This window comes from Paenibacillus ihbetae, assembly GCF_002741055.1.
In the GTDB taxonomy this organism is placed as follows: domain Bacteria; phylum Bacillota; class Bacilli; order Paenibacillales; family Paenibacillaceae; genus Paenibacillus_AQ; species Paenibacillus_AQ ihbetae.
This window is the reverse complement of the sequence record NZ_CP016809.1, coordinates 2,783,601-2,841,271: the sequence shown is the minus strand read 5'-3', so window position 1 is coordinate 2,841,271 and position 57,671 is coordinate 2,783,601. Positions and strand designations below refer to the sequence as shown.

Below are 57,671 nucleotides of genomic sequence, written 5' to 3'. Positions count from 1 at the left end.
CGACGCATTCCGGCTCGGTGACCGCGGCTTGGTGGATTCCAATGTGACGCTGCTGCAGATTCCGGAAGTGAAGGCGCAGGATTTGGTGATCGCGTACAAAAATAAGGCAACGGACGGCACCGGCTCCTACTATGTGTTCGTGAATGCCGACAACCGGGAGCGTTCGCTGACGCTGAGCGAGGACTTGACCTCCGGGCAAGTGCTTGTGGATGACGATGAAGCCGGCACGAGCGGGGTCACATCGAAGTCGGGGTTCACGCTGACATCCGGCTCTATTACGTTGGAGCCGTTGACCGCGGTCGTTATTAAGATGAACGCTGCCACGAACCCAGGAGGCAACGACGGCGGCAGCCCAGGTGCCGGCTCCGGCAGCGGTTCAGGCAGCGGAGATGGAGGTGCCGGTGGCATTGCTCCGCCGACGAATCCGGCGAAGCCGCAGCAACCGGAGGCGGGTCAGCGGATCATCAGCGATGACATGCTGAAGAGCGGACAAGGCAGCGTAACGATCGGACTGCAAGCAGGGGACAAGGAGATCCTGCTGCCGCTTCAGGCAGGTGATTTGCTGGGCTCGAAAACGCTGGAGCTCAAACGGGAAGGCTTGGTGGTACGACTTCCTGCCTCAATCCTGAGTTCGCTGCAGAAGCTGGTACCGGCAGGCCAGGAGAAGAATGCCGTCATCTCCTTCACGCTGCAGGAGATCGCGCAGCAGAACGCAGATGCGATGACGTCTAAAGCGGCATCGTCCGTGAAGGCCAAGATCAAGCGCGGCAGCACAATGTTCGACGTTCAGCTCGCCGTCAAGCTGTCCGACGGTACGGAATACAAGCCGGAAGCGTTCACTTCTCCGATTACGTTCGGTTTGGCTCTGGAAGCGGGCATCAACGCCAAGTGGGCAGGAATCTACCGGATCGCAGCCGATGGGGCTTTGACGTATATCGGCGGCAAGCCGGGTGACGGCCTTCTGACCGGGCAGCTTAACCAATCCGGCATCTATGCCGCCTATGAGTACGACAAGTCGTTTGCCGACCTTGCCGGCCACTGGGCGGAGCAGACCGTTAAGGAGCTTGCGGCTAAGCATATCGTGAACGGCACCAGCGAATCGACATTCAGCCCGCAGCAGCCGCTGACACGGGCACAATTCGCGGCGATGCTCGCACGTGCATTGCATTTGGAAGCGGATCATACCAAAGCCGTCTTCCGAGACGTAGACAGCTCGGCGTGGTATGCTTCCGCTGTCGCCGCCGCTAGCCAGCACGGGCTGGTGAACGGCAGAGGCAACGGGATGTTTGCGCCTGATGCCGCAGTGACCCGCCAAGAAATGGCGGCCATGCTTCTGCGTGCTTACGAGGCGAACGGAACAGCTCCTAAAGCCCCGGCTCCTAAGGATCAGGAGCAAATCTCGGCGTGGGCAGCGGAAATGGTGGAAGAAGCGCTGGCATACGGCCTGATGAAGGGACGCACGGACGGAAGCTTCGCGCCGAAGGATGCAACGACCCGGGCGGAGAGCGCCCAGGCGATCTTGAACCTGCTGAGCAAGCGGCAATAGGCTGAATTGGAATTGGGGGGATTCAGAGCAATCTTGCTCATGCAAGGAAACATTGGCGATGATCGTGCGGACGTCACCTTAAAAGCAGAAGAATAATGGACAACGGACACCCCTTGGGGTGTCCGTTTCTATTTGTCAGACAAAATAGGCGATTCCGCATTGGGGAAGCATTCTTTAATGACTGTTCGAATAATTGCTGGAACTCCGATGCTGAATCAGCTCGCCTCGAAGGTCAAGTCGATCACTGCTTTTTATGAGAGGTACGAGTGTGGAAAACAAGGGCATTCCGATAGACCGAATTAACCGGGAGCTTACAACCTAAGCGTGGAACTACAGCCAGTAGATCCGTTTATGGAGAGTTGAAGCTTAGCATTGAGTCATACGCTACGTCGAGCTCATCGATTGGAACGAGCGGACCAGTAACATGGTTGGCGGGCATCAGCGATGGTTCATATAGTAAAAGTCTGGTCAATAAACCAGTCGCTTATAAACGCAAGAGCATATATTGAGTTGAACGATTGGTGAAGGGAGGTAATGTTTTGCCGATTTCGGACTTGTATAAACTTCAACCCAGTGCTCCAGTTACCATAGACGGTCATGAAGAAGAGAGTGTCAATTTATCACTTCAAGCCTCGCCCAACACATCCGTTGGTATCGTGCAGGGTACAGTGCTGCTGCCGAATGGAAATCCGGTCCCCTTTGCTACAGTACAATTATATACTTCTCAAGGGGTGCCATTTGAGCATGTTAACAGCAACCCTCAGGGGCAATATATCATACCCAATGTTCCAGTAGGTTCTTATTTAATCACTGCAGCTGAACCTGGCTACCTGACACCTGTCCGTATTCCGCTAACAGTTACCCAAGGTCGCCCGACACAAGTTTCGATTACTTTACAGTCAAACCCTGCAGCAACGAGAGGAGCATTGTTTGGCATAGTAAGGAACGTTACGAATAATGAACCTGTGAATAACGCATTGGTTAGTCTTTTTCAAATTAATGGGAGTACGGTTACTCCGATCGGAACCGTGACATCCAACGCATCCGGGCAGTATTTGTTTGCTGAACTTCCGGATGGGACCTTTTTCGTTCAGGCTACCCTAGCCGGGTTTTTGTCCAATCAGAGTGCCCCTGTTACGATTCAAGGCCCGGAATATGCCCCCCTTGACATCAACCTGGCAGTCGATCCGAATGCAAATACAGGGACCGTAAGCGGTATCGTGACGGACCAGGCAACTGAAGCAGCGATACCCAATGCCCTGGTGGCGCTCTATGCGTTAAATGCAGGAGTGGAACAGATCGTCCAGATTACGCGTACGAATCAGGGAGGGCTCTACCTATTTGGCGATTTGCCCCCGGGAACCTATCGTGTGAAAGCGACCGTTCAGGTGAATACGGGATGAAGGAGACTAAAATTCTTACAGGCAGTTCTGTTTTTTCAATCGGTGCTGGAGATCATAGATGGGTCCCGCTGGCTCTTAAGGGTAAGAATTGTTCCGTCAGGGACGGCTTCAGCCCTGTCCGAGTAACGTTTTGTTTGGTTGTCAGAAAAAAAAGAGCCGTCTATAAGCATCGGTTTCACCTCTATATCCGCAGCAAAGTAGGTTGCAGAAACACAATAAAGTGGAGCAGTAAAAGAGCACTAATCACACGCCTGAAATCCCGTATAATATGCCCGGTAGATATCAAACTGGGGGTCTCGGTGAGGAATAAAAAACGGGTAAGCCGCAAGAAAACTACAGCTGTTATATAAAATAATATTTTTTAAACTAAAGTGCTAAAGGTGTTCTTCAACAATCAGGAGAACGTCTTTATTTTTGCCTAGCTTCCATATAATTTAAAAAGGCAGAAAAGTGATTCATTACATACGATTCTTTCCATGTGTTCCGGGCGGGAGCACTTGGTTTCGCATGCTTCGCTTGTTGATCGCAGCAATAAGCGCGGCCAATTTCGCTTAGTCCCAATCCATAAAAAAGGCAACCTATTCCGCTTTATAGCGGGTCAGGTTGCCTTAAGTTTATTATTCGACTTTAATGACGCCTGTTGTATGCAGCAGGACGAGGACAACCAGAATCGGTGCAATGTATCTGAGCATGAACAGCCACACGCGGAACCATCCGGCTTTGAGGCCGGCGGCATCGGCTGCCGTTTTCCAGAAGTAGCCTGCAAACAATATTGTAATCAAGCCGCCAACCGGAAGCAGGATGTTGGACGTAATGAAATCAAGCCAGTCAAAGAAGCTCTTGCCGCCAATGTCTTCAAGGCCGGGAACAATTCCGAACGACAGCGCGGATGGAAGTCCCAGCAGCAGCACCAGCAAGCTCACGGCAGTCACGGCCTTCGTCCGACCCCAATGCCAGCGGTCCATGACATATGATACCGGCACCTCCAGCAAGGAGACGGCCGAGGTCAATGCGGCGATGGCAAGAAGAATGAAGAACAATCCGCCGAAGAATGCGCCAAGCGGCATGGCCGAGAAGGCGGCCGGCAGTGCAATAAATACGAGCTTCGGACCGGCATCCGGTGCGATTCCGAAGGACGCGGTCGTTGGAAAAATAATCAGGCCGGCAATAAACGCATAGATCAAGTCCCCGGCGCCAATGGCAAGGGTAGCTTGTCCAAGCGACTGCCGCTTATCGACATAGGCCCCATAAGTCAGCAATATTCCCATTCCAAGCGACAAGGAGAAGAAGGCGTGGCCGAGAGCGACCAGTGCAGCCTCTGCACTCAGCTTCGAGAAGTCCGGATTGAGGAAGAAGGATACGCCCTCGCCGGCGCCCGGAAGCGTGACCGCCCGAACCATCAGCACGATCAGCAGGATGACGAGACCCGGAATGAGAATTTTATTGAATTTCTCAATTCCGCCGGAGACGCCTCTGGCCACAACCCACCCGGTGAGCGCAATCGCAACGACCTGCCATACAATCGGCATATAGCCTGCCGTAAAGGAGCCGAACTGTCCGGTAAAATCGGTACTCTCATACAGTGCTCCGCTAAAGGACATGACCGCATAATGGAGCGTCCAGCCCGCCACAATGACATAGAAGGTCAGAATCAGGAACGGAGCGATGACCTGCAGCAATCCGAGACGGCCGAAGATTTTGGCTCCGCCTGCTTTCACGAAGGAAGTGGCCGCACTGCCGCGGCCGGCTCGTCCAATCGCGAGTTCAGCCAGCAGGACCGGCAGTCCGATTAGGATGAGACAGATGATAAAGAGCAAGAAGAAGGCGGCGCCGCCATGCTCACCCGTAATATACGGAAACTTCCACATGTTGCCGAGTCCGACGGAGCTTCCGATGGCTGCCAGAATGAAACCCGCTGAAGAAAAACGATCTTGTTTTCCAGGTGCAGCTGGGTCGTTTAGCTGTTTTTTCATAGATGTTCCCCCAGTAGATTTTTTATTTAAGTTTCTCTATTATATTTCAATCTTGCTTAGAAGGCATAAGTAAATTTTCCTAATACGCCCGAATGCGCAAGCCGCTGCCTGTAATTCGGGAGTTTCGTCACAACTCCGCGTTACCCGAAACGGCTTTGTTGTGTCACCATGCACTCCGCCTGTTCCATGCATGCCACCCCATATCTTATTGAATAATTACCCGATTGTCGATAGATTTATTGGTTTTTGTGCAGTGTGAAGTCTTCAAGCAGGTCTTTGCCGAAGGAACTATCCGCTAAAAGTCATTGGAAACTGCCCCTTTAAAAGCGGTGAATCCTAAGCTAAATTTGAGGAGACGAAACTACTGAACCCAAAGGAAGGCACATAATATGGCCGGCCGTTGATCGGATTTCCGTCGTCGCCGCTGCGGTATTTTTTGAGAAAAAACGGGCGATCTTGCAAGGAAGAAGGGCACAGATTTTACAGATTTTATAGGGGCCGCTCCCGTGAACGGGAAGGCATCCTGGATGGGATAGCTGGCCGCAGCTTCAGTCTCGCTGTTTCGCTGTATTGGGACACCCTAATCACGAGGTGATGTCACAAATACGGCAGCTGAAATGTCTTTATAATGATATAAGAATAGAAAAATGCAGAAGTGTCGAGGAGTGAGCCTATGCTGCTGGAACAAATTTATACCGACTTTCGACCGCTCCTGTTCAGCCTCGCATACCGAATGCTGGGAAGTGCCGCCGATGCGGAGGATATTGTACAGGACGTCTTTTCCCAATTTGTTGCAATGGACCAAGGGGAGGTATCGAATGTAAAGGCGTACTTGGCAAAAATGACCACGAACCGCTGCATCAATCTCCTGCGCTCCTCCCGCCGTCAGCGCGAGACTTATACAGGACCTTGGCTGCCGGAGCCGCTGCCGATTGACAGGCCGGTGATGCCGGCCGATCCCGCCGAGCGCCGTGAAAATATAGGGTATGCTTACCTGGTGCTCCTTCAGCAGCTGACGCCGCTGGAACGTGCAGTGTACGTATGCAAGGAAACGCTAGGGCTGGAATACAAGGATCTGACGGAGATGCTCGGCAAGACGGAGCCCGGCTGCCGGAAAATCTTCAGCAGGGCCAAGCAGAAGATTGGCCGAATCTCATGGAATACGGACACGCGGCAGCACCGGATAGAAGCGCAGGAGCGTTTTGTCGAGGCATTCTTGAAAGCTTCCGATGAGGGCAATTTTAAACCTCTGCTGGCATTTTTGACGGATGAGGTGACGCTCATCTCGGATGGAGGGGGCAAGGCAAGAGCTGCGCTTAAGCCCATTCTGGGGGTCGATCGGGTACGCGCCTTTTTCGAGGGCCTTTCGGCAAAGGGGAGATTCCGTGAAGGCTTTGAGCCGGTTGCGGTGAATGGGGAGCCCGGGCTTCAGCTGAAACAGAACGGCCGGGTTGCGATGGTGCTGTCCGTAGAGTGGGAGCCTGACGTCTCCCGCATCAGACGGATCTTTCTTATGGTAAATCCCGATAAACTGCTCCGATTTAATCGAAGCAGCCCGGGAACATGCCGGTAGACACGCCGAACCGGTTCCAGGCGTTGATTGTGCTAATGGCCAGGATCAGATCAACGTATTCCTTCTCGCCGAAATGCTCCCGCACGCGCGCATAGACGTCGTCGGGAACGCCGGCCACATGGAGCTTCGTCACGCATTCGGTCAGCTCCAGAACGGCACGCTCAGCCTCGGAATAGATCGGTACTTCCCGCCACATCGGGAGGAGGAGCAGCCGCTCGGTGCTTTCCCCCATGGACAGCAAGTCTTTGGCATGCATATCGACGCAATACGAGCAGCCGTTGACTTGGGACGCCCGAAGCTTGATCAGTTCGTACAGCTTGTGGTCAAGGCCGCTGTTTTTGGCGGACTGCTCTAAGGCGAGCAGCGACTTAAAGGCATTTGGATTGGCGGATCTGTGATTCATTCTAAGGGTCATGGGAGGGTCTCCTTTGCGGTTGTTTTATTTTGTGTTCACCCTTATGACAACCGGGCCATTGGAATTGTGACGTCCATTTGAAAAAAAATTTTGACCAAGCAAATCCAGCACTTTCTAGCGGACCTTAGCTGTGGACCTTAGCTGAAGATACCCTAACAAAGGCACCTTCGAAAGGCATAGGGTGAGCATGACTGGGCCAGTGCGGAGAACCCGGCAGAACCGGATTATCGGCAGTGAAAAACAGCAGCCCGCTGGGCAGAGATTCTGCCAGAAGGGCTGCTGTTTTTGTGGGCGAGAGAGCTCGCTTAGGCTGTCAGCCGCGAAAAATGAGGGAGCGGCCGGATTGTGGGCTTCGCTCAGCTGCTAAATGGTTGGCTGCCCGCGAATTGGCTGCGACGTGCGTTAATGGCTTGTCGTACCAGCGTGGTCGCTAAGCAACGCACCGATGTCATCATGACTTATTTTCCATGTCTAATTGGAACGCGAAGCTCGTCGTCAGGCTGGGTGGTCGTATAGTTATAGATATACAGCTCCTGCTCGGTTCCGTTATAGTTTTCATACACGTCCATATGCTGATTATTTCCGTCTCCGAACACCCCGAGGATGGCGGGTCTTCCGTATTCCCGATCCTTGCCGTCTAGATAATAGGTTTGATTCACTCCGCCGAACGCGGAATCCGTGCTGCTGGATTCTACGTACAGATTGCCGTCCTTCATGTAATAGGTCCATGTAACAGGATACTCCCCAACGCTGGAGGTTATAGTTTGCCGCTCTGTCGAGATCCCGGTTAACCGGACCACCGGCCGGCCATCGCCCTTGTACTCATCGACCCTGTGGTTGGCAATCAGCGTTAATGGTTGTTGGGCCAAGCTTTCAGGCGTAAGGCCGGCCATTTCGAACCGAAGCTCCGTTTTGTTTGATTGATTCGGCACGAGCCACACGCTGCCATGGAGAAGCTTGCCGCCCACGTCCAGCTTATAGTTCATATAATGGGCTCCTGTAAATTTCTCTTCGCGGGTCAAGACGAGCCGAACCTGAGTTGGCGTGACGATCATCTCGTCGATTTTCGTTCCGCCTGGCACCTCGGTGATTGGAATATTCAACCGTTCCCTAAACGAGCTGTCCTCCAGCTGCTTCTTCGAAAGAGAGGTGCCCAGGCTCCAAGTTCCATCGGCCGTTCCGAGCGTACGCTCGTATTTGAGCTGGAACGTCGTTCCTTCGGCGCGTAAGGAGGCTGCGGAAAACACCTGTTGGCTCGAATATTCGTCGGACGCTCCCGGTGTCCCGAATACCGGGGTTTCCGTTTCCTTTATGCGCGCCCCTTCCTTATCCGTTGCTTCGATTCGTACCCAGCTGTTAGACTGAACGGCCGGATCGGTAAAGGTAATGACGGAATTCAGCAGAACCTTGTCTCCGGGCTGATCGAAGGATTGCAGCGTAACCGTGTCGATCCCGTCCTTCTGGATCTCGAATGTTTGCGTCTCCGGATGGTCGGGACGGAAAGCGATCGTTTGGCTGCCGTCTCCGATAAAACGGATGTTTTCCACGACAAACTCCATCTCGGCTTGGCGCTCATTCAGTACCCAATCGGTTTCGAAGTATCCCTGGAAGACCTGAAGCTCCTCATTCCATTGGTGATAGTAGTAGCCTTTAATTAACTTGCCATCGGCATCCTGAAGTCCTATGTTCTCGAACCCGATATTTTTCCCCTTCCCTGACGCTCCGGGATCTAGGCTGTACAGGAGGAAGGTGCGGTTCTCATCCGTAAAGGCGGTATGCAGGGTCAACGTGATGCCGTCCCGGGTGACCGATTGCTCGATCGTTTGGCCGAGCCCCTGTTCCAGGGCAGTCTCAATACCGGCTCTGAAGGACAGAAGATTTGACCAATCATAGGTCACTGCTGCGTATACGGGCGTTGCCATAAGGGCGACAGATAACGAGATCGCAATCGCGGTCCGCTTTCGGCTGCGCGAACGGGGGGCTGCTAATTCTCCTCCGGCGGCTGTCCGCAGCTCGCCCTGCTGGATGCTGCTCCACATCCGGTCGAAATCCGGATAAGGCACCGTGTTGGAGTGTTTCATTTGGTTTTTCATTTGATTCTCAAGACGTTCCAAGTCGTTCCTCTCCCTTCAACCATACGGAATGATTTTGTTCCAGCTTCTTGCGCATCAGCTTCAATGCTTTATGGAGCCTTGACTTCACGGTTCCTTGCGGAATATGCAAGGTATCGGCGATTTCCGCCATCGACAGCTCGCCGATAAACCGGAGGGTTACAACCGCAAGCAGCTTATCGGGGAGCTGTTTGAGCAGCTTATCCCATTCGGCTGAGGTCTCTCTCTCGAGCACGACTGCGTCGACCGATTTGATCGATGCGGCCTTGTGCTCATGGAGCCACTGAACCTGGGGCTGCTTCTCGCGTTTCGTCTGGTTCTTCCTAAGCAGATTCAGGCAGTGATTCATCGTGATGCGCATAATCCATGCCCGGATATTCTCGATGCGCTTCCAGTCCTGCCGAAATACGGTGACGAATACGTCATGGCATACATCCTCCGCATCCTGCGCGTTTCGGAGCATGTAATAACAAGTCCGGTATACTTCCTTGTTGTACGAATCAAACAGCTCACGTTCGGTCAATTACGGCACTCCTTTCTTCGCGTTATGCCATATAAACAAATGACCCTTGGAAAAGGTTCATTTTCCGAGATAGCCAAGGGAAGGGGAACGATCCGTAACCCTATGACTCTAAAATAGCAAAAGAACACCTGTCCCGCTCTAAAATGAGGGACAGATGTTCTAGGAATGTAGAGGGCAGGCGATTGCCAAAGATAAGCGTTTCGTCGATTAAACCATCCGCAGCCAGCTGACTTGAACTTCGCCTTTCAAGATAAGGAACACATCGTGTCGGCCGAATAAGGCCTCCACGGACGTCTTGACGGTCGTCCAAGCCTGGCGTCCTCCGGTCGGGATCACTTTGCAGGTTCCGATGACAGGGCCGTCTGGGCTGCCCGTTGCAAGAACCAGCTCCCCGCCCCGAATATGGCCGGACACTCTGGCCTCGAACGTAGTGGCAGGCCCGCTGAACTCAACGTCATGGAAGGCGATCCATCCGCTTTCCTTGGCGACACGGATGCTTTCGCCGCCTTCGCGGCATTCGTCGATGAACACCCCGCTGTAATCGTCGTAATTGACGGCACGGACACGCCCGGATAAGGAACGCGGCGGAATGACTTCTCCTTCCACTTGCAGGATAGCCGTTTCGGCAGCCTGTGAAGAGGAAGGACCGACCATAACGGTGTATTCGCCGCTTTCGATGCAGTAACGCTCGCGCGTAACGTCCCAGAGTGCCAGCTCCTCGGCGGCGAGCTTGAAGCTTACCGTTTCAACGGCGTCCGGTTCCAGGTGAATCCGGCGGAAGCCCTTTAACGTTTTGAGCGGACGCACGACGCGGGAGTTGTTCGCTCTGACGTACAACTGGACGACCTCGTCGCCGGCACGATCGCCTTCATTGCGCACCTGAACGGAGACCGTAACCTGACCGTCCGCTTTCATGACGGGCTCGCTGATGGACAGCCCGCGGTACGCGAAGCGGGTATAGCTAAGCCCGTGTCCGAACGGATAGAGCACGTCCCCGTCAAAATACTGATACGTACGTTTCCCTTTAATAATATCGTAGTCCATCAGGTCCGGAAGCTGATCAACGGATTTATACCAGGTCATGTTCAATCGGCCGCCCGGATTGTAGTCTCCGTATAGGACATCCGCTAAGGCACGGCCGAGCTCCTGGCCGGCATGCGACGTGAAGACGATGGAAGGTACGTGCTCCTGCTCCCAGTTCACGGCGAACGGATAGCTGCCCACAATGACGACAACCGTATTCGGATTCGCCGCATGCACCGCTTGGATCAGCTGCTGCTGGGATGGCGGGAGCACGATATCAGGACGGTCGATGGTTTCCTTGCCGTTAATGAACGGGCTGTTGCCGACGAATACGATAGCCGTTTCGGCCGTTTTCGCCGCAGCTGCCGCTGCTTCGATGCCATCCTGAACGGTCTCCACCACAAGCGGCGCGGCCTCAGCACCGTCAGCACCGACGGTTAACCGGCCTTGTTGATCCAGAATGACCGGCTTGCCTTCCCATGAAGTCATGACCGTTGTACCGTCCGGAAGCGCCGCAAGACTAAAGGCTTCCTTCACGAACCAGCCGCGGGCTTCGTCAGCGGTTGCCTGAAGACCGTTCTCGGTCTCCGTCACGAATTTGCCGCTGCTCACAAGGCGGAGCGTAACGGATCCCCAGCCCCAATCGTTGCGTTCGAAGAGGGCAGCCTCCGAAGACTCGGACGTTCCGAAGAGAAGCCCGTTATCGTCCGCCAACGTAACGTACTGACCGCTAGCCGCGCTGCGCAGACGCACTTGATCCAGCCCGGTATGGAAGTTTACCTTGCGGCCGTTCATTTTCTCCGTAATGCCTTGGAGCGGCGTGGTCCGGTATGGCGGCGTGCCGCTGTACCAGTCGGTAAAGGCTTCATCCGCAAGCGGGCCGATCACCGCTGCCGACGGCATATCGTTGTTCAGCGGCAGCAGGCCGTCGTTCTTCAACAGGACTACGGATTCACGAGCAGCCCGCAAGGACAGCTCAGCATGCTCGGGCGCGCACAGCTTGGATTCCGGGACGTAGCTGTATGGATTGCGGTCCTCCGGATCGAATTCGCCGAGGCGGAAGCGGACGCGAAACGTGTTGCGGAGGGCGTGATCGAGATCCTGCTCTGTAAGCAGTCCCTGCTCCAGCGCATCGCGGAGGGCGCGGAAGGAGATCTCCTGGTCATCGGTAATGCTGTCGATTCCGGCCTTTACGGAACGGGCTACAGCCTCGGCGTAGGAATCGACGTAGTGATGATCCATGACGGTGCCGAGCACGTCCCCGGCATCGCCGACGACAAATCCGTCCATGCCCCATTCCTGTTTGACGATCCGGTTTACCTCATCGTTCAGATTGCACGGCGTCCCATTAATGCCGTTATAAGCGGTCATCATTGATTTGGCGCCGCCTTTACGGAAAGCCGGCTCGAAGGCCTTCAAATAGTACTCCCGCTTGTTGCGCGGGTCGATGCTTACCGAAGCGCTGCCGCGGTCAACCTCGTTGTTGTTGCCGTAGAAATGCTTAAGGGTTGCGACCGTTTTGTAGTAGAAAGGATGGTCGCCTTGCATGCCTTGAACAAGTCCGGTGGACAGCTCGCCGGTCAGATGCGGGTCCTCGCCGTAGGCTTCCTCGGTGCGTCCCCAGCGGGGGTCGCGTTCCATATCGACGGTCGGCGCCCAGATGGTCAGGCCGTTGACGGCCTTGTCGCGCTGGTAGTAGACGCGGGCCTCATCGGCGATGACCGATCCGATCTGACGCATCAGCTCGGGGTTCCAGGTGCAGGCAAGCCCGGTATTTTGGGGAAAGACCGTCGCCTCGCCAAGCCATGCAACGCCGTGGGCACCTTCGGTGCCGTGTTTGTATTTTTGCACGCCAAGACGGGGAATTTCCACCTGGTATTGGCACATGAGCTCGATTTTCTCCTCCAGCGTGAATCTTGAGACCAGGTCGTTAACCCGTTCTTCTAAGGGAAGATCCGGATTCTGGAATGGATAATTCATGATATAACCTCATTTCTTAGCATGATTGTGAAATGGAAACGCTGTCAGTAACAGCCGAGCAGCGTCTACACGTTGCAGCCGAATTGAAATCAACTCTATCATATCGTGGACCGCGGTCGCTTCATACACGCATAATTAGCGTTGTTTTCATGCGATAATTTAGCCTTTTTAGGATTGCGAATCAGGGGAGGATGATTTATACTTATACCTAGGATTACGATACATAGATTTACTAGGTATAGGGGTGAGAGCAGGATGGGCATCAACAAAGAGCTGCTGAAGGGCAGCACCGTCATTTTACTGCTGACCGTCTTGAACAAGCGGGAGATGTACGGGTATGAGCTGATCAAGGAGATCGAGCAAAGCTCGGACGGTGTATTCGTTATGAAGGAAGGCACGCTGTATCCGATCCTGCATACGCTTGAGGCGGAAGGGTGGCTTGAATCCTATTGGAGTCAGGTTGATGGACGCAAACGGAAGTATTATCGGATCACGGAGCGGGGGAAGGATCAGCTTCATGAGAAGACCAGAGAATGGATTACGTTCCGCACCGCGGTAGATACCGTCATTGGGGAGGGAAGCTAACCTTGCGGTACATTGAAGAGTACAGGACAGTACAGGATTTTCTGGACCGCGTGTGCAAGCAGGTTCGGGCTAAGCCCATGCATGCGGAGATCCGCGAAGAGCTGCTAAGCCATATCGAGGAGCGGGCAGAGCTGCTGATGCTGGAGGGGAATGCCGAGGAGCCGGCCGTGCTGGAGGCGGTTCGTCAGATGGGCGAGCCGGAGGAGATCGGGCGAAGTCTGCACATGGCCCACCGGCCGCAGCTGGATTGGAAGCTGCTTATGCTGATCGGTATGCTGTCCGTCATTGGTTTGGTCGGCATGCTAAATGTTGATTATTCGGATGGACCGTCAAAGACTGGTTTATTTGCCCAAAAGGCGACATTCCTTGGCCTTGGCGCCATTTTCCTCGTCCTGCTTTATTTCCTGGACTACCGAAAATTGAAGAAACACTCGGGCGCATTGTTCTTCATCACACTTTGTCTTATGGCGTACACGCTTTTTCAAGGGGTTACCATTAACGGACAGGCCTTATATTTGAGTATCGGTTCGTTCGCGATTCCGACTCTTGGCAATGTATCCATCTTGCTTCTCCTGATTGCCTTGGCGGGAATGAAGCCCGCAAGCCAGTGGGGACTATGGAAGGGTATGCTAATCACACTCTATCGTGGCGTATTGCCTGTTGTGCTGTATGCTTTGAGCGATTCGATGGTACATCTGGTCATCTATTTGCTAGGATTTACGGGGATGACCTGGGCAACAAGCCGTAATTTCCGGCAATTCTTCTTACTGATGATCGTGCCGTTCACGAGTTTGGCAATTGTGCTTGTAACGAAGCAGCAGTACCTCATGTGGAGGCTCGAAAGGATCATGGATCGTGAGGGAGACGGCGGGTACGTTATGCGCGCTGCATCGGAAGCTGTTTCCTCTGCAGGTTGGTTCGGCCATGGATTCGGTGCGCCCAACCCTGGAATTCCTTATATTTATAGCGAGTCGGTATTTACATATCTCATTTACTGCTTCGGCTGGCTGTTCGGAATTGCGCTGGGGATTATGGTATTTTTGTTTCTTGCTAGAATCTGGACGATCTCCTCGGTGCTGCAGGATGCCTATGCGAAACATATCGTGATGGCGGTTATCATCGTCTTCTGTATGCGCATGCTTATTCCGTTGTTTATGGGGTTAGGGATCATCCCGGCCTTTAGTCTGGACCCGCCCTTCATCTCCTACGGCGGAACGAACCAGCTCATAGATTTGGCTGTCGTTGGCCTGATCCTGTCGATTTACCGGCGGAAAAATATGATTCCAAGCGACCTCGAAGGAATCGAGGCGGTTAGAGTGAAATGAGCGAAAACAAGCTACCACGTAGCGGTTGATGCTATAGCATGATCAAGACCGAGCGGCACAGCCGCTCGGTCTTTCTACGGCATCACTTCTATCCGCACCTTCGCACCATTTCTCGTACCGTCTCTATTTGCCCCGTCTCTATCCGCACCGCATCTATCACACCTGTTGCTTACGCATCTGTTTTTATTCGCACCAGCGTCCACTCACACCCGTATAATTTCGCACCCGGTTGTATCCTCCGCATAGCGATGTATTACACGGAGCCTGCGGTGTCAATCCCGCCTGGAATAAAGCGCGCCTTCCGCAATCTCCTCGATGTAATGGCAGGCTGCCTGATGGCCGCCGCCCATGCCTGCTTCCCGAAGGACGGGGATTTCAGATTTGCAGCGGTCCGTGGCGTACATGCAGCGGGTATGGAAGCGGCAGCCGGACGGCGGGTTGAGCGGGGAAGGGACATCCCCTTTCAGCAAAATCCGCTCCTTCTTGCGGTCGGGATCGAGGGTGGGGATCGCAGACAGCAGCGCCCGGGTGTAAGGATGCTGCGGCCGCTGGAACAGCGATTGTTTGTCCGCAATCTCAACGATCGTGCCAAGGTACATGACGATGATCCGGTCGGAAATGTGGCGGACGACGCCAAGATCATGGGAGATGAACAAATACGTCAGCTTGAATTCCTTCTGGAGCGATTTCATCAGGTTCAGCACCTGAGCCTGGATCGAGACGTCAAGGGCGGACACGGCCTCGTCGCTGATAATGAGCTTGGGATTGACCGATAGCGCGCGGGCAATGCCGATCCGCTGCCGCTGTCCGCCGCTGAACTCGTGCGGGTAACGATCGGCCTGATAGGCGGATAAGCCGACGGTTTCAAGCAGCTCGATGGCCCTTGACCGCCGCTCCTTTTTCGGGACGATGTTCTGGATTTCCATCGCTTCCTCCAGCACTTGAACGGCCGTTTTGCGAGGATTCAATGAAGCGTACGGGTCCTGGAAAATCATCTGCAGGTCCTTGCGCTTCCGATTCATCTGCGATTTGCTTAAGGAAAGAAGATTGGTGCCCTCGAACACGACTTCGCCGGAGGTCGGCTCATCCAGGCGCAGAATTGCCCGTCCGGTCGTCGATTTGCCGCATCCCGATTCGCCGACGAGGCTGACGGTCTCCCCCTCGTTAACGGAGAAGGAAATGTCGTCTACGGCCTTCACAACATTGACGGTACGTCCAAAGATGCCGCCCTTGATCGGAAAATACTGCTTCAGATGCTTAACGGACAATAATGCCTTGCCGGTTCTATTATCGCTCATCGTTATTCACCTCGCTTACGGCATCCCATTGCTCGGTATACTTCCAGCAGCTGACCTGCTGGCGGTTCGTCAGCGCCGACAGCTCGGGCTGCTGATCATAGCAGAGCTTCCGGGCATCCGGGCAGCGCGGGGCAAACCGGCAGCCCTTCTGCAGGTCGAATGGGCTCGGCACCGAGCCCCGGATCGGCTCCAGCGCTTCTTGGTCGACGTCATGGCGCGGCAGCGAATTCATCAATCCGATGGTGTAGGGATGCTTTGGATGCTTGAATAGGGACCGGACATCGGCATATTCCACGACCTTGCCGCAGTACATCACCGCTACATCGTCACAGGTTTCGGCGACAATCCCCAGATCATGCGTGATGAAAATAATCGACATATGCAGCTTCTGCTGCAGCTCTTTCATCAGCTCCAGAATTTGCGCCTGAATCGTCACGTCGAGCGCGGTCGTGGGCTCATCCGCGATCAGGAGGTCAGGATTGCAGGCGAGCGCCATCGCAATCATGACGCGCTGCCGCATCCCGCCGGACAGCTGGAACGGGTACTGCGAAATCCGCTTCTCCGGGGAGGGGATGCCGACAAGCCGCAGCATGTGCACGGCCTTCTCCAGCGCTTGTTTGTTGCCCAGCTGCTCGTGAATGCGATAAACCTCGGCGATTTGATCACCGATCGTGAAGACCGGGTTCAGCGATGTCATCGGCTCTTGGAAGATCATCGATATTTGGTTGCCCCGGAGCTTGCGCATCTGCCGGTCCGTTTTCTCCAGCAGGTTCTCGCCGTTATATAAAATTTGACCGCCTACAATTCTGCCCGGACTCAAGATGAGGCGGAGAATCGACAAGGACAGAATGCTCTTCCCCGAGCCGGATTCGCCTACGATGCCAAGCGTCCCCCCTTTGCGGACGCGCAGGCTGACCCCGTCCACGGCCTTGACCTCCCCCTGCTCCGTGAAAAAAGAAGTCCGCAAATCCTTAATGTCCAGCAGCGTTGATGCTGACTTCATTTGCCATCTCTCCCTTCTCTTCGTATTCGCGATTAATCGAAATCAATGCGTTTGTTGAAATACCGGTAGGAGATGTCCACGAGCAGGTTGACCAGCACGAACATGACTGAGAGCACCAGCACCGTAGCCTGCACGACCGGGAAATCCCTGCCCCTGATGGAATCAACCACGTAGCGGCCCATGCCATTGACCGCGAACACGGATTCGGTGAGCACGGCGCCGCCAAGCAGTCCGCCGAATTCGAGCCCGATGACGGTGATGACCGGAATCATCGCATTTTTCAGTGCGTGCCTGTAGATGATGACGCGCTCCCGGACGCCCTTCGCCCGCGCTGTGCGGATATAGTCCTGGCTGATCACCTCCAGCATGCTGGAGCGGGTCATCCGCGCAATGATCGCGGCACCGCCGGTCCCGAGGGTAATGACGGGCAGGACGGTCTGCGACCAGGTGCCCCAGCCGGAGGGACGGAACCAGCCGAGATCCACCGCGAAATATTGGATCAGCATCAAACCGAGCCAGAAATTCGGCATCGACAGCCCAAACAGGGCGATGAACATGACCCCGATGTCGGCGGGGGAGCTTTTCTTGACGGCGGAGATGATGCCGGCGAGGATGCCGAGAAACACGGCCAGAATCGTACTATACACGGCGAGCTCTAACGTAATCCAGAACCGGCTGGTGAAAATCTCATCGGCAATCGGCCGGCTGCTGCGGATCGAGTCGCCCAGATCCCCCTGAAGCAGCCCGCTGACATAGTTCCAATACTGAAGCGGCAGCGGATCGTTGAGTCCGAGATTTTCCCGGATCTGTTCGACTTGCTCTCTCGGCGCGCCTTCCCCGATGATGACCTGTGCCGCGTCTCCGGGAATGAGATGCATGAGCAGGAAGACAACAATCGTGACGCCGATGATCACGGGAATCGTCTGAATCAGTCTCCGAACGGAATACTTGAGCATGGCCCGGCAGCTCCCTTCATTATTTTTTTAATTTCGGGTCAAGGACGTCCCGCAGCCCGTCGCCCAGCAGATTGAATGCAATGACGACAAGCACGATCGACAAGCCGGGGAACAAAGCGACATGCGGATGGTCGGTAATATAGTTGCGGCCGTCGTTCAGCATGGCCCCCCATTCCGGCGTCGGCGGCTGGGCCCCGAGCCCGAGGAAGGAGAGCCCGCTTGCCGTCAGAATCGCAACGGCAATCCGGAGCGTAGCCTGTACGATGATCGGCGACAGGATATTCGGCAGAATGTGGCCGAAGATAATCCGTCGGTCGCTGGCGCCGAGCGAGCGCATGGCATCAATGTATTCCAGCCGGCGCACGGCAAGGGTGGAGCCGCGCACGACCCTGGCGAACATGGGGATGGAGAAAATACTGACGGCGATGATGACATTGAACAGATTTTTGCCAAGAACGCTGACGATCGCCAGGGCCAGCAGAATGCCGGGGAATGCGAGCATCACGTCGGTGATCCGCATGATGAACGTATCCCACTTGCCCCCGTAATACCCTGAAACAATCCCGAGCACGATCCCGAACGCGGCGCCGATGATCACGGAGATGAAGCCGACCGACAGCGTCAGCCGCATGCCGTGAATGATGCGGGTGAAGATATCTCGTCCATTATGGTCCGTGCCAAACCAATGATCAGCGGATGGCTTCAGGAATTTGGCGGTATAGTCGATTTTGCTCGGGTCGTATTGGGTCAATAGCGGACCGATAATCGCAACGAGGATGACGAATAGGAGAAAGTAGCCTCCGAATAATGCCGCTTTATTCTTCCTCAACCGATAATAGAAAGATTTCCATCTAGTCCTGTGAGCTTCATGCAGGCCGGGTTGCTGTGTTGTTCTAGCATCAGCGGTCAGGTTATCCATGGGGAATCATCCTTTCTCCAAAATATGAATTTGAGAATAGCTGCTAACATGCGCATGCGGATGTTGGATTCATTTCTAGCTGGTATCAGGAATATGCAATATAGCTGATTGAAAGTCGATCTTTGGATTTTTGCAAAATCCTCGTATAAATATCAAATAGTAAAATATATGTTAACTGTGCATGAAATATTTTCCTATTTATCGCAAGAAGGGGGAGGATGTTTACTATGACAGGTAACAAGAGGACAAAATGGTGGCTGATGTGCATGCTGGTCATCTTTACGCTGCTGCTGTCAGCCTGTGCTGGCGGCGGCAAGAGCGCTAATCCGGAGACGCCGCCAAGCGGCGGAACGACAACGCCATCCGGGACGGACAACAAGGATCCCGGCACGGACACCGGCAAGGATACCGGGGAGGCGGCAGCTAATGAGCTTGTGATAGCTTGGCTTTCGGATCCGGCATCGATGGATCCCCACATGTCGACAGACCAGCAAAGCAGCATCGTGACATCGCATATCTATAACACGCTGCTGGTGCATGATAAAGACCTGAACTTCCAGCCGGGGCTTGCCGAGAGCTGGGAGGCTGTCGATGAATTAACGTGGGAGTTCAAGCTGAGACAAGGCGTGAAATTTACGGACGGATCGCCTTTTAATGCCGAAGTGGTGAAGGCCAATCTGGATCGTATGAAGGATCCGAAGGTCGCATCGCCGCGGGCTTCGCTGGTCGCTATGATTAAAGAGGTCAAGGTCGTGGATGAACACACGGTTCAGCTTATAACCGAGTATCCTTACTCGCCGCTGCTCGCCCATCTCGCCCATCCGGCCGTCGGCATAATCAGCGCGGAGGCGATCAAGCTGGACTATGGGAAGGTCAATGCCGGCGAAAAGGCAGGTGCTTATCTCGCCCAAAATCCGGTCGGCACGGGGACCTTTAAGCTGGAGAGCTGGAATCCGGGCTCAGAGGTGAAGCTTGCAGCCAACCCGGACCACTGGGGAACCAAGGCGAAGGTGGACCGGGTGACGTTCAAGGTCGTCAGCGAAGAGGGGACGCGGATTGCGGAGCTGGAGACCGGATATGCCCATATCATCGATCCGGTATCGCCAAGCAGCATCAGCCGGATTGAGAGCAATGACGGCATGTCGCTGAATCGGCAATCGTCGTTAAGCTTGTCTTATATCGGGTTCAACAACAATAAGAAGCCGTTTAACGATTTTCGCGTGCGGCAAGCCTTGACGATGGCCATCAATAAAGACGAAATTATGCAGGGCATCTACGAAGGAACAGGAATTCCGGCCGTCGGCCCGCTGGCCCCGGACGTGAACGGCTATGATCCGAGCGTGAAGCCGATCGAATACAATATGGATAAGGCGAAGGAGCTCCTAAAGGAGGCCGGCTATGAGCAAGGTTTCTCGACCTCCATCTGGACGAACGACAATCCGGAACGGATCAAGATCGCGGAGTACGTCCAGTCCAAGCTGAAGGAATTGAACATTGACGTCAAAATCGAAGTGGTGGAGTGGGGGTCTTACCTCGCCCAAACGGCAGAGGGCAAGCATGATATGTTCGTGCTCGGTTGGTCCACGGTCACGGCCGATGCCGACTACGGAATGTATGAGCTGTTCCACTCGAAGAACGCCGGAGAGCCGGGCAACCGAACCTTTACCAATGACCCTGAATTGGATCAGCTGCTCGATGCCGGACGCAAGGAGAACGATCCGGAGAAACGCAAGGCGATCTATAAGCAGGCGCAAGAGAAGCTGGTCGAGCTCGCACCGATGCTTTACATTCACCACCAGGAGTATTTGAACGGCGTTAGCAGTAAGGTGCAAGGATTCTGGAGACACCCGAATGGCATATTGCAGCTGCACGATGTGTCCATTCAACCCTAATGTGCAGGCATAAAAGGGTAATGGCGCGGCAGGATTTCAACTTCTCGTAAGCAGCTTCATTTTAGGGGGAGGCAGCCCAATCGGGCTGTCTTTTTCTTTTTCATATCGGATAGAGCAATGCAGCACTCACCAGGGAAGATTCTCCGGTTAACGATGCTTTAGAATAAGAGGCTGACGGAGCGTTTGTAAGAAAAATTATGTTTATGCCAATATATCCGTTGACACGTATATACATATCGGTGTATATTTAAATCATGAACACTTTCGCAATGCAATTAACCCTGTCTACGATCTCGGAACCGAACCGTTTTAACATTATCGAGCTATTAAAGCAAGGACCGCGTTCGGTAAGTGAACTCGTAGAGCTGCTTAACATCGGTCAGCCGCAAGTATCCCGGCATTTGCGGATCCTGAACGAAGCGGGATTGGTGAAGGTCCGCAAGAACGCGCAGCAGCGCATCTATAGTCTTGAAGCCCGTCCGTTCCAGGAACTGGACGAGTGGCTCGACTCTTTCAGCCGTCTGTGGGAAGAGAGACTCGACAATTTCGAAGACTATATGAGCGACTTAAAGGGAAAGGAGAGCTAATTGAATTTTTTGCTAGATCCACAGGAAAGGCTCTGCCGGGGCAGAGCCGAATAGACGGGAGGGATTCACATGGGCAGGAAGACAATCATTACGAAAGACAGAGAACAGCGAAAGCTGACAGTGGAACGCATCGTTTCCATCCCCTTGAAGCTGTCTTGGGAAGGCTGGACCAAGCCTGAGCACATCGAACGCTGGTGGGGGCCGAGGAACTGGACCGCCACGGTGTACGAAATGGATGTAAGGCCGGGCGGCGCTTGGCGCTACCGGATTGCGCCCGATACGGCCGGTGAAGGAGATGCGGCTTTCTGCAAGGCGATTTATACCGAAGTGGTGGAATGGTCGAGGCTTGTCTATAATGACACATTTACAGACTCACAGTGGAACCCCGTCGAAGGAAGCGATATGCTGACGTTCGTCACATTCGACGAGGCAAGGGGTGGAACAAGGCTGAGCATTATCACTCAGTTTGCAAGCGCAGAGGATCTGGATCAGGCGGAGCCCATGGGCATGGTGGAAGGATACCAGGAGACGCTGGAAAGATTCGAGCATCAAATGCAGTACATATTGAATCAACCATAACAAGGAGGAATTGGGATGAGCCATGTGATTTCGAAAGACGGTACACGGATTTATTATGAGAAAAAGGGTACGGGACCGGCAATCGTGCTTGTGTCCTCTGCCGCTGCGGATCACAACGACGGATCGCGCCTTGCCGAGCTGCTGTCCGAGCATTTCACCGTCTACAATTACGACCGGAGAGGGCGCGGCGACAGCATGGATACGGATCCATATGCAGTTGAACGTGAGATCGAAGACCTGGAAGCCCTTATTCATGAGGCGGGCGGCAGCGCCTATGTATTCGGGAGCTCATCGGGGGCCGTTTTGGCCCTGGATGCAGCCAGCAGCCTCGGCAGCGGTAAAGTTAGCAAGCTGTTTCTATACGAGCCGCCATTTATCATCGATGACAGCCGTGCACCGGTACCGCCGGAATACGTGCAGCACTTGAATACATTGATGGCCGGGAACCAACGAAGCGAAGCGGTAGAATACTACATGACAGCCGCACTGGGAATTCCGGGGGAATACATCGAATTCATGAAGGCAGACCCATCCTGGAAGGCGATGGAGGGTTTAGCGCATACGCTGGCTTATGACGGAATGATTATGGGAAATACGCAATCCGGCCAACCATTGCCGACGGACCGGTGGGAGGTCAATGCCCCGGTTATGGTGATGACGGGTGAGAACAGCGGGGCTTTATTCCATAATGCTGCCAGCGCTTTGGCCGCATTGCTCCCGCAATGTGAACACCGCATGCTTCCAGGCCAAGACCATTCGGCTGTCGTCATGGCGCCGGAGGTGCTGGCCCCGGAGATCGTGGACTTTCTGCAGCCTTCAGCGGGCCATATATCGAGATAAGAAGTGCATAGCGTGAAAAGAAACCGTGGCTATAGGGCCACGGCTTCTTTGTTATTGCATCTGATTGAAAACTTCAATCGGACTTCTCAAGCAGCTCGACAAATTTAGTAAAGGCGCTGGTCCGAAAAAGGTCGCGGCGGAATACGAAATGGACCTTGGAGCTGCGGAAACGCTCAGGAATCCGGAAAGCTTGCAACTTTCCAGCATCCACCCAGTCCTGAACGGAAGAACGCGTCAACAGCGAGATGCCCAGTCCGGCGGCCACACCGCCCATGATGGCTTCCAACGTGCCGAACTCCATAATATTCGTAGGCCCCGCATTCTCTTCATGAAGCCACTGCTCCAACCGTTCACGATGATAGCATCCCTTGCCGAAAAACAGCAGAGGCTTGGTGAGCAAGTCCCGAAGCGAGGCTTCCGTCGGCTCCGAGATGAGCACTAGCTCCTCGTCAAATGCTCGAATTGCGTCGAAATCCGGGAAATCCAGCGGTCCGGTGATAAACGCTCCATCCAGATCATACTCGTTCAGGCCCCGAACCAAGTCAGCTCTATGGCCTGTAATCAATGACAGCTTCACGTCAGGATACCGCTTATGATAATCCAGCATGATACCGGGAAGATGTACCGCTGCGGTGGTCTCCGATGATCCGATCCGCAGCGGCCCCGACGGCTCTTCCGAGAATTGCGTCGATTTGACGGCTTCGTCAAGCAAACGCGTGATCTGATCGGCATACGTGAGGAGATTGCAGCCGGCTGCAGTCAAGGAAACGCCGCGGCTGAGCCGATAGAACAGAGGTGTGTTCAGCTCGGATTCCAGCTGCCGGATTCTAGCCGTCACGTTCGACTGCACGTAACCAAGGCTGGCGGCTGCCTTGGTAATGCTTCCTTCCCGGGCAACAGCCTGGAAAATTTTCAAATCCCCGCTCTCCACCTTAGCTCATCCCCCTTCAATATCCATCATTCACAGTGATGGTTTAAATCTTATTTAATTATTTTACATGATATGAGAGTCGAAATAAACTGAGGATACCATTGATTAAAGAGAGGAGAACTTCGTGGCATGAGCAAACCGCGTTTGCTGTTTCTTACGATATTTACGATGCTGGTGGCGGGTCTCAATTTCCCGATAGGCAAAATTGCCCTGTCCTTCGGCTCCCCATTCATCCTGCTGGCCATCCGGTTCGTGGTGGCGGGGCTGCTGATGCTGCCCTTCATAGCCAAGCGGCCACACCCCCGCAGCAGCGCTGCGTGGATGAAGCTGGCGACGATCGGAATGTTTCAGTCGGCGTTCGTGATGAGTGGTATTTACCTGAGCATGCAGACTATTTCCTCCGGCAGTTCCTCGGTTCTGTCCTCCAGCAATCCAATCTGGTTTATCGTGTTCAGCTTCCTGATCTTCGGGATAAGATACCGCCTTCTGCAGTGGGCTGGCGTGATCATCGGATTTGTCGGCGTATTCATTACGCAAGGATTGGAGATGCAGATGCAGAGCGGCTTTTGGTTCGCGCTGGGTGCGGGAATGGCCTGGGGCATGGCAACCCTGCTAAGCTCGCGCTGGGGCGGGGAGTTTGACGCCTGGGTCATGACTGCCTATCAGATGCTGATCGGCGGCATCCTGCTGCTCATCGCAAGTCCGCTGCTGGAAGAGCCGCATTTTGTTTGGGACTCGTCCCACCTTCTCAAGGAGCTCTTTGTTCTGGGCTGGATGATCCTTATGAGTTCGATCGTCCAGTTTGTAACCTGGTATTATGTGCTGCGTCATAGCGACCCCAATCAAGCCAACGTGTATCTGTTTCTCATTCCCGTGTTCGGCGTATTATCTGGATGGCTTATACTTGGCGAGCAGCTGCATTGGTATACCTTGGCCGGCACCCTGTGCATAGGACTCGGCATCTACCTGGTGAATCGGCCAGGACGACGGGAGGTTATTCAAGACCAATTCACGATAAAAAGAGCGATGCGGTAATAGGGTAAGAAACCGAATGAATATCCTGCTAGAGCAGGTCATGATTCGAAAAAGAGCAGGTCTCGGCGAGATTCGCGCGACCTGCTTTTTGCTTGATAAAAAAGGAGCTGTTCGGTCCGGAAGTATATTGTGACAGGGGGAAGGTTCCGGCAAAAAAATTCGTTTACCGTAAACAAGTAAATTTTATTAAAAATAAAACCATGTTATATTAAAATTACATAGCGTTTGGAGGGGGACTGGAATCATGAGTAGTTTAAAGGAAATTGCCAAGCTCGCGGAGGTCTCGGTTTCGACGGTATCCAATGTGCTTAACGGACGGAAGAACGTTGGCAAGGACACCCGGGAACGGGTGCTTCGGATCTGCTCGGAGCAAGGTTATTTTCCGAACAAGGCGGCCAAATCCGATCACAGCAACACGATCATCTTTGTATTCAGCGATTTCGACCGCGACTATTATTTGAAAATTATTAAGGGCATCAGCCACTGCCTGACGGAGAACGGCTATGATCTGATCATCTGCACCAGCAAATCGAGCGCGAACTTCATGCGCAGCAAATTTGCAAGCGGTACCATAAGCCTGGACCGGCATATGACGGACGACTATTTAATCTCCGTGGCAACCCCCCAATTCCCCGTCGTGCTCATGGACCGGATTATCGATAATGCATTCGCCAATACCAAAAGCGTCATTGTCGACAATTATCCGGTGATGTGCGATATGGTGCAGGCGTTGGTGGACAAGGGGTTCCGCAGCTTCGGGTTTATGGGCGGCCTGGAATTTACGCTTGACCATAAAGAGAGGTACGCCGGATTTGTCGATACGCTGGAGAGAAACGGAATCCTCTTTGACCGCCGCAATTACTTCCACGGGGACTACAGCGAAGAGAGCGGATATCAGGCAGCCAAAATTCTGATTCTCGGCAACTCGCTTCCGGAAGTGCTGGTATGCGCGAATGATAATATGGCGCTTGGGGCGATCAAGGCTTTCGAGGAGAACGGGCTCCGCGTGCCGGAGGATATTTCCGTTACCGGCTTCGACAACTCGGATGCGGCCGCCATGGCAGGCCTGACGACGATTGCGATCCCGCGTTATGAGAGCGGTTATTTGGCTGCCAAGGAGCTGCTCGGCATGATTAAAGGGACGACCGGCAAGGAGCCTTTTAAATTAAGTGCTACCATTCAGTGGAGAAAGACCGTTAAATAAAGTTTTACGAATATTTCTAGTAAAAAAGAATATATTTTACTAAATATTTTACTTAATATTTTATGAAAACGTGTACATTTTTTATTGACATGAGTGCATAACAGGCCTATGATTGGGTTGTAAACGTTTTACTTTATTGAGTCCTTACGGGGGAGGCGTGTCACTTGAAAAAAGTAAAAAAAGTATTAAGTGTACTGACTGCAACGGCTTTGGTGGCCACATTGGCGGCCTGCGGCGGTACTTCCGGTACAGCCGACAAAGATTCGGGAGCAGCATCCGGAGGAGACAAACTAAAGAAAATTACACTCTTCCAATCGAAGGTTGAAATTACGGAGCCTCTTGAAGCACTGGTTAAGACCTATAAAGAAGAAACCGGCAATGAGGTTGAAGTATGGGGAGCAGCCGGCGATGCTTATTCGCAGCAGCTGGTAGCGAAGCTGGGCAGCAATCAAGGCCCTACGATTTTCAGCGTAGCGCCGGGGCCTGAATCGGAGAAATTGAAATCTTACTTTACGGACTTGAGTGGTGAGGAATACGTCAAAAATATTGCGCCTGACATGGAGCTGAAGGTGGACGACAAGACGGTCGGCGTTCCTTACGGCGTTGAAGGCTTCGGCCTTGTGTACAACAAGGATCTCGTCGATCCGGCGAACGTGAAGGACCTGGATTCGTTCACGAAGCTGCTGGAGCAGATGAAGGCAGAAGGCAAGAACGGGCTGAGCCTGTCGCAGGAAGCTTACTTTCTGATCGGGCATATCCTGAATACGCCGTTCGCGCTTCAGTCCGATCCGCTGGCCTTTATCGACCAGCTGAACAAAGGCGAAGTGAAGATGGCGGATACGAAGGAATTCCAGGAATGGGCGAAATTCATGGATGCGATCAAAGCCAATGCCAAAAACCCGATGGAAGTGAAGTACGACAGCCAAATGGGTGACTTTGCAACAGGCAAAACGGCGATGGTTCACCAAGGCAACTGGAGCTATTCCATGCTCGCCGATTTCGGGGATATGGATTCGAAGATCGGCATGATGCCGTTCCCGCTGGCAGGCAACGACAAACTTGCGGTCGGGGTTGCGAGCTACTGGGTGATCAACAACCAGGCTGATGCGGACGAAGTGAAAGCAGCCAACGCATTCCTGAACTGGCTCTTCACCAGCGATACCGGTAAAAAAGCGATCGTCGACGACTTCAAGTTCATTCCGGCGCTGACCAACATCGAGGCAGGCAACCTGGATCCATTGTCCCAGGCCGTGCATGAAGCGACGAACAGCGGTCAGACGATCCCTTGGGCGCTGAACTACTTCCCGTCCGGCATCATTACGAACGACTTGGCGCCGGCTACTCAGGAATTCTTCATGAACAAGGATATGACAGGCGAGCAATTCCTGCAGAAGCTGGATGAGGTTTGGGCGAAAGCCTCGAAATAAGGGATGCAGCAAGCGCTCGTGAATGAGCGGTGATCTAAACAATTTCATCATAACGAAAGCCTAGCCTCTGACGTTCCGAATTGACTCTGAGCGTTAGGCTTTTGTTTTTTCAAGCTCGAAGTAGCGCAACGAACATCATCTAATCCCACCAGCATGCATAGCACAACGGCTTCGGAAGGGGCCAGAAACGGTCGCAAGGCCGGGCTCGTTTAAACGAAAGACACAGCAATTGCAAGTATCAAGGTGATGCCTTACCACGGGGATCATCCAGGACAGAAAGAAGGTATGGATTATGAGCAAGGGAAAGGACAAAGCCTGGTTTGCCCTATTCACGGTACCGCTTTTGTTTATTTTCACGACCGTGGTCATCATCCCGTTCATCATCGGGATTTATTACTCCTTCGTCCAGTGGGACGGAATTCCGGCCAATCCGAAAGTATTTGTGGGCATGGACAATTATGTCCAAATCTTCCAGGACGAACGCTTCCTGTCATCGGCTTGGCACACCGTGCAGTTTACGCTCCTGGCGTTGGTATGCGTCAACATCCTGGGCCTGGGATTCGCGCTGCTTGTGACGACCAAGCTTCGCTCGCGTAATGCCGCACGGACGATGTTCTTTATGCCGAACCTGATCGGCGGCCTTATTCTCGGTTATATTTGGCAGTTCATCTTCACCGATGCCTTTAGCTTCCTTGGGGAGAAAACCGGGCTCGGCAGCATCTTCTTCAACTGGCTCCTGCATCCGCAGTTCTCGCTGTATGCGATCGTTGTCGTATTTACCTGGCAGCTGGCCGGCTATACCATGATCATCTACATTGCCGGCATCCAGGGGATCCCGGATGAATTGATGGAAGCGGCCAAAGTCGACGGCGCGAGCCTGTGGCAGCGGCTGAAGAGCATCGTCTTCCCGCTCCTGATGCCATCGTTCACGATCTGTCTGTTCCTGACGCTGTCGGGCGCTTTCAAAATCTACGACGTGAACCTGTCCCTGACGAAGGGCGGTCCGAATAACGCGACCGAGATGTTTGCGATGAACATCTTCAATGAAATATTCGCTTACGGCAATTACGGCATAGGCCAGGCGAAAGCGATCATCTTCTTCCTGATCGTAGCCGGGCTTACCTTGACCCAAGTGATCATTACGAAGAGAAGAGAGGTGCAGATGTGATGAAGAAAACAGGCAAATGGCTGCTCGATATCGTGCTGCTTCTCTTCGCGATCGTCTTCCTGTCTCCCGTCTTCATCATGCTGATCAACTCGTTCAAGGACCGTGCCGAGCTGTATGAGAACGCGTTGGCGCTTCCGTCGTCCTTCAGCTTCGAGTATTACAAGTCGGCGATGGAGAAGATGAATTTCTTTACGGCGCTGGGCAACTCGCTCTACGTGACGGTCGTCTCGGTGATTCTTGTCATCGTGCTCGCTTCCATGACGGCATGGATGCTGGTGCGGACGGATAACAAGCTGAGCAAAATCATTTTCTTCACGTTCGTGGCGACGATGCTCATTCCGTTCCAGACGCTGATGATGCCGCTCATGCAGGTCATGGACTGGATTCGCAGCAATCTGCATATTCCGATGCTGAACACGCATGAAGGCTTGATCTATATGAATGTCGGGTTTACCTCCAGTATGGCGGTCTTCCTGTACCATGGCTTTATCAAATCGGTGCCGGTCGCTCTGGAAGAGGCCGCAACGCTGGACGGCTGCTCCAAGCTGGGCGTTTTCTGGAGAATTGTATTCCCGCTGCTGAAGAACATCACCGTAACGGTAGCGATTTTGAACGTGATCGCTCTGTGGAATGACTATCTGCTCCCATCGCTGACGCTGTCGGACAAAGGGCTGCGGACAATTCCGCTCTCGACGTTCTACTTCTTCGGGGAATTCACGATCGTATGGAACCAGGCGATGGCCGGCCTGACCTTAACGATTATCCCGGTGGTCATCTTCTACATTTTTGCGCAAAAGTATATCATCAAAGGGATTGCTGCAGGTGCGGTAAAATGAGGCGGATCATTACAAGAGCGGATGATCTGGGCTCGAGCCGTTCGGCCAATCTGGCGATTGCAAGAACGGTAGACGCCGGATTTATCAAAAACGTATCCGTTATGGCGCCGGGGCCGTATGTCGCGGAAGCGGCCGAGCTGCTGGCCCGCCGCGATGACATATGCTTCGGATTCCACATGACGCTGAATGCGGAGTGGGATCGCATCAGATGGGGACCTGTTTCGGCGAAGGAACAGGTTCCTTCGCTTGTGGACCCAAGCGGATACTTCTATCAGGATCCGTCGATGTTCCAGCAATCTCCTCCGGCCTTGGAGGAGATTGTGGCCGAGTGCAGCGAGCAGCTGGATAAGCTGACGGCGCTAGGCTTTCGCATAACGTATGCGGATTCGCATATGATGCCGGAGCGCTTCGTCCCCGGGCTTCAGGAAGAGCTGGACCGCTGGATGGCAAGCAAGGGACTGATCAATCACCGGTATTACTATAACTTTTTCCCTGACGGCGTTCCATCCTTCATCCCGCAATTCGAGGCCGTGCTCAGCAGGCTCACAGACGAGCAATACTTCTTTCTGTCCCATCCGGCACTCTATTCGGAGGAGATGACGCAGTGCGGCAACGCCCGGGTCGACGGCGAAGAGCTTGCACGCGGGCGTGATGCCGAGGCTGCTTTCCTGATGCAGAGGGGCTTGGTCGAGATCAGCGAGCGTCATGGCTTCCGACCGGTTCGATATGATGAAGCGGTTTCACAATTTGGTGTATAATGATTCCGACAGGAAGATCGATCACTTGCAATTAACAGGGAGAGGCGGATTCTTATGAGTATGGACACGGTTCAATCATTGTCAAGAAGCACCCCCGAACGTCAAGGCATTTCCTCGCGGGCCATTGAGCGCTTTATCGGTTCGGTCCAGGATCAAGGGCTTGAGCTGCACAGCTTTATGCTGCTGCGCCGCGGCTATGTCATTGCGGAAGGCTGGTGGGATCCGTACGGGCCCGAGCTTCCGCACATGCTGTTCTCGTTAAGCAAGAGCTTTACCTCCACCGCGATCGGACTCCTCGCAGAGGAAGGCCGCATCGCCTTGACGGATCCAGTGATCGGCTTCTTTCCGGAATATGCGCCGGAGGCTCCATCCGAAAATCTGGCGGCGATGACTGTGCGGGATTTGCTCGTGATGGGGACCGGCCATGCGGGGGAACCTGCGCTGGAATCCGAGGACTGGGTAGCCGACTTCTTCAAGCAGCCCGTGGAGCATGAGCCGGGAACCCACTTCGTGTACAACAGCGCGGCGACGTATATGCTCTCGGCGATCCTGCAGAACATTACCGGCAAGACGCTGCTGGAGTATTTGGAGCCCCGGCTCTTTGAACCGCTCGCCATTCACGGGGCGGCATGGGAGAACTGTCCGCGCGGCATCAATGCCGGCGGCTGGGGACTCAAGCTGAAGACGGAGGATATTGCGAAATTCGGTCAGCTGTATCTGCAGAAGGGCGTTTGGGGAGGGGAACGCCTCATCCCGGAGGCGTGGGTCCTCGAAGCGACATCGAAGCAGATTTCGAACGGACCGGGAGACGGCTCCTCCGACTGGACGGAAGGCTACGGCTACCAGTTCTGGAGATGCCGTCATGGCGCCTATCGCGGCGACGGTGCATTCGGCCAATACTGCATCGTCCACCCGGAGCTGGAGGCGGTGATCGCCATCACCTCGGGCTTGAACGATATGCAGGCCGTCCTGAACAACGTATGGGAGCATCTGGTGCCGGCCTTTGAGCCGGAGGCTTTACCGGAGGATGAAGGAGCGGCGGTCTCGCTCACCGAAACGCTTGGAGCGCTGAACATACAGCCGCCGAAATTCCAGGCCTCCTCCACGCGGGAGCCGGAACTTTCCGGAATCGTGTTCGAGCTCGAGGAGAATGAGCAGAAGCTTCGTACCTTCTGCGTTCGTTTCTCGGAGGAAGAAGCCTTGCTGGAGATCGAAGCGCACTACGGCCTCGAATCGCTCGCGCTTGGCCGGAACGCATGGGCGGTAGGCAAGACGAGACTGTTCCGGATGGAGGAGGGCAAGGTATGCTCCTCGATGACATGGAATGACGACGGCAGCCTGGTGATCACGCTTCGAGCGGTCGAGACGCCGTTCTGCCTGACCATAATGGCTGACTTTACAGATGACATGCTTCAATTGGCCCAATCGGTCAACGTATCGTTTGGAGACCCGGGACTTAAGCCGATTACGGGCCGAGCAAGGGAAGAGCAGTAAGGAGGCTAAGCGCGTCCTGATGCGGCGGCTTGGCGCGAACCGTAGAATAGCTTGAAATAGCAATTCATTAGCAATATGGAACGCTCGAGGATATTTCCCTGAGCGTTTTTATTCGTGTTTTTTCTTCAAGGACTGTTTAAAAAGACGAGGGATCACCCCCAGGTCTAATATACCACCAATTACCAACGCATCGACGCTAGCGCTATATCGGCAATCTTCAACACCCTCTGTGAACTCGCATTGTTATGTAACGGCAATTTCTCACCAAGCCGAAGGAATGTCCACTTCGCATGATGCGACCTTTTTTGCATATGAGTTAAGGTAGAGCGCATTTTACTCCGAGAAGAGGGTGAGGCATGCATGGACGGGACTGAGCTTTACCGGAAAGTCGTGTTGACGGTGTCGGGGAACCGGCTGGTGAAATGGCTGTCGCTTCGTTACGGCAAAAAATTAGCGGGCAGATTCATTGCGGGAGATACGCTGGAAGAGGCACTCGATGAGATCGAAAGGCTGAACGGGAAGGGGATCTTGGTAACGCTGGATCATCTGGGAGAGGGCATAACTTCGCTGACGGAGGCTTCGGCCTACCGGGCGGAATATATTCGGCTTGTGGAGGGCATCGCCAACCGGGGAGTTCAATCGAATGTGTCGCTGAAGCCGACGCAGATGGGCTTGGCGCTCGATCCGCAGGCGGCATACGAGAACATTAGAGCGGTGGTCCGGGCGGCCCAAAAGCATGGCAACTTCGTTCGGCTGGACATGGAGGACTCGCCGTACACTCAGGCCACGATCGATATGACGCTGCGGCTTCATAAGGAGGGGTTGACCCATGTGGGAACGGTCATCCAGGCCTATCTGTACCGTTCCGAGGAAGACGTCCGGATGCTGACGAAGGAAGGGGTGAAACTCCGCCTGGTTAAGGGGGCTTATAAGGAGCCGGGAACGATTGCGTATCAGAAGAAGCAGGAGATCATCGGCAATTATAAAAATTTAATCAAGCTTCAGCTGGATCAAGGGGCCTATACCGCTGTTGCGACCCATGATAACAACATCATCGATTGGGTCAAAGTATTTGCAGAGCAGAACCGGATCAAGAAGGATGCGTTCGAGTTTCAAATGCTGTACGGGCTGCGCATGAAAGACCAGGCCCGGCTAGCGCAGGACGGTTACCGAATAAGATGCTACATGCCGTACGGCACGATGTGGTACCCGTATTTTACCCGCCGTATTGCAGAGAAGCCGGCCAATCTGATGATGGTGCTGAAGAATATGTTCAAGTGATTTGGGAAGCGAAAAAGCGGGCGACGATGCCGGTAGGGAAACGATGCGATTACAATCATAACTTGAAGTATAAGAACGCGCCGCCGATCCATGGGGGCGCGTTCTTGGCTTGAAGTCGGAAGTCGATTAGCATTCCGTTTGTCGTTGTATTTTTCTGAAAAACGGCGAAAACAACGAAGGAAAGCGTGTACATATAGGTAAGGCTTTCATTATTGCCATTCCATCGCTTTATATCGCATTCTAGCTAAGAAATGGTGAAATAGAGAGGAATGGCGCGTATGGAGAAGATAATCGGGGATGATGGGAACATTCCGGATTGAACCAGTTTCATAATGCTCTCCACGGGTTTTCGTCTGCATTTACTTCCCGAATCGCCGGTCGTATGATACGAACTATGAATTGACCTGATGCTTTCCGGAAGCTGGGCAGGGCGGCCTGATACCGCCGTGGAAGCCGGCCAGTGTGGGAGCTGCGGCCATCCATCGGAGAAAGGGCGTATACCGAAGACCGCCATGGGGTCCTTCGGCTCGTACTAGCGTCAAGCGCCTCTCACCGCTTGATTCTCGGCTGAGCCGTTTTGACAGTTTTCGATAATATCAGGGTCAATCATTAACCGAATACACGCAGCTCGCTAGATTCATTTTCGCTGAGTCCTTGAATGAAAAAGGAGCGGGGGAACCAATCGGGAGACGCGATTTCGCGCGTCTCTCCGGGGTGAATCCCATAGGCAAGATAACGGTCTATGGGTAGGGCGACTCTCACGCCCGAATCCGTCAGCTAACCTCGTAAGCGTATCGAGAGAGGCAACGATTGTCGTGACTTGACGAAGCCGCGGTGTTTTTTCGCCGCGCCTTTTAGGAAGAAGCCGCGGGAAGAGTTCTTCTCCTCCCCAGGCTTCTTTTTTGTTGCCTTCTCCGACGGACACAAGGAGGAGAACGTATGGAAAAACAGCAAGACACGATTCTGATATCCGCGCCGACCAAGGCTGGGGAAGCATTCATCCGCCAATTATTACTAAGTGAGATCCCGTTCGCCGTTCTGGTAAACAACCGGGCAGAGGGGGAGAGGGCGAGCAGGCTCGGATGCAAGGATGTCATCCTGATCGACACGCGAGACGAGCAGACCTGGGTGCTTCCCGAGCGGCCGATCGGCAAGGTGTTTCTGTTTGAGAACAGCTTGAACCTCTGCTGCCGCTACTTGCGCATATGCCGGACATGGACCTCGGCTTCGATCTATGTTGTTACTCATTCCGGCAATCCAAGGCTGATTTACAGAGGGCTTGGCGCGGACGTCGTGCTGCACACAAACCATGACCGCGTCGATTTCCTGATCGCCGCACTTTTAGACTAGTTACCGGAAAGAGCTGTTTTTACGGCTAACCGCCAAGGAGGGATAACAATGCAGGATGTATACATGCTGCTTCTGCTAGGTGCAACCTACGGGCTGTTCCGGCTGTTCATAAGCTGGTGCGGCCGCATCATTCAAGAGTCGGAGGGTGACCGGCCATGACGCTGATTTTGATATTGACCGCTGCGTTATTTTTATATTTGGTTTATGCGCTGATTCATCCCGAAAAATTTTAAGACTCAACATAAAGGGGGAAGCCGCTTATCATGGGCATCGTACAAATTGCCGTCGTCATCCTGGTTCTGCTGCTGCTCGTCAAGCCGCTTGGAACCTACCTCTATCTCGTGTTTCGCAATGAACCCGGCGGCACGGACAAATGGTTCTCTTGGGCAGAACGCCCGATATTTGCCCTCATCGGACTCAAGGAACGCAAAGGGATGAGCTGGAAGGGCTATGCGATCAGCTTCCTGCTCACCAATATCATCCTGGTCGGAGCAGGGTATGCCATCCTCCGTTTTCAACACGTGCTGCCGTGGAATCCGAACGGCATCGAGAACATGGAGCCGACGCTGTCGCTCAACACAATTATAAGCTTCATGACCAATACGAATTTGCAGCACTATAGCGGGGAGTCGGGCCTCTCTTACTTTTCCCAGATGGCCGTGATCATCATGATGATGTTCACGTCCGCTGCCACCGGGCTTTGCGTTGCCATTGCCTTTATCCGGGCCGTGACGATGAAAGGCGCTACGGTCGGGAACTTCTTCGAAGACTTCGTGAAAGCCATGACCCGTGTGTTCATCCCGGCGGCCTTCCTTATTGCCATGCTGCTGGTGGCATTGCAGGTGCCGCAGACGTTAAAGCCGACCATTAGCGTAACGACGCTTTCGGGATCAGAGCAGCAGATCGCGGTCGGCCCGGTAGCCGCGCTTGAGTCGATCAAGCACTTGGGAACGAACGGCGGCGGCTATATGGGAGCCAATTCCGCGCATCCGTTCGAGAATCCATCCCCGTTGACGAACGTGATCGAAATATTGTGCATGTGGAGTTTCGGGGCTGCCCTGGCTTACACCTTCGGATTGTTCGCCAAGAGCCGCAAGCAGGGCTGGATCGTGTTCTCTGTCATGATGACGCTGTTCATCGGTTTTCTAACCCTGAACTATGCGGCCGAATCAAGCGGAAATCCAGCGCTGAACCGGCTCGGGATTGATGCGTCGCAAGGCAGTATGGAAGGCAAGGAGGTCCGCTTTGGCATTCCGCAATCCTCCTTGTTTACGACCGTGACAACCGCGGCTACCACCGGATCGGTCAACAACATGCACGACACCCTGACCCCGCTTGGGGGCATCACGCCGCTGGCGCTAATGATGCTTAATTCCGTTTTTGGCGGCAAGGGTGTCGGCTTGATGAACATGCTTATGTACGCGATTCTCGCCGTATTTCTGGCCGGGCTGATGGTCGGGCGAACACCCGAATTTCTCGGCAGGAAGATTGAAGCGAAGGAAATGAAGCTGATTGCCGTCGTGATCCTGGTGCACCCGTTCATCATTCTGGCACCTACGGCGCTCGCGCTGATGACGGGTGCGGGTCAATCAGGCATTACGAACGCAGGGTTCCACGGCATCTCCCAGGTGTTGTATGAATATACGTCTTCGGCAGCGAACAACGGGTCGGGGTTTGAAGGTCTTGCAGATAACACGCCGTTTTGGAACGTGACAACCGGGCTGGTCATGCTGCTGGGCCGTTATATTTCGATGATCGCATTGCTGGCGGTCGGCGGATCTCTGTTGCGGAAGCAGCGGGTGCCGGAGACGCCGGGAACGTTCCGTACTGATAACGGGTTGTTCGCCGGCATTCTGATTGCCGTCGTGCTGATTATCGGCGCGCTGACCTTTCTGCCTGTACTGGTTCTTGGGCCGGTTGCCGAGCATCTTACGATCCGTTAACAAGAAGAGGTGAATTAAGACAAATGAACAATCCCAAACAACGTTTAATGACCAAAGCGATGGTCGTTCAGGCGCTGAAGGACAGCGTTGTGAAGCTGAATCCTGTCTTGATGCTGAAAAATCCGGTCATGTTCGTGGTGGAGGCCGGAACGATCGTGGTGCTGCTGATGACGCTGTTTCCGTCCTATTTTGGGACGGAGAGCAGCATCGGCTTCAATCTGACCGTGTTCCTGATCCTGCTCTTTACGCTGCTGTTCGCGAATTTCGCGGAGGCGATGGCGGAAGGGCGCGGCAAAGCGCAGGCCGATTCCTTGAAGCAGTCCAAGAAGGAGATGACGGCCAATAAAGTAACGGAAGGAGGCGGCGTTACGGCGGTTCCGTCGACCGAGCTGCGAAAAGGGGATATCGTCATCGTGTCCCAAGGCGAAATGATACCTGGCGACGGCGAGGTTATCGCGGGATTGGCATCCGTCGACGAATCGGCCATCACCGGCGAATCTGCGCCGGTGATCAAAGAGGCCGGCGGCGACTTCAGCTCGGTTACCGGGGGCACCCGCGTGGTTAGCGATACGATTAAAATTCGGATTACGAGCGATCCGGGAGAATCGTTTCTGGACCGGATGATCTCACTTGTTGAAGGAGCCTCCCGACAGAAGACGCCTAACGAAATTGCGCTTAACACGCTTCTGACGGTGCTGACGCTCATCTTCCTGATCGTAGTAGTGACACTGGCGCCGATTGCGAAGTACCTCGGCATCGAGCTGTCGGTTCCGGTGCTCATCTCGCTGCTTGTCTGCCTCATTCCGACGACGATCGGCGGTCTGCTGTCGGCGATCGGCATTGCGGGGATGGACCGGATCACCCGGTTCAATGTGCTGGCGATGTCGGGGAAGGCGGTGGAGGCGGCCGGAGATATCAACACGATGATTCTCGATAAGACAGGGACGATCACGTTCGGGAACCGGATGGCCAGCCGGTTCATTCCGGTGGGCGGCGAACCGCTGGCTTCCGTTGCCCAGTGGGCGGCCGTCAGCTCCCTGCTGGATGAGACGCCCGAGGGCCGTTCCGTGCTGGAGCTGATGAAGAGGGAAGGACACGCCTTCGATGCAGGGTTGGCGTCCAGCGCCGAATGTATTGAATTCAAGGCCGAGACGCGGATGAGCGGCATGAATCTGAAGGATGGCCGGAAGGTTCGCAAGGGAGCGGTGGACGCGGTGAAAGCTTGGGTGCAGGCACAAGGAGGAGAAATCCCCGCAGATCTGATCCCAAGCAGCGATGCTATCGCCACCGAGGGCGGCACGCCGCTGGCGGTTGCCGTCGACGACCGGCTCTACGGCTTGATCTACCTGAAGGATACGGTGAAGCCGGGCATGAAGGAGCGGTTCGAGCAGCTGCGCCGGATGGGCATCAAGACGATTATGTGCACCGGCGACAATCCCTTGACCGCAGCGACGATCGCCCGCGAGGCGGGCGTCGACGAATTCATTGCGGAGAGCAAACCGGAGGATAAAATTGCGGTCATTCGCCGGGAGCAGGCGGAGGGCAAGCTGGTTGCCATGACCGGCGACGGGACGAACGACGCTCCGGCGCTGGCGCAGGCCGATGTCGGCCTCGCGATGAACAGCGGCACGGTTGCCGCGAAAGAAGCGGCCAACATGGTGGATCTCGATTCCGATCCGTCGAAAATCATCGAGGTGGTTGCCATTGGCAAGCAGCTGCTGATGACGCGCGGTGCCTTGACCACGTTCAGCGTGGCCAATGACGTGGCCAAATATTTCGCAATTATTCCGGCCATGTTCACAGCGGCTATTCCAAGCATGGGCGCACTTAATGTTATGGGGCTCGGCTCCCCGATGTCGGCGATTTTATCGGCGCTGATCTTCAATGCGATCATCATACCAGTGCTGATTCCGCTTGCGATGAAGGGCGTGTCCTACAAGCCGATGAGCTCATCCAAGCTGCTGCAGCGCAATGTGCTGGTTTACGGATTGGGCGGGGTTATCGTCCCGTTCGTCGGCATCAAGCTGATTGATATGATTGTCCATCTATGGATTTAAGGTGATTATCTTGGCGGTCCAATCAAGGGATGTAAGAGTTTGCCCGCCGGTCACAATATCGCGATGAACCTAATCAGAAGGGAACGAAGAACCATGATGAATCATCCTGTGCAAAAAGCCTCTGGACGTGTTTCCGCTCAAACCGAGGCGACCCGCGTTCCGGTCGGGATTGCGGTGAGAACGAGCCTTGTATTTCTTGTCCTGTGCGGCTTATTGTACCCGCTCGTAACGACAGGCGCCGCGCAGCTGCTGATGCCGAAGCAGGCCAATGGCAGCTTGATCGAGGATCGAAGCGGCAATGTGGTGGGCTCGGAATTGATCGGTCAGAGCTTCACGGATCCGAAATATTTCCACGGCAGGTTATCCAGCATTGAATATGACGGGGCGGGATCCGGCAGCAACAACTATGCCCCGTCAAACCCGGAAATGCTGGAGCGGACCAAGGCTGAGATCGAGGCGTGGAAGAAGAACAACCCGGGCGTTCCCGCCCGAGAGCTTCCGATCGATCTCGTCACGAACTCGGGCTCGGGACTAGACCCTCATATCACGCCGAAATCGGCTGAAGTTCAAATTCCGCGCGTCAGCGAGCGGACGGGGATTGCCGAAGCGGAGCTGAAACGACTGGTGAAGGAGCACACGGAAGGGCGGGATTTCGGCGTGTTTGGCGAGCCTCGTGTCCATGTGCTCAAGCTGAATCTGGCGCTGCAAGAGCTTTTGGAACATGACTGAGCCGTACCGAAGAAAATCGCCGGAGGAAATCCTGCGATCGATCTTAAAGCTGAGGCAAGGACGTCTCAAGGTCTATATCGGAGCCGTAAGCGGGTCCGGCAAAACCTATCACATGCTCCGCGAAGGCCAGAGCCTGAAACGGCAAGGGATTGATGTTGTCATCTCCGCCGTATCAACGATGCAGAGGCCTGATACGGTGGAGCAGGCCCGGGATTTGGAGCGGGTGCCCAGCATCCATTGGTTCGAAAGCGGGAATGAGCGTAAGGACCTGGATCTGGAGCGGCTGCTGCAGCGGAATCCGGAGGTGCTGCTTGTAGACGGTCTGGCGCACCGGAACCGCCAGGGAGCCAGGTTCGAGACCCGGCTCGAGGATATCCGCTTTCTTCTTGGCCATGGCATCAGCGTCATTACGACGATTAATGCTTACGAGCTGAAGGACGTAGGCGATATCGCGAGCAGATTGACGGGCGTCAAGGCTGGTTATTCACTGCCTGCGGATACGCTGGAGTCCGCAGACGAAGTGGTGCTGATCGATGTTACGCCCGAGACGATGCTGGAGCGGGTGCAAAGCGGTCTGCTTGTCGGCGGCGGTGCTTGGGAGCGGGGCAATCTGGCCGTGCTTAGAGAGCTTACCCTTCGGCTGGTAGCGGAGGGTGTTAACAGCTCGCTGGAGCGGCATCGGAGGGAACGTGGGCTGACCGGCCCTTCCGGCGCCGCCGAGCGGATCCTGGTCGCCGCGCAGTATCATTGGAACGGATCCATCTATATGCGTCGCGGCCAGCAGATTGCCAAGCGGCTGAACGGCGAGCTGCTCGTCGCCACGTTCGTGAAGCCCGGATCGACGCCCGGGAAGGAACAAGCCGCCTTCAGAAGTTCCCTTCAGAAGCTGGCGGAGCGAATCGGAGCGACCCTGGAGGAGCTTCCGCTGCGCTCCCGGCGCAAACTCGCAGGAGCGCTCCTAACGTATGCGGTGGATCGGCATGTCACCCGGATCGTGCTGGGACATTCGAAGCAGACCCGAAGCCAAGAGCTGTGGCAGGGCTCGATCCTTCATGACCTGCTTCGGCAAATGCGCGGGGTGGATCTATTCGTGGTGGCCGATCGGACAGCCCATAATGGAGAGCGTATCATTCCCGCCCGGATTCAGCCGAATCCGCCGAGGGCAGGGGCGTTTCAGCGGCTTAGCGGGACCGAGCTCGATGAGCGGATCGAGCAGGCAAAGCGGGGGCGGTTCAAGATGTATATCGGCGCGGCCCCCGGCGTCGGGAAAACGTATGCGATGCTGCGGGAAGGCGGCGACCTGCGCCGAAAAGGTCTGGACGTGATCGTCGGTCTCCTCGAGACCCACGGCCGCGCCGACACGCAATCTCAAGTTGGCGAGCTGGAGGTAATGCCGCGGAAGACGAAGCGATACCGCGGGACGCAATTGAAAGAGATGGATACCGATGAGATCTTGCGGCGAAAGCCCGATGTCGTGCTGATCGACGAGCTGGCTCATACGAATGTGCCCGGCAGCCGGAACAAAAAGCGGTATGAGGATGTGCTTGATATCTTGTCTGCCGGAATTTCCGTCATCACGACCGTAAATGTGCAGCATCTGGAGAGCCTGAACGATACGGTCCAGCAGGTTACCGGCGTCCGCGTCAGGGAAACCGTGCCTGACCGCATTCTGCAGTTGGCCGACGAGGTTCAACTGATCGACGTCACCCCCGAGACCCTGCAGCAGAGGATGCGGGAGGGCAAAATCTATGCGCCCGAGAACATTCAGCAAGCGCTCGGCTTCTTCTTCAAGACCGGAAACCTGATTGCGCTGCGGGAACTGGCGCTAAGGGAAATCGCCGACGACGTGGATGAGCGGCTGGAATCCCTTGAGCGAAGCGCCTCGCTGCGGGGACCGTGGCGACGGGAGGAAGTGATCTATGTTCTCGTCGGCAGCGGCCCCGAGTCGGAGCGAATCATTCGCCGCGGCTTTCGAATCGCCTACCGGCTGAAGGCGGCCTGGTATGTAACGCCGCTGCCGGATAGAGCTGAAGACTGCAAGCCGTCCATGCCGGCAAGGGATCCAATACAGGCGATGACGGAGCGGCTTGGGGGGATTTTTCGTCCACTGGAGCTGCTAGGGAAGCGAGTATACGACTTACCTGCGATTCTAATCGCGGCGGCTGATGAAGTGAAGGCAACCCAGCTTATTATTGCCCAGCCGCCGGGCAATGGGTTCCCCGGCGCTTCCCAAATGCGGTTCGCGAAGCAATTGCTGAGACGGGCCAGGCATATGGATGTGCTGGTCATTGCCGACGCCGGCTGGTAAAGAGCGGTTGTTTAGGCGATAGATATCCGGCGATTCGCTATAAGCTCAATGACCCACCGATAGTGTTCCAGTTATAACAACGCCCGCTTTCCTAATATAGGAAATGCGGGCGTTGTTGTTATGCAAAGAGGCGGTAATTTATGCGTTTTAAGGGCTTCTACTCGCCGGACAGCGAACGGTCGCCGGTCAAATATTTTTCCGTCAGGGTGGATAGCAGCTGGATGCCGACTTCATTCTGTCCGCCTTCCGGAATAATCAGGTCGGCGTATTTTTTCGAAGGCTCGATAAACGCTTCGTGCATCGGTTTTACGGTCGACAGGTATTGATTATGGATGGACTGAATCGTCCGGCCGCGGTCTTCGATATCCCGGACGACCCGGCGGAGGAGGCGCACATCGGGATCGGTGTCCACGAATACTTTAATGTGCAGCAGCTTGCGAAGGTTCTCATCGGACAGCACATGCAGTCCCTCGATGATGACAATGTTGTTGGGCTTAAGCTCCACGGTTTGATCCTTGAAGCGGGCATGCTTGGTAAAGTCATACACGGGCGCCTGTGCCGGCAAGCCCTGCTTGAGGATGCCCAGATGCTCGATGAGCAGATCGTTATCGAAGGCAAACGGATGATCGTAATTGATCGCTTCACGCTCTTCGAAGCTGAGCTCCGGGTGGTCCTTGTAATAATTATCCTGAGAAATGAACGTCACTTTATCTGAGCCGAGTCGGTCGATGACTGAGCGGGCAACCGTAGTTTTGCCCGAGCCGGTGCCGCCGGCGATACCTATAATGAGCATGGCGAATCCATAACCCTCCCTAGAAGTTTACAATTTCATTATTGTAGCACAGCATGCGCCTTTTTTCACTATAGGGACGCAGAGTAAAAGCTGGGATTTTTCGAATTTTCTTATCATTATTCTAACCAAGGAATGGTTAACAGAATCTGGATCCATTATCATAAAGCTAAATGCTCATGTGGACAGGAGAGATGAAGGATGGCATCGATACCGATTTATTCATGCAAGCGCGCGGTTTACAGTGGATCAGGAGAGGGCGGCGCTGCAATTGATTGGGAGCGCTATGAAGCGGTGGAGCTGACCGATACCGTAACGGGGAAGCCCGTGAAGGAGCGGACAAGCGTTCAGGCCTGCTGGAGCCCGGACTGGTTCCATGTCCGGTTTATCTGCCAAGACACTCATGTTGTATCCCGATATCAGCACAGGGATGAACCGCTGTACGAGCAGGATGTGGTTGAGCTGTTCATTGATGAGACGGGAGCGGGGCGCGAATATATCGAGCTTGAGGTCAGCCCGCATAATGTTGTTTTTGACGCCCGGATCCAGAACGACGGCATGAAGTCGATTACCGCCATGGATGTGAAGTGGGATTTGGCCGGACTTGAAACGACCGTAACGCAGGATGATGAGGGGCACAGGATATACGACATCGCGATCCCGGCCGTCAATTTCGGGATTCCGCCCCGTGCAGGCGAGAGCTGGAAGGTTAACTTTTACCGTATTGACGAGGATCCTCAGGGCTTGCAGGAATTTCAGGCGTGGAGCCCGACGGGAGAGGTGAATTACCATATTCCATCCCGGTTCGGCAAGCTCGTATTTGAGGAATAGAGGCTTTTAAATAGTTCATCGAATAGAAGGTTCTTCATACCTTTGTACTCAACGACATGGGGTGAAACGAAATGGATCGAGAGCATGCCGTATTCCTTCTGAAATGTCACGCGTTCGCGCATGACGACCTCGAGCACCCGAAGATGCAGCGCGGGTTTCTAGGCATGCTGCGCCCGTTTAACGGCGAGCTTGTGGAGGAGAATTTTCATGAGCTGATGCAGATCATTGAGGTGCTGGCCGATGATCTTGGCAAACCGGCGCTGGATCGGGAGATCATCGCTTGCTTCTGGAGCATTTGCCAGCTGGCAAGGGCCTGGGCGGTATATCCGGAGGGGATGCTGCGGCGGAATGGGCTCTTGACGCCCGACCAAGAGGAAACAATCGAGGAATGGATCGACATGATCTCTTATGCGGTCATGGTGCTGCTGGAAGGGGAAGGCCAACTGGAGGAAGCCCTGTGGGGCTACCGGGAGTATATGAAGAGGACGTAGGGAAGCTCCAGTTAATCCTAATGCGGAAGGAGGATGTGTCGTATGATACCGGTTCGACAAATCATGGCTGTCCTTGTTGTAATGACTTTGGCCGGACCACAAACGTTTATAGGACAAGGCTTCATAACACCTAGGCCGGAGGCGGAAGTGAATGCCGAAACGATATCAGCGCCGCCTGTGGTGATTGTTTTTTTGTGATACACTTCCTTATTAATTGTCAAAATAAAAACCTACTGATTAACAGTAGGTTTTTAAGCAACTTCAATATTATTACTAATCGTAGAAATAAAATCGTGGGATTTCGCTTCTATTATGAATTCAAACACTCCGGCCTTATGAAATTCTATTTCTAACTTATAAACAAAATATTTGTTCAGATGGTTTTGTAAACTTCTAGTACGCGAACTGGAGACTGTATATTCAAATTGATTTGCATACCTTGACGGCAGAACAATATTCCCATCAGCTTTTATGCTTTTCCAACGTTCTTTAGTAATTAGTTTTATATCAGGTGCCGGTTGAATATCATAAGGAGTATTTAGAACAACATGAATTTCAATTGGGGAAGAACAAGATATTATCCCTGATGTTGATGGAAAAACCGCTAAATACATACGATTTTCACCGCTTTGATTTGATTGCAACAAGATTTGGGATAGTTTTAATGAAGTGTCACTAAGTTGCTGTTTGGTTTCTGCGAGTTGCACATTCTTACTATCTATATCTTTTTCCTTCGACTCCAAGTCAGCATTCTTCTTCTCATGTTCTCTGATTAAGTTATCCACAACTACTGCATATGCAATGATTGTACAAAGTCCCAATAGATGAAGAGGATTCTCATATTCTCCTCCCAGTATCGCCCCAAGAACGGCAGCCGTAATAACAGCTACAACATTTATTAGTCTATACATTAAGAAAAGGCCCCTACAAATTTAGTTAGTGTATTTATATCATTGTTGTTAACCGAGACGACTCCGGTACTTGTCAAAGATATGAAATTGGAATCACAAAGCATTAGCAGATAGGATATTATTAAATTTTCACCTTTAATCTGATCGAGTATAAACTCCCTTTTTACAGATTCATAAACAAATTCCTCTTCATCGTCATTGTATAACTCTATTTTTTTTATAAAACCATTGAGTTTTTCTAATACACTAATAATGACTTTGTTTGTCAATTGGTAACTGCTGATCTTTATTTCTTCTTTTTCTAAAAATTTTAGAATCACATCAATGTACTTTTCGTTTATTAATTCTAAAAAAACTAAATTGCTTATGTCATCGTAAAAAGCATTAATATATTGATTTACAGGCATGTTCATATGGTTGCCTGATAATTTTGTCCCGAATAAGTATTCATCTTTAAGATTGAATACCACGTGAGTTAAATGATCATCGATTTCAGTAAAATGAAATACACTTATCTCATCATCAGACAAAAATTTAATTAAATTTTTTGTTTTTCTGAAGTCATTATTTGTATCCACTGAGAATAAAGTGAACTTCATGTCTTCACATCCCGTCGGACTCATTTTTAATTCTAAGTAATTCGTTTGTTAAATATAACTGAAAGATATTTAGATCTTCATTGTTTCCAAACTCATCTTCATTAATCACTATTCGATGGCCCCCTTCTCTATATAACTTAACGTTTATTAAAGAAGGTGTATCTCTATGCTTATACGAATAAGGAAACGGCATTTCAAAAGCCAAGTGGCACATGTTACCATGATCCCTGTACTCCTCATCAACAAGTGATCTTGAATTTGTATCAGATGGATCGATTGTATAGGATACTTTTTTTGTTTTGTCTCCATCTTTAAGGATTTTGTCGATTTTTGCAGATGTCCAATGATATTGGCCTTGAATATATCTCAACATTCCATCAGTTATTCTAAAAGAGTCTAGCTCTATCCCTATAGATTCAATCATTTCTTTGACACGTGATTTTGCCTTTTCTTCAGATGTCCAGTCGAACTTAATAATAAGGTTGCCTTCCGATGTCAACTTCACATTAGATTTACTGTAATATGAATGTTGGACTCTTTCTGCCGTGACATTCCCCTGGTCAACCCTCGCTTGATAATAATAACCAAGGCTACTTTCTGTTGTACAAAAACATTCTAAACAATGCACCCCATCGTAAACAAAAGTTGTTATGTTTGTGAACCCTTCACCACTTATTAACCCATTGTGGTTCGGCGATATTCTTTGTTCCATAGTTTCAGTTAATCTAGGGATCGATAAATTCCCATTCTCATCAAACAGAAATAAGTCTAACTGATCCGACATTCTATATATAAATAGAGTAGCCATTTACATGCCCCATTTTCAACAATATGAGTTATTCATATTGTAAATAAAACATATATTGGCTATATTGTCCATGAGAATTACCATTTTGATACAGTTAAATTAAGTTCTTTTTACCCATTTCTTTAATCCTATTTAGCTTTACAAACCAAAACGGAACATTGCGCCATCCATAATATCTTGATCCATTCAAATATAGCGCATGGTAATGTCCTTGTCTGAATGATTTAAGGGATATTGGACCAACGTGATATCCTTAGTCTTCTGGTACATACGATATTCAAAAATTACCATTTGTATGTTTATAATGATGACGGTTCGGAAGGTGCCTTAAACATCGCCGTTTCCTCGAAGGAATAAGAAGTTTAATAGGCGTTTTGGGCGTGAAAAAAGACCGCCTGGCGCAAATGAATGCGGGCGGTCTCTTGATGTAATGTAATATGAGGGCGTGTTGAAGGTCTAAAGCGCGTTTTTTATTTTCCTGCGAGGGAGATTGTGATCTGACCGTGCTTATCTTGGCTGACCTTCAAATTCAGAATGTCGGACAGGAACTCAAGCGGCACGTATACGTGTCCGTTTCTCATCTCCGGTGCCGCACCGAGCTTGCGGGGAGCTTTTTTTCCAAGAAAGTAGCTGTCTTTGTTCAAGCTGATGGAGCTCCATAGGGCTCCTTTGGAAATATCGGCGGCTTTGCGTTTGCCATTCCAAGCAACGTCGAACTGCAGCTGGCGCAGGGCGCTTGCCAACGGCACCATGATCTTGCCGTCTTTGCCGATGTAATGCTTGCCGGAAGGAATGATCGATTGGACAGCTCCGTGCACGTCGCCCTCACGGTCCGGAAGCTTCACGGCAAATTCGGGCGTGCCGGTCGATCCCGGGGCGATGCTGTATTCTTGGAACACGATGTACGCTTTGCCGCCCTTCACGTAAAAGCTCTGCTCGGGATCTACACCCTGAAAGCCGTCCTCCCCTTCAAAATAGCGCTCTTGGTCTGCAGCGATCGCGGATTTAATATGCGCATCCAAAATGGATGGGTACTTACTGCCGAACAGGTCTGCAAGCGTTACGCGCTTCGCTTCGGCCTCATTCGTGAAGTTGTACGTATCGATACGGGTATCCGGATTGTTCATGCCGGTCCCCTCCGTCGTGATTTTCAGGGAGACCAGACCGTTGTCCGAGCCGTCTGATGTCAGCTCATATTGAATCAGCAGCTGGTAGGGATGCATGGCGTAGCCGTTCTTTTGGGCCAGAGCTGCGGATGCCGCGGCCTCCTGTTCCCATTTTGCGAGATCCTTGAAGGCATGGGATTCAATGATATCGTTCAGCTGATCCTGATATTTGGTGTCGGCGAGCCCTTGGAATACGGGAATGGTGATATCGGCCTCGAGCCATTTCTCGGTGGATTGGAGCGTCTTGCTGGTAACCAGCGGCGCGGCAAGCGCGGGAGCCGTGATCTGTCCGTTGCCGGAAGTGGCCTGGGCCTGTGCATGGACATGAGCGGAAGGAAGCCCGGAAGCAGACACCATCAGAATGCCTGCCAAGCCGGCGGCGGCCAAGGTTTTGGTCCATTTTGTTGTATGCTGCATCGTTTTCATCGTCATTACCTCCTGGTTATTAAAAAAAGATCTAGTCGTAAAGTAGTTGATACACATAGGACTATGTCCACCGTGAATCGCTCGAGGCGATTTGCGCCCCCCTTGCGTGGTGCAATTCATGTTGTTGACCGACCTTCGACTTGTGACGCCACACGGTCGGCTGTGGAGCTATTGCGCGGTACAAAACAGCTTCTTATTTGTTATTTGATATACTCGTTGCTGACGAGCAAGTCCTGGATCGCCTCCGTCGGAATCGTGAATTCCACAACGCCCATGTAGCCGGGCGCTACGTCATATTCATCGAAGCTGATGACCAGCTTGCCGTCCTGATTAATGTAGAAGTTCTGATCCTTCGCGATGCTGCGGAACATTTCCTCTTCCGGCATATCCGGCTCGGTGCCCGGTTGTTGAACCCAGTAGACCTTGTTAGGGTCGTCCTTCATCTGCTGACGCATTTGCTCTTTAATATTGTCGCTGATCGCTTGGATATAGCGGTCGTCGCTGAAGAGGCTCGGCAGCGTAATGACGATGTGATTGATTTTATCGATCGTATCGTATTTGCGGGATTCGGCGGATGATCCGGCCGATTCAACAACATAACGGGAGAGGGTCAGCAGCCGATCCGTATCGGTGACGACTTCATAGCCGCTTTCCAGCCCGAGATGCCCGCCCCCGCCTTTTTCCAGCTGAGCCACTTCATCCTTGAAGTCATCGTACAGCTTCATGTTTTCCTCCAAATACTTGGTATTTAGGGACTGTTCCAGCTCAGGATCGCCGGTGCCGGCAATGCCGGGCGTTTTAAGGTGCACATCGGTGTTTTCGTTCTGCTCGGCATATTCCCGGATGGTGATCACCTTGACGATCTTCCCGAGCACCGGCACTTCAGACAGCGCCTGGGCGAAGGCCGGGCTGGCGTTTACACCGGCAAACAGCAGGATGCATGCAGCCGCGGCGCTGGCGAGCCAGGGCATGGCCTTTATTTTTTTTCGCCGGGAGGCGATCGTTCTGTTCACCATCTCGTTTAATTCATCGGGAATAGGAATGGACTCATACTCCTGCTTCATCCTATTCAGCTTGTCATGCATTATCGTCGCTCCTCCTCTTGGTCTTCCTCGCTCATGTTCAATCGCAGCTTCTGCAGTCCTTGATAGAGCCTTGTTTTCACGGTACTGAGATTCTCATGGAGCACTTCAGCAATTTCTTCGATCTTCATATCTTCAAAAAATCGGAGGATAATCACGATCCGGTATTTGTCCGGCAGTTCATCCAGTGATCTTGCCAGGTCCAGATTCGGATAATGGTCTTGGCTGCTTGGCAGCACGACCTCCAGTTTTTCATCGTCCATGATTTGGACTTTTTTCTGTTTTCGTATGAAATCCAGGGATGTTGTCACAACGATCCGGAAAAACCAGCTTTTTAATGAACCCGTATGCTTTAGGTTTTCCATAGACATGAACGCTTTGTGGATGGCGTCCTGTACGATGTCGAGGGCATCCTCTTTGTTGCGGACATAGCTGTAAGCCAGTCGGTACGCCCTTTCCTGGTTTTCGGTGATGCATTGGATTAGAAGCTTCTCCAGCTTCCGGCCGCCTCTCATGTAATCAGACACTCCTTTGGGCCCGCGCGGGTAACCATCAATTGCAATTGCCTTACGGAAGCAAGACGTGCGAGTGGTTTGAAAAGTTTGATTAGCTTAAAAAAATTTTTGGTCTGCTGCGACCGTCCACGATTTAGCAGGCAGAGAAAGCCGCGCAACAAGCAAAAGACCCCAGCTTCACCGGGGTCCTAACGCTAATTTCTATTTACTTTCATATTTTTGGATAATAATTGCGGAATTATGCCCGCCGAAGCCGAACGAATTGGAGATGCCGATCCGCAGACCATCGGAGCGTCTGGCCCGGTTCGGTACATAATCGAGATCGCACTCGGGGTCGGGTGTTTCCAGATTGATGGTTGGCGGAATGACGCCCTCTTGTAGTGATTTGACGAGCGCGATCGCTTCGATGCCGCCCGAGGCGCCAAGCATATGGCCGGTCATTGATTTGTTGGCCGTGACCGGAATGCGGTACGCATGCTCCCCGAATACCTGCTTAATGGCGGCCGTTTCCGAACGGTCGCCGATGGCCGTGCTCGTGGCATGGGCGCTGATGACATCGATATCGGCCGGCGAAAGCCGTGCTTCGGCAAGCGCAGCCCTCATCGCCCGGGCAGCTCCCTCGCCATCCGCAGGGGTTGCAACCATATGATAGGCATCCGAGCTGGCGCCGTAGCCGATCACTTCGCCAAGGATGGGAGCGCCTCTGCGCTTGGCATGCGTAAGCGACTCCAGGATCAGGATGCCGGCGCCCTCCGCCATGACGAAGCCGTCGCGATCCGCGTCGAACGGACGGCTGGCGCGGGCGGGATCGCCTTCCCGGGTAGAGAGGGCGGTTGCGTTCGCGAAGCTGGCGACGGATATGCCGGTCAGAGCCGCTTCCGTACCACCTGCAATGATGACATCCGAGCGGCCAGCCTGGATGTGATAAAAGGCCTCGCCGATGGCGGTGTTCCCGATCGAGCAGGCGGTCACCGGAGCGAGCGTCGGCCCTAGCGTCCCGTACCGAATGCTGATCATGGCGGCAGCCATGTTGGGGATCATCATCGGCACGAGCGTAGGACTTATTCGCTCCGGCCCTCGCGTGGCCAATGTTTCGCTTTGATTCATGAGCGTCTGGATGCCGCCGATGCCGGAGCCGACGTAGACGCCCATGCGCTCCCGGTTGACCTGGGTCAGGTCCAGCCCGGAGCTGGACACGGCCTGATCGGCCGCTGCCAAGGCGAACTGGCAGAAGCGGTCCATACGGCGGGCTTCCTTCGCGCCGAATCGCTCGTTTGGATCAAATCCTTTGACGGTGCCTGCTATTTTCACTTTATGCTTTAAGGTATCAAATGTATCGATAGGCGATATGCCGGACTCTCCCCGGGACAATCTCGACCAGAAGGTTTCGGTGTCATTGCCGAGCGGCGAAATGACGCCCATGCCCGTAATTACGACTCTTTCCATAAGATGTCAGCCTCCTCTAAGACTTTATATCTTGTCTTGCTTAAGGCTATAATGGCACTAGTTGTATCCTATTACAAGATAGTGTTTATCCTAGTATAATTACTGCTATCCTGAGCTGGATAGCGGGGAGTAAGGGGGGATAGGTATGAATTCCCAAGTCAGGCTGCAGGCTCTATCGGCGTTCCTGAAAGGCCAGCGTGCGAAAATATCGCCGGAATCCGTCGGCTTGCCGCCGGGTACGCGCAGAAGAACGCCGGGATTGCGCCGGGAAGAAGTGGCGCAGCTGGCCGGCGTCAGCACCACCTGGTATACATGGCTGGAGCAGGGACGGGACATTCAGGTGTCCTCGTCCGTGCTGGATTGCGTTGCGAATGCGCTGCAGCTGAATGCGGATGAGCGGCGGTATTTGTACTCCCTGGCATTCGAGGGGGGCGGGGAAATGTACCCGGCTCAGCAGGAATCCGTTCAGATCAGTCCTTCGCTGCAGAAGATCATGACGGAGCTCAAGCTGTGCCCTGTCGTGATCTCCGATCGGATGTGCAACATCGTCGGGTGGAACCGGGCCGCAGCCATTGTATTCCTGGACTTCGAACGGATTCCGCCGGAGGAGCGGAACATGATCCGCCTGCTGTTCACGCGCCGCGAATTCCGGCGGCTGGCCGTGAACTGGGAGCAGTTCGCCAGCGGTTATCTGGCGATGTTCCGGTCCTACTACGGACAATATGTCGGAGATGAATGGTATGACCGATTTCTGGAAGAAATGAAACGGAAGAATCCGGATTTTACCCGGATGTGGGAGGAGAGCCAGGTCAGCTACGCGCCGGAGGTGCATCTGGAATTCAGGCATGCGAAGGCCGGAAAAATGGTGTACGAGCTCACCTCGCTGAAGGTGTACGGGAATGCCGACCTGCGCTGCAGCATCTACACGCCTGCACCGGACACGAATACGGAAGCGAAGCTGCGGCAGCTGATGGAGGAGATGGGGAGTTGAGGATCCGTTTTCAGTGTAACTCAAAAAGTTTCAGTTATTTGGAAACTATAAAAAGAGCCCTCACCGCAGCGAACGGTGAAGGCTCTAAGGAACAAAGGCTGTGCTAACACCACGGCGTCGCAGTTAAACTTGATATCTAGCAGGAAAACCTACCGAAGGCGGCCAACTTATCAAGACTTTTTTCATAAAAAACGAAGTGCATGTATTTATCGCGCCTCGTTTTTCATTAGCGTTAATTACTTTTAAAGTGGGTTTGATGACTTATAAATTGTAAAGTCTGTTCCAAAATATTCAGCTACCTTACTTGTTTTTGCAGCATATCCCCAAGAGAGTGTACTAGTATCTCCACCACCACTATGAACGCCTAATAATACTTCTCCAGCCCAAGTAGTTGCGCCGCTGTCACCGGGTTTAGAATAATCTGTGGTATTACCAGTTGCATATATTTTTACAACGTCCTTACTGTAACTCCTGTTACTTCATCTTCATAACTTGTACTCGTTTCCTGTACCTGTCCACAAGTATAATTAGTCGTAATTCCTGCCTTTCACACATACTGATTCATTAAGAAAGAACCTGAGTTGGTATATTTCGCATCATAGTAAGTCACAGCATTAGCAAATATATAGTTTGATATCTTTCTACCTGAATTAGTTACATTGATTAATCCAATGTCGAAACCGCGGGACTGAAAGTAACTCACATGGTCAGTACCTACATTATTACTCCACTGTCTTATTATCGATCCATCACCATTAAGACAGTGCCCAGCAAGGCTCTAAATTTTATTTCACATCTGTGAGGAGGTTTATTATGAAAAAAATAATTCTGTTTATTTTAATTAGTATCTTTATATTAGCCGGCTGTTCAAACAAGGATGAGAGTGAAGAGTATCCAGTTTACGAAGGTACTGTAGTATATAAAACAGATCAAAATGACCTGTACAAACTTTTTGTTCTTCAAAATATTAGTGAGGAAGATTTGAAAAAAGGTAATCTTGAGTATTTTGTGAAATTAGCACAAGACCAACCGGAAGCTTCGTACTATTTGGTTGAAAAAGAGACTTACGAATCAATTGAAGTAGGACAAAAAGTAAAAATCACTTCTGGATTTGACCAACTAGAATCATTTCCACCCATTAGATTCGTTAAGAGTATTGAAAAAATCAATTAAGATACTCCTCAGTAGAGAAAATTCGCAACAATGTCTCCCAAATCAAAGAGCAGCAGCCGGTTCAGACGTTGCCTGACCCCACTGCTGCTTACAATGATATATCCGATCTTCTGATCGCCTGTCCCACCGAAGGCCCCCAACCTATGCGGTGGGTTTTCGCTTGTTTGGCTCCGACGGAACCAACGGTACAGATTCCGTGGTGCGATGCCTCGGCTATCCATTCACTTTGCCTATACCTAGAGTACAGGGCTTCCTGCTCGCCTACACCCAGTCGCGCCGCAGCGTGAACAGCTCTTTCAATTCATCGGTGGAGAGCTCGGTAATCCAGCCTTCGCTGCTTGAGATGACCTGATCGCTGAGCATCTGCTTGCTCTCCAGCATCTCATCGATCCGTTCCTCAAGCGTTCCCATGGAGATGAACTTGTACACCTGGACATCCTTGGTCTGGCCCATTCGGTAGGCACGGTCCGTTGCCTGATTCTCAACAGCCGGGTTCCACCAGCGATCGAAGTGGAATACGTGGTTCGCGGCGGTCAGGTTGAGACCGACGCCGCCCGCCTTAATCGACAGAATCATCACATTCGGCTGTTCTTCCAGCGGCAGCGACCGGGATTGGAACCGCTCAATCATGCTGTCCCGGGCCCGCTTGGTCGTGCTGCCGTTCAGGTACAGCACCGGCTCGCCAAGCTCTTGCTCCAGTACCTGGCGCATCATCTCGCCCATGCCGATATATTGGGTGAAGATCAGGCAGCGCTCGTCTTCTTCCCGGAGCTCCTTCACCATGGACAGCAGCCGCTCCAGCTTGGCAGACCTGCTCACGATCGCATCGGTGTCGAGAAGCCCGCCCGTTCCCGGCAATTCGGGAAGCGGCTCTTTCGTCAGCAGAGCAGGATGATCGCAAAGCTGCTTGAACTGCGTCAAGGCGGCCAAGATCGCGCCTTTTCGCTCGATGCCCTCGAGCTTCTGCATCCGCTCCAGCAGACCGCTTACCGTCTGATCGTACAGGGCGCCCTGCTCGGCGGTCAGATGAATATAGGTCTTCATCTCGTTCTTCTCCGGCAAGTCGAGCTGGATGGCCGGATCCTTCTTCTTGCGCCGGAGCATGAACGGCTTGATCAGCTTCTGCAGCTCCGCCGTGCGCTGCTCGTTCTTGTCCTTCTCGATCGGTTGAATGAACCGCACGGTAAATCCGCGGAGACTGCCGAGATATCCCGGATTGATGAAATCGTAGATCGACCACAGCTCCGAGAGGCGATTCTCGATCGGCGTACCGGTCAAAGCGACGCGGTGCCTTGCGGGAAAGCTTCGGACTGCGGCAGATTGCTTGGTATCGGCATTCTTAATGTTCTGGGCCTCATCGATGCCGATGGACTCCCACTTGACGTCCCTTAACAGCTCCTGGTCCAGCGTGGCGGTCGCATAGGAGGTCAGCACGATGTCGGCATCATAGGCCATCCGATAAAATGCTTCGCCGCCGCTTCGCTTGCCTCCGTAATGAAGCATGACCCGCAGCGATGGGGCGAAGCGCTCCAGCTCCTTCTGCCAGTTGCCCAGAACCGAGGTCGGGCAGATCAGCAGCGATGGAAGCGGCTCTTCGCCGCGCTGCCGCACCGTGTCCTTCACATGCAGCAGGTAAGCGATGAACTGCACGGTTTTACCAAGGCCCATGTCATCGGCAAGGCAGGCTCCGAGGCCGTAATGCCGCAGATAAGCAAGCCATGCAAAGCCGTCCCGCTGGTAGGTTCGAAGCTCGGCCTTAAGGTCGTGCGGCACGGGCAGCTCCGGCCACTCTTCCTGCCGGCCGAGCCGACCGATCAGCTTCACGAAATGCTCGTTAAGCTCCACCTCGAGCTTCACCCGATCCGCATCGGAGGAAGACGCCTCGGCAGCTTCGGACGTCTCTGCTTCCTCGCTGCTGCCCAGCAAATGCAGCTGAAGAATGTCCTGGAAGGACAGTCCTTCTTCCCGGTTCATGCCCGCCATCATCTGACGGATCTGCGCGACGAGGGCCGGATCGAGCGGAATCCATTCCCCGCGGAACCGGACGAGCCGTTCGTTCCGGGCGACCAGGTCGGCGAATTCGGCCTCGGTCAGCGTGGATTCCCCGATCGCGATGCGCCAATCGAAATTGACCAGCGAATCCAGGCCGAATAAGGAGCCGCCGCTGCTTCCTCCGGCGGTCTCGCCTTCGCCTGCGCGCACCTTGGCCCGCAGCTTCGGCTTCTTCCGGCGCGCTGCTTCCCACCAGGCGGGAAGCAGCACCTGCCAGCCGGCTTCCAGCAGCCGCGGACTGTCGGCCGTCAGAAACTGCCAGGCGGCCTCGTCGGAGAGGGGCTTGCCGAGCACCTGGTCTCCATGGTCGTAAAAGAAGCGGTTCGGCAGTGCCGCTCTCAAGCTTCGGAGCCAGCCGGGAGAGCGCTCGGCGATATGAGCATTCCAAGTGTCCGGCCAAGCACCGTACGCCGTTCCGTCTTCCGTCAGCCTTACGCCGGTAAGGGCCGCCGCGTCCTGCTTGTCCTGCAGCACAAGCGCAAGACGCCAATTCGTCTCCTCTTCATCTGGCTCAAGCAGCTGAAGCAGCGGACGGAAGGGAGCGGTATCCGGACGCCATCCGATGGAGATGAGCCAAGCTGCCGCGTCCATGCCGGCTGACGCCGCCCGGTGCGGCGTGAAGAGCAAGGGATACTCTCTGCGCAGATCGGCTGCCGCTTCTTCCGTTCCATAGTATAGGCGGTGAACATAGGCCGAGAAGGAAGCGTGCAGTCCTTCATTCCATGTTTCGTCCGCGCACAGTAAAGCGAGCTTCTCCTGTCCCTCATGCGTCAAAGCCTGCTCATCCCACACCCACTGGAGCCTTCCGGCCTTGTAGGCATCGAAATCGGGAACGAAGCGGCGGTCCCTCGCGCATGCAGCAAGGGCAGGGGCCAATTCGATAAAGGGAATACAGGCTTCGTCCCAGAGCCATTCGATATGTTCCAGCAGCTGCATGTCCGCAAAGAACGGAATGGCCTGTTCAGCCGGCAGTATGACGACCTCGATACCGGAGACGGATTGGACCGTGAGCTCCGTGCCGTAGAAGGAGTCCTCATGCCAAGCAAATAAGCGATGCTTCAAATACGTTCCGGGTACATAGCCCTGCATCAGAGTCGAGCCGTAAATCACCGCGTCCCCGTATTCGCTTATAGCCATATGAATCGTGATGGTTTCGGTGTATTTGCTCATGATATCAGATTTCCTCTCCGCAGTTCTTCTTGAAATGCGCGCAGCCTGCTGTTGCGGACGGACAGGGAAGTGATGAACAATTCCCAGCGTTCCTGCTGCTTAAGCTTCTTGTACAGCTTGGCCAATCGCTTCAGCAGCTTGACGGCAGCTTTGTAGCCGTCCCGGTTCTTATGAAGAATATAGCGCTCGACCGCCTGGTGGTAAAACGGCAGCAGAAGCTCCGGCGCATGCTTCTCAACAGGCGCAAGGTCGCTTACCCTGAGCTCGAGGGGTTCTCTGCCCGTGCTCAGCTGATAATCGATCCATTCCCGCCAGCGTCCGTGGGTCATGAGTGCATTCTGGTAAATATGCTTGGAATATGGGAGCAGGGAGGCAAGGCAATTCCACATGCGCTCCGCCGCTTCCGGAACATGCTCGATCACCGCATCCCAGTAGTCCTGGTAACGGCTGAGATGTTCGCTGCGATGGCTGCCGAGCAGCGGGCCGATCTCCGGAAGCCAGCGGGCGAGCCGTTCCCACTCGGAAGCCGAGTCCAGCATATGGAAGAAGCCCAGCACGAATTCGGCAGAGAGGGTGCTGAGCTTGTCCGCTTCCCGGAGCAGCTCCCAGGCCGCCTCGTCTTGTCTCATATAGAAGTGCATCAGGCTCTGCGACGCCAACCATGCCGCACGGGAGAGCGATGCGCCGAAATCGCCTTCGGCCGCCTGCAGCTCCCTAAGCTCATCCGCATAGATCTGCTGATTGTCCCCGTAAACCGGGCTGATCCAGTAGATCCACAGCTGCATATAGATCTTGGCAAAAAACTTCCGATTCCTCGGCTCGGCGAGCATGCTCCTGCGGATATACGTCTTGGTTTCGTCCAGGCGCTCTCGAAACGCCTCTCCCGGCTCATTGTCTTCAAGACCGTCTTTAAAAATCCGCCCGATTTGGTCCTGGATGTGGTCAGCTGCCACTTGGGTGTGGTAGCCGATATAGGAGCCGGAGGAATTCCAGGCGTTCGCCGGCTGCTTTACCAGCTTCTCCAGTACAAAGAGATGGGCATGCAGCCTGTACAACGGTTCTAAATCGGCAGGCAGAGGCGGCTTGATATGGTGCAGAGAGGCCAGGGCGTTTTTGGCGTAAAACGAATTTTGGGTGTTCGTTCCGAGCGAAGCCGTGCAAATATCGAACAACTCATGCCATGCCGTTACAGGCAGGGCGGGCAGCTGCTCCGCCTTGTCCCTCCATTTCGGGGAGCCCGGTGCAGCTTGCCCTGCTGCAGCCTTAAGCCGGGGGGAGCTGGAAGAGAGGGGCGCGCTAGCCCAGGCCATCGAATGCGCATTGACGAGGGCATGAATAGACCGCCCTTGCTGCTGGGCGTAATCGAGCAGGACGGCTGCCATATGCTTGCATGCCCCTTCAACAGGGCATGAGCATGCACTGTCGCTCAGAGCATCGACGTGGAGCCGCACCTGATAGGGTTCCGCATCCGAGCCTTGGACAAGGGCATCGATTACCCCGGAGGAAGCGTCAGACATCTCGCTTGAGCGGACGCGGCCTTGCTTGAAATATTGAAAGCCTCTCTTGATCGTGAGGTCGCTGAAGGTCTGGGTCGTTCGCTGAATGAGTTCCTGCCACTGCATATCATCTAAAGTCAGGTATGAATTCATGTTCGCATTGTCTCCTAAGAGAATTAATATCCGTGTATCCATTTAATCTATCATATTCACGGAAATGGCGAAACAAGGCCAAGAGGCAGAAAAGGCGGCAAGTCCATAGCATGCATGAAACAAGCGGCTGAAGGGAGGATGGCAGCTGGAAGCCATGGGGGAGAAGAGAAACGTACGCGCCTAAGGGAGCTCCGTACCCTTCGCAATCGGCAAAAGCGCGCGGCAAGCAGCGGCAGGGAGCTCCCTGGGTTTAGGCAAGCCTTCCAAAAGGTACTTGCATGTTATTCGCCGTCTGGTTTCTGTTAAAAACGACGGTTCTTCTTGTCATCAATATACAGCTCAACCGCCGTGATGAGCCGGATCAATAGCTTGATCAGAAGAAACAGCGCATAAAGGCCAAGCACTACGAATAGCCCCTGAACAACTAATCCGATAAGTGACCAGAAGGCAAATGGGGAAAAACCCATGCTCACAGTGCATCACCTCCTCTAACAGAATCAACATCACGAAAAAAACATG

Annotated in this window: 49 protein-coding genes and 1 riboswitch (1 of these 50 only partly in view); of the genes, 28 read left to right on the top strand and 21 right to left on the bottom strand. The window is 53.4% G+C overall.

Features of this window, described 5'->3' with window-relative positions; translation table 11 throughout:
• Together BBD41_RS12715 and BBD41_RS12710 are read left to right on the top strand one after the other, a co-directional pair.
• A protein-coding gene (locus BBD41_RS12715) for a pullulanase (protein WP_099477801.1) crosses the window boundary here: on the top strand, positions 1-1,546 show its final stretch. It extends 3,449 nt beyond the left edge of the window; only the last 1,546 of its 4,995 coding nucleotides appear in the window; the start codon falls outside the window, past its left edge; it ends in the stop codon at positions 1,544-1,546.
• A gap of 539 nt (positions 1,547-2,085) precedes the next feature.
• Positions 2,086-2,949 (top strand): MSCRAMM family protein, encoded by an 864-nt coding sequence (locus BBD41_RS12710; RefSeq protein ID WP_099477800.1) that lies wholly within the window; start codon positions 2,086-2,088, stop codon positions 2,947-2,949.
• Between the two features lie 617 nt (positions 2,950-3,566).
• Here the strand turns inward: BBD41_RS12710 and BBD41_RS12705 are convergent.
• A complete protein-coding gene (locus tag BBD41_RS12705; RefSeq protein ID WP_099477799.1) occupies positions 3,567-4,922 on the bottom strand; it encodes a sodium-dependent transporter in 1,356 nt (451 codons plus the stop codon).
• Between the two features lie 673 nt (positions 4,923-5,595).
• Between BBD41_RS12705 and BBD41_RS12700 the strand changes: the two genes are divergently transcribed.
• Positions 5,596-6,495 (top strand): sigma-70 family RNA polymerase sigma factor, encoded by a 900-nt coding sequence (locus tag BBD41_RS12700; protein WP_099477798.1) that lies wholly within the window; start codon positions 5,596-5,598, stop codon positions 6,493-6,495.
• Here BBD41_RS12700 and BBD41_RS12695 read toward each other — a convergent pair.
• From BBD41_RS12695 to BBD41_RS12680, 4 genes are all read right to left on the bottom strand, one after another.
• Positions 6,464-6,910, bottom strand: a complete 447-nt coding sequence (locus BBD41_RS12695) for a carboxymuconolactone decarboxylase family protein (protein WP_077570294.1) — start codon at positions 6,908-6,910, stop codon at positions 6,464-6,466. The two genes, BBD41_RS12700 and BBD41_RS12695, sit on opposite strands and share 32 nt — an antisense overlap.
• Before the next feature lie 458 nt (positions 6,911-7,368).
• A complete protein-coding gene (locus BBD41_RS12690) occupies positions 7,369-9,024 on the bottom strand; it encodes a DUF4179 domain-containing protein (protein ID WP_077570292.1) in 1,656 nt (551 codons plus the stop codon).
• Positions 9,011-9,544, bottom strand: coding sequence for an RNA polymerase sigma factor (locus BBD41_RS12685; protein ID WP_077570290.1), 534 nt, complete (start codon positions 9,542-9,544; stop codon positions 9,011-9,013). The genes BBD41_RS12690 and BBD41_RS12685 overlap by 14 nt, the downstream gene beginning before the upstream one ends.
• A 207-nt stretch (positions 9,545-9,751) precedes the next feature.
• Positions 9,752-12,547 (bottom strand): glycoside hydrolase family 3 protein, encoded by a 2,796-nt coding sequence (locus BBD41_RS12680; protein ID WP_099477797.1) that lies wholly within the window; start codon positions 12,545-12,547, stop codon positions 9,752-9,754.
• A 255-nt stretch (positions 12,548-12,802) separates the two neighbouring features.
• Here BBD41_RS12680 and BBD41_RS12675 point away from each other — a divergent pair, with 255 nt between their 5' ends.
• A complete protein-coding gene (locus tag BBD41_RS12675) occupies positions 12,803-13,132 on the top strand; it encodes a PadR family transcriptional regulator (protein WP_077570286.1) in 330 nt (109 codons plus the stop codon).
• A 2-nt stretch (positions 13,133-13,134) separates the two neighbouring features.
• On the top strand, positions 13,135-14,457 hold the full coding sequence (locus tag BBD41_RS12670; protein WP_077570284.1) for an FtsW/RodA/SpoVE family cell cycle protein: 1,323 nt from the start codon (positions 13,135-13,137) through the stop codon (positions 14,455-14,457).
• A 272-nt stretch (positions 14,458-14,729) separates the two neighbouring features.
• Here BBD41_RS12670 and BBD41_RS12665 read toward each other — a convergent pair whose 3' ends face one another.
• Genes BBD41_RS12665 through nikC form a run of 4 tightly spaced genes read right to left on the bottom strand, consistent with a single transcriptional unit; the run spans position 14,730 to position 18,633 of the window.
• Positions 14,730-15,755 (bottom strand): ABC transporter ATP-binding protein, encoded by a 1,026-nt coding sequence (locus tag BBD41_RS12665; RefSeq protein WP_077570282.1) that lies wholly within the window; start codon positions 15,753-15,755, stop codon positions 14,730-14,732.
• Positions 15,745-16,758, bottom strand: a complete 1,014-nt coding sequence (locus BBD41_RS12660; RefSeq protein WP_077570280.1) for an ABC transporter ATP-binding protein — start codon at positions 16,756-16,758, stop codon at positions 15,745-15,747. Before BBD41_RS12660 ends, BBD41_RS12665 begins: the two co-directional genes overlap by 11 nt.
• A 32-nt stretch (positions 16,759-16,790) precedes the next feature.
• Entirely contained in the window at positions 16,791-17,714 is a 924-nt protein-coding gene (locus BBD41_RS12655; protein ID WP_028404120.1) for an ABC transporter permease, read from the bottom strand.
• 19 nt (positions 17,715-17,733) lie between these two features.
• Positions 17,734-18,633: a nickel transporter permease gene (gene nikC / locus BBD41_RS12650; RefSeq protein ID WP_077570278.1), complete on the bottom strand. Its 900-nt coding sequence runs from the start codon at positions 18,631-18,633 to the stop codon at positions 17,734-17,736.
• 227 nt (positions 18,634-18,860) lie between these two features.
• Here nikC and BBD41_RS12645 point away from each other — a divergent pair, with 227 nt between their 5' ends.
• The 4 genes from BBD41_RS12645 (at position 18,861) to BBD41_RS12630 (ending at position 22,531) form a co-directional block, all read left to right on the top strand.
• Complete coding sequence (locus tag BBD41_RS12645) at positions 18,861-20,525, top strand: glutathione ABC transporter substrate-binding protein (RefSeq protein WP_077570276.1); 1,665 nt, start codon at positions 18,861-18,863, stop codon at positions 20,523-20,525.
• 254 nt (positions 20,526-20,779) lie between these two features.
• Entirely contained in the window at positions 20,780-21,112 is a 333-nt protein-coding gene (locus BBD41_RS12640) for an ArsR/SmtB family transcription factor (RefSeq protein ID WP_223260662.1), read from the top strand.
• A 69-nt stretch (positions 21,113-21,181) separates the two neighbouring features.
• Positions 21,182-21,691, top strand: coding sequence for an SRPBCC domain-containing protein (locus BBD41_RS12635; protein WP_099477796.1), 510 nt, complete (start codon positions 21,182-21,184; stop codon positions 21,689-21,691).
• Between the two features lie 15 nt (positions 21,692-21,706).
• The gene (locus tag BBD41_RS12630; protein ID WP_077570272.1) at positions 21,707-22,531 is read left to right on the top strand and encodes an alpha/beta fold hydrolase; all 825 of its coding nucleotides are present in this window, start codon (positions 21,707-21,709) and stop codon (positions 22,529-22,531) included.
• Positions 22,532-22,604: 73 nt separating this feature from the next.
• On the opposite strand, the gene BBD41_RS12625 is transcribed toward BBD41_RS12630, so the two are convergent.
• A complete protein-coding gene (locus BBD41_RS12625) occupies positions 22,605-23,462 on the bottom strand; it encodes a LysR family transcriptional regulator (RefSeq protein ID WP_077570270.1) in 858 nt (285 codons plus the stop codon).
• Between the two features lie 129 nt (positions 23,463-23,591).
• On the opposite strand from BBD41_RS12625, the gene BBD41_RS12620 reads away from it, so the two are divergent.
• The 14 genes from BBD41_RS12620 to BBD41_RS12555 all read left to right on the top strand — a co-directional run bounded on the left by BBD41_RS12620 (position 23,592) and on the right by BBD41_RS12555 (position 41,052).
• Positions 23,592-24,497 carry a DMT family transporter gene (locus tag BBD41_RS12620; RefSeq protein WP_099477795.1) on the top strand — a complete coding sequence of 302 codons (906 nt, stop codon included), beginning with the start codon at positions 23,592-23,594 and terminating at the stop codon, positions 24,495-24,497.
• A gap of 244 nt (positions 24,498-24,741) precedes the next feature.
• Positions 24,742-25,701 carry a LacI family DNA-binding transcriptional regulator gene (locus tag BBD41_RS12615; protein ID WP_099477794.1) on the top strand — a complete coding sequence of 320 codons (960 nt, stop codon included), beginning with the start codon at positions 24,742-24,744 and terminating at the stop codon, positions 25,699-25,701.
• A gap of 164 nt (positions 25,702-25,865) precedes the next feature.
• Positions 25,866-27,128 (top strand): ABC transporter substrate-binding protein, encoded by a 1,263-nt coding sequence (locus BBD41_RS12610; RefSeq protein WP_077570265.1) that lies wholly within the window; start codon positions 25,866-25,868, stop codon positions 27,126-27,128.
• Between the two features lie 292 nt (positions 27,129-27,420).
• A complete protein-coding gene (locus BBD41_RS12605) occupies positions 27,421-28,296 on the top strand; it encodes a carbohydrate ABC transporter permease (protein WP_007130685.1) in 876 nt (291 codons plus the stop codon).
• Positions 28,296-29,132 (top strand): carbohydrate ABC transporter permease, encoded by an 837-nt coding sequence (locus BBD41_RS12600; protein ID WP_077570263.1) that lies wholly within the window; start codon positions 28,296-28,298, stop codon positions 29,130-29,132. Before BBD41_RS12605 ends, BBD41_RS12600 begins: the two co-directional genes overlap by 1 nt.
• A complete protein-coding gene (locus BBD41_RS12595; protein WP_099477793.1) occupies positions 29,129-29,890 on the top strand; it encodes a ChbG/HpnK family deacetylase in 762 nt (253 codons plus the stop codon). Before BBD41_RS12600 ends, BBD41_RS12595 begins: the two co-directional genes overlap by 4 nt.
• Positions 29,891-29,944: 54 nt before the next feature.
• Positions 29,945-31,384, top strand: a complete 1,440-nt coding sequence (locus tag BBD41_RS12590; protein WP_099477792.1) for a serine hydrolase domain-containing protein — start codon at positions 29,945-29,947, stop codon at positions 31,382-31,384.
• A gap of 360 nt (positions 31,385-31,744) precedes the next feature.
• On the top strand, positions 31,745-32,665 hold the full coding sequence (locus BBD41_RS12585) for a proline dehydrogenase family protein (protein WP_099477791.1): 921 nt from the start codon (positions 31,745-31,747) through the stop codon (positions 32,663-32,665).
• 634 nt (positions 32,666-33,299) lie between these two features.
• Positions 33,300-33,473, top strand: a riboswitch (cyclic di-AMP (ydaO/yuaA leader).
• A 131-nt stretch (positions 33,474-33,604) separates the two neighbouring features.
• Positions 33,605-34,015, top strand: a complete 411-nt coding sequence (locus BBD41_RS12580; protein ID WP_099477790.1) for a hypothetical protein — start codon at positions 33,605-33,607, stop codon at positions 34,013-34,015.
• A 155-nt stretch (positions 34,016-34,170) separates the two neighbouring features.
• The gene (gene kdpF / locus BBD41_RS30650) at positions 34,171-34,248 is read left to right on the top strand and encodes a K(+)-transporting ATPase subunit F (RefSeq protein ID WP_077570726.1); all 78 of its coding nucleotides are present in this window, start codon (positions 34,171-34,173) and stop codon (positions 34,246-34,248) included.
• 30 nt (positions 34,249-34,278) lie between these two features.
• Complete coding sequence (gene kdpA / locus BBD41_RS12570; RefSeq protein ID WP_099477789.1) at positions 34,279-35,958, top strand: potassium-transporting ATPase subunit KdpA; 1,680 nt, start codon at positions 34,279-34,281, stop codon at positions 35,956-35,958.
• 23 nt (positions 35,959-35,981) lie between these two features.
• Complete coding sequence (gene kdpB, locus BBD41_RS12565) at positions 35,982-38,015, top strand: potassium-transporting ATPase subunit KdpB (RefSeq protein ID WP_099477788.1); 2,034 nt, start codon at positions 35,982-35,984, stop codon at positions 38,013-38,015.
• Between the two features lie 96 nt (positions 38,016-38,111).
• Complete coding sequence (gene kdpC / locus BBD41_RS12560) at positions 38,112-38,744, top strand: potassium-transporting ATPase subunit KdpC (protein ID WP_206098322.1); 633 nt, start codon at positions 38,112-38,114, stop codon at positions 38,742-38,744.
• A complete protein-coding gene (locus BBD41_RS12555; protein WP_099477787.1) occupies positions 38,737-41,052 on the top strand; it encodes a histidine kinase in 2,316 nt (771 codons plus the stop codon). The genes kdpC and BBD41_RS12555 overlap by 8 nt, the downstream gene beginning before the upstream one ends.
• A gap of 157 nt (positions 41,053-41,209) precedes the next feature.
• Here BBD41_RS12555 and udk read toward each other — a convergent pair whose 3' ends face one another.
• Positions 41,210-41,845 (bottom strand): uridine kinase, encoded by a 636-nt coding sequence (udk, locus tag BBD41_RS12550; protein ID WP_007130673.1) that lies wholly within the window; start codon positions 41,843-41,845, stop codon positions 41,210-41,212.
• Positions 41,846-42,043: 198 nt separating this feature from the next.
• On the opposite strand from udk, the gene BBD41_RS12545 reads away from it, so the two are divergent.
• From BBD41_RS12545 to BBD41_RS29800, 3 genes are all read left to right on the top strand, one after another.
• On the top strand, positions 42,044-42,673 hold the full coding sequence (locus tag BBD41_RS12545) for a carbohydrate-binding family 9-like protein (protein WP_077570247.1): 630 nt from the start codon (positions 42,044-42,046) through the stop codon (positions 42,671-42,673).
• Between the two features lie 71 nt (positions 42,674-42,744).
• Positions 42,745-43,164, top strand: a complete 420-nt coding sequence (locus tag BBD41_RS12540; RefSeq protein ID WP_077570245.1) for a hypothetical protein — start codon at positions 42,745-42,747, stop codon at positions 43,162-43,164.
• A 42-nt stretch (positions 43,165-43,206) separates the two neighbouring features.
• The gene (locus tag BBD41_RS29800) at positions 43,207-43,362 is read left to right on the top strand and encodes a hypothetical protein (protein WP_157929296.1); all 156 of its coding nucleotides are present in this window, start codon (positions 43,207-43,209) and stop codon (positions 43,360-43,362) included.
• 53 nt (positions 43,363-43,415) lie between these two features.
• Here BBD41_RS29800 and BBD41_RS12535 read toward each other — a convergent pair whose 3' ends face one another.
• From BBD41_RS12535 to fabF, 7 genes are all read right to left on the bottom strand, one after another.
• Complete coding sequence (locus tag BBD41_RS12535; protein ID WP_099477786.1) at positions 43,416-44,075, bottom strand: hypothetical protein; 660 nt, start codon at positions 44,073-44,075, stop codon at positions 43,416-43,418.
• Complete coding sequence (locus BBD41_RS12530; protein WP_099477785.1) at positions 44,075-44,674, bottom strand: hypothetical protein; 600 nt, start codon at positions 44,672-44,674, stop codon at positions 44,075-44,077. Before BBD41_RS12530 ends, BBD41_RS12535 begins: the two co-directional genes overlap by 1 nt.
• A 4-nt stretch (positions 44,675-44,678) precedes the next feature.
• The gene (locus BBD41_RS12525) at positions 44,679-45,482 is read right to left on the bottom strand and encodes a hypothetical protein (protein ID WP_099477784.1); all 804 of its coding nucleotides are present in this window, start codon (positions 45,480-45,482) and stop codon (positions 44,679-44,681) included.
• A 470-nt stretch (positions 45,483-45,952) separates the two neighbouring features.
• Complete coding sequence (locus tag BBD41_RS12515; protein WP_099477783.1) at positions 45,953-47,074, bottom strand: stalk domain-containing protein; 1,122 nt, start codon at positions 47,072-47,074, stop codon at positions 45,953-45,955.
• 200 nt (positions 47,075-47,274) lie between these two features.
• On the bottom strand, positions 47,275-48,159 hold the full coding sequence (gene rsiV, locus BBD41_RS12510; RefSeq protein WP_099477782.1) for an anti-sigma-V factor RsiV: 885 nt from the start codon (positions 48,157-48,159) through the stop codon (positions 47,275-47,277).
• The gene (locus BBD41_RS12505; RefSeq protein ID WP_099477781.1) at positions 48,159-48,671 is read right to left on the bottom strand and encodes an RNA polymerase sigma factor SigV; all 513 of its coding nucleotides are present in this window, start codon (positions 48,669-48,671) and stop codon (positions 48,159-48,161) included. The genes rsiV and BBD41_RS12505 overlap by 1 nt, the downstream gene beginning before the upstream one ends.
• Before the next feature lie 201 nt (positions 48,672-48,872).
• Positions 48,873-50,117, bottom strand: coding sequence for a beta-ketoacyl-ACP synthase II (fabF, locus tag BBD41_RS12500; protein WP_099477780.1), 1,245 nt, complete (start codon positions 50,115-50,117; stop codon positions 48,873-48,875).
• A gap of 145 nt (positions 50,118-50,262) precedes the next feature.
• Here fabF and BBD41_RS12495 point away from each other — a divergent pair, with 145 nt between their 5' ends.
• A complete protein-coding gene (locus BBD41_RS12495; protein WP_099477779.1) occupies positions 50,263-51,108 on the top strand; it encodes a helix-turn-helix transcriptional regulator in 846 nt (281 codons plus the stop codon).
• 813 nt (positions 51,109-51,921) lie between these two features.
• Positions 51,922-52,281, top strand: coding sequence for a DUF3221 domain-containing protein (locus tag BBD41_RS12490; protein ID WP_077570231.1), 360 nt, complete (start codon positions 51,922-51,924; stop codon positions 52,279-52,281).
• A 261-nt stretch (positions 52,282-52,542) separates the two neighbouring features.
• Here BBD41_RS12490 and BBD41_RS12485 read toward each other — a convergent pair whose 3' ends face one another.
• The 3 genes from BBD41_RS12485 to BBD41_RS29795 form a co-directional block, all read right to left on the bottom strand.
• Positions 52,543-55,503: a DEAD/DEAH box helicase gene (locus tag BBD41_RS12485; RefSeq protein ID WP_099477778.1), complete on the bottom strand. Its 2,961-nt coding sequence runs from the start codon at positions 55,501-55,503 to the stop codon at positions 52,543-52,545.
• Complete coding sequence (locus BBD41_RS12480) at positions 55,500-57,152, bottom strand: SWIM zinc finger family protein (protein WP_099477777.1); 1,653 nt, start codon at positions 57,150-57,152, stop codon at positions 55,500-55,502. Before BBD41_RS12480 ends, BBD41_RS12485 begins: the two co-directional genes overlap by 4 nt.
• A 302-nt stretch (positions 57,153-57,454) precedes the next feature.
• Positions 57,455-57,625 (bottom strand): hypothetical protein, encoded by a 171-nt coding sequence (locus BBD41_RS29795; protein ID WP_157929295.1) that lies wholly within the window; start codon positions 57,623-57,625, stop codon positions 57,455-57,457.
• Between the last annotated feature and the right edge of the window lie 46 nt (positions 57,626-57,671).

Bases quoted from the DNA above. Each gene is read 5' to 3' on its own strand.
- BBD41_RS12705 (WP_099477799.1), bottom strand. From the start codon at position 4,922: ATGAAAAAACAGCTAAACGACCCAGCTGCACCTGGAAAACAAGATCGT.
- BBD41_RS12700 (WP_099477798.1), top strand. From the start codon at position 5,596: ATGCTGCTGGAACAAATTTATACCGACTTTCGACCGCTCCTGTTCAGC.
- BBD41_RS12695 (WP_077570294.1), bottom strand. From the start codon at position 6,910: ATGACCCTTAGAATGAATCACAGATCCGCCAATCCAAATGCCTTTAAG.
- BBD41_RS12680 (WP_099477797.1), bottom strand. From the start codon at position 12,547: ATGAATTATCCATTCCAGAATCCGGATCTTCCCTTAGAAGAACGGGTT.
- BBD41_RS12675 (WP_077570286.1), top strand. From the start codon at position 12,803: ATGGGCATCAACAAAGAGCTGCTGAAGGGCAGCACCGTCATTTTACTG.
- BBD41_RS12665 (WP_077570282.1), bottom strand. From the start codon at position 15,755: ATGAGCGATAATAGAACCGGCAAGGCATTATTGTCCGTTAAGCATCTG.
- BBD41_RS12660 (WP_077570280.1), bottom strand. From the start codon at position 16,758: ATGAAGTCAGCATCAACGCTGCTGGACATTAAGGATTTGCGGACTTCT.
- BBD41_RS12655 (WP_028404120.1), bottom strand. From the start codon at position 17,714: ATGCTCAAGTATTCCGTTCGGAGACTGATTCAGACGATTCCCGTGATC.
- nikC (WP_077570278.1), bottom strand. From the start codon at position 18,633: ATGGATAACCTGACCGCTGATGCTAGAACAACACAGCAACCCGGCCTG.
- BBD41_RS12645 (WP_077570276.1), top strand. From the start codon at position 18,861: ATGACAGGTAACAAGAGGACAAAATGGTGGCTGATGTGCATGCTGGTC.
- BBD41_RS12640 (WP_223260662.1), top strand. From the start codon at position 20,780: ATGAACACTTTCGCAATGCAATTAACCCTGTCTACGATCTCGGAACCG.
- BBD41_RS12635 (WP_099477796.1), top strand. From the start codon at position 21,182: ATGGGCAGGAAGACAATCATTACGAAAGACAGAGAACAGCGAAAGCTG.
- BBD41_RS12630 (WP_077570272.1), top strand. From the start codon at position 21,707: ATGAGCCATGTGATTTCGAAAGACGGTACACGGATTTATTATGAGAAA.
- BBD41_RS12620 (WP_099477795.1), top strand. From the start codon at position 23,592: ATGAGCAAACCGCGTTTGCTGTTTCTTACGATATTTACGATGCTGGTG.
- BBD41_RS12615 (WP_099477794.1), top strand. From the start codon at position 24,742: ATGAGTAGTTTAAAGGAAATTGCCAAGCTCGCGGAGGTCTCGGTTTCG.
- BBD41_RS12605 (WP_007130685.1), top strand. From the start codon at position 27,421: ATGAGCAAGGGAAAGGACAAAGCCTGGTTTGCCCTATTCACGGTACCG.
- BBD41_RS12600 (WP_077570263.1), top strand. From the start codon at position 28,296: ATGAAGAAAACAGGCAAATGGCTGCTCGATATCGTGCTGCTTCTCTTC.
- BBD41_RS12595 (WP_099477793.1), top strand. From the start codon at position 29,129: ATGAGGCGGATCATTACAAGAGCGGATGATCTGGGCTCGAGCCGTTCG.
- BBD41_RS12590 (WP_099477792.1), top strand. From the start codon at position 29,945: ATGAGTATGGACACGGTTCAATCATTGTCAAGAAGCACCCCCGAACGT.
- BBD41_RS12585 (WP_099477791.1), top strand. From the start codon at position 31,745: ATGGACGGGACTGAGCTTTACCGGAAAGTCGTGTTGACGGTGTCGGGG.
- BBD41_RS12580 (WP_099477790.1), top strand. From the start codon at position 33,605: ATGGAAAAACAGCAAGACACGATTCTGATATCCGCGCCGACCAAGGCT.
- kdpF (WP_077570726.1), top strand. From the start codon at position 34,171: ATGACGCTGATTTTGATATTGACCGCTGCGTTATTTTTATATTTGGTT.
- kdpA (WP_099477789.1), top strand. From the start codon at position 34,279: ATGGGCATCGTACAAATTGCCGTCGTCATCCTGGTTCTGCTGCTGCTC.
- kdpB (WP_099477788.1), top strand. From the start codon at position 35,982: ATGAACAATCCCAAACAACGTTTAATGACCAAAGCGATGGTCGTTCAG.
- kdpC (WP_206098322.1), top strand. From the start codon at position 38,112: ATGAATCATCCTGTGCAAAAAGCCTCTGGACGTGTTTCCGCTCAAACC.
- BBD41_RS12555 (WP_099477787.1), top strand. From the start codon at position 38,737: ATGACTGAGCCGTACCGAAGAAAATCGCCGGAGGAAATCCTGCGATCG.
- udk (WP_007130673.1), bottom strand. From the start codon at position 41,845: ATGCTCATTATAGGTATCGCCGGCGGCACCGGCTCGGGCAAAACTACG.
- BBD41_RS12545 (WP_077570247.1), top strand. From the start codon at position 42,044: ATGGCATCGATACCGATTTATTCATGCAAGCGCGCGGTTTACAGTGGA.
- BBD41_RS12540 (WP_077570245.1), top strand. From the start codon at position 42,745: ATGGATCGAGAGCATGCCGTATTCCTTCTGAAATGTCACGCGTTCGCG.
- BBD41_RS29800 (WP_157929296.1), top strand. From the start codon at position 43,207: ATGATACCGGTTCGACAAATCATGGCTGTCCTTGTTGTAATGACTTTG.
- BBD41_RS12535 (WP_099477786.1), bottom strand. From the start codon at position 44,075: ATGTATAGACTAATAAATGTTGTAGCTGTTATTACGGCTGCCGTTCTT.
- BBD41_RS12530 (WP_099477785.1), bottom strand. From the start codon at position 44,674: ATGAAGTTCACTTTATTCTCAGTGGATACAAATAATGACTTCAGAAAA.
- BBD41_RS12525 (WP_099477784.1), bottom strand. From the start codon at position 45,482: ATGGCTACTCTATTTATATATAGAATGTCGGATCAGTTAGACTTATTT.
- BBD41_RS12515 (WP_099477783.1), bottom strand. From the start codon at position 47,074: ATGAAAACGATGCAGCATACAACAAAATGGACCAAAACCTTGGCCGCC.
- rsiV (WP_099477782.1), bottom strand. From the start codon at position 48,159: ATGCATGACAAGCTGAATAGGATGAAGCAGGAGTATGAGTCCATTCCT.
- BBD41_RS12505 (WP_099477781.1), bottom strand. From the start codon at position 48,671: ATGAGAGGCGGCCGGAAGCTGGAGAAGCTTCTAATCCAATGCATCACC.
- fabF (WP_099477780.1), bottom strand. From the start codon at position 50,117: ATGGAAAGAGTCGTAATTACGGGCATGGGCGTCATTTCGCCGCTCGGC.
- BBD41_RS12495 (WP_099477779.1), top strand. From the start codon at position 50,263: ATGAATTCCCAAGTCAGGCTGCAGGCTCTATCGGCGTTCCTGAAAGGC.
- BBD41_RS12490 (WP_077570231.1), top strand. From the start codon at position 51,922: ATGAAAAAAATAATTCTGTTTATTTTAATTAGTATCTTTATATTAGCC.
- BBD41_RS12485 (WP_099477778.1), bottom strand. From the start codon at position 55,503: ATGAGCAAATACACCGAAACCATCACGATTCATATGGCTATAAGCGAA.
- BBD41_RS12480 (WP_099477777.1), bottom strand. From the start codon at position 57,152: ATGAATTCATACCTGACTTTAGATGATATGCAGTGGCAGGAACTCATT.